The sequence below is a fragment of the Meiothermus sp. QL-1 genome (assembly GCF_003351145.1).
Classification (GTDB): Bacteria; Deinococcota; Deinococci; order Deinococcales; family Thermaceae; genus Meiothermus.
In genome coordinates this window covers 55,332-104,362 of record NZ_QQSV01000009.1, presented here as the reverse complement: position 1 = coordinate 104,362, position 49,031 = coordinate 55,332, and the positions used below count along the sequence as shown (strand labels likewise).

48 protein-coding genes and 1 riboswitch (1 of these 49 only partly in view) are annotated in these 49,031 nt (G+C 67.7%); of the genes, 33 read left to right on the top strand and 15 right to left on the bottom strand.

Annotated elements, in window-relative coordinates; translation table 11 throughout:
- Positions 1 to 223: 223 nt before the first annotated feature.
- The 7 genes from DV704_RS12185 to xerC all read left to right on the top strand — a co-directional run bounded on the left by DV704_RS12185 (position 224) and on the right by xerC (position 4,950).
- On the top strand, positions 224 to 553 hold the full coding sequence (locus DV704_RS12185; protein WP_158539623.1) for a hypothetical protein: 330 nt from the start codon (positions 224 to 226) through the stop codon (positions 551 to 553).
- A gap of 55 nt (positions 554 to 608) precedes the next feature.
- On the top strand, positions 609 to 1,652 hold the full coding sequence (locus DV704_RS09845) for a hypothetical protein (protein ID WP_114799407.1): 1,044 nt from the start codon (positions 609 to 611) through the stop codon (positions 1,650 to 1,652).
- 3 nt (positions 1,653 to 1,655) lie between these two features.
- Entirely contained in the window at positions 1,656 to 2,069 is a 414-nt protein-coding gene (locus DV704_RS09840; protein WP_114799406.1) for a hypothetical protein, read from the top strand.
- 139 nt (positions 2,070 to 2,208) lie between these two features.
- The gene (locus DV704_RS09835) at positions 2,209 to 2,634 is read left to right on the top strand and encodes a competence protein (RefSeq protein ID WP_114799405.1); all 426 of its coding nucleotides are present in this window, start codon (positions 2,209 to 2,211) and stop codon (positions 2,632 to 2,634) included.
- On the top strand, positions 2,631 to 3,527 hold the full coding sequence (locus DV704_RS09830; protein ID WP_114799404.1) for an exodeoxyribonuclease VII large subunit: 897 nt from the start codon (positions 2,631 to 2,633) through the stop codon (positions 3,525 to 3,527). The genes DV704_RS09835 and DV704_RS09830 overlap by 4 nt, the downstream gene beginning before the upstream one ends.
- On the top strand, positions 3,524 to 3,898 hold the full coding sequence (locus DV704_RS09825; RefSeq protein ID WP_158539622.1) for a hypothetical protein: 375 nt from the start codon (positions 3,524 to 3,526) through the stop codon (positions 3,896 to 3,898). The genes DV704_RS09830 and DV704_RS09825 overlap by 4 nt, the downstream gene beginning before the upstream one ends.
- Before the next feature lie 14 nt (positions 3,899 to 3,912).
- On the top strand, positions 3,913 to 4,950 hold the full coding sequence (gene xerC, locus DV704_RS09820; protein WP_114799402.1) for a tyrosine recombinase XerC: 1,038 nt from the start codon (positions 3,913 to 3,915) through the stop codon (positions 4,948 to 4,950).
- A gap of 81 nt (positions 4,951 to 5,031) precedes the next feature.
- Here the strand turns inward: xerC and DV704_RS09815 are convergent, their stop codons facing one another.
- Positions 5,032 to 6,621 carry an S-layer homology domain-containing protein gene (locus tag DV704_RS09815; RefSeq protein ID WP_114799401.1) on the bottom strand — a complete coding sequence of 530 codons (1,590 nt, stop codon included), beginning with the start codon at positions 6,619 to 6,621 and terminating at the stop codon, positions 5,032 to 5,034.
- A gap of 140 nt (positions 6,622 to 6,761) precedes the next feature.
- Between DV704_RS09815 and DV704_RS09810 the strand changes: the two genes are divergently transcribed.
- The gene (locus DV704_RS09810) at positions 6,762 to 8,873 is read left to right on the top strand and encodes a diguanylate cyclase (protein ID WP_114799400.1); all 2,112 of its coding nucleotides are present in this window, start codon (positions 6,762 to 6,764) and stop codon (positions 8,871 to 8,873) included.
- A gap of 2 nt (positions 8,874 to 8,875) precedes the next feature.
- On the opposite strand, the gene DV704_RS12495 is transcribed toward DV704_RS09810, so the two are convergent.
- Positions 8,876 to 9,112 carry an IclR family transcriptional regulator C-terminal domain-containing protein gene (locus DV704_RS12495; protein ID WP_114799399.1) on the bottom strand — a complete coding sequence of 79 codons (237 nt, stop codon included), beginning with the start codon at positions 9,110 to 9,112 and terminating at the stop codon, positions 8,876 to 8,878.
- A 34-nt stretch (positions 9,113 to 9,146) separates the two neighbouring features.
- Here DV704_RS12495 and DV704_RS09800 point away from each other — a divergent pair, with 34 nt between their 5' ends.
- The 8 genes from DV704_RS09800 (at position 9,147) to hisS (ending at position 13,578) form a co-directional block, all read left to right on the top strand.
- A complete protein-coding gene (locus tag DV704_RS09800; RefSeq protein ID WP_199489975.1) occupies positions 9,147 to 9,305 on the top strand; it encodes a hypothetical protein in 159 nt (52 codons plus the stop codon).
- Between the two features lie 121 nt (positions 9,306 to 9,426).
- A complete protein-coding gene (locus DV704_RS09795; RefSeq protein WP_114799398.1) occupies positions 9,427 to 9,663 on the top strand; it encodes a type II toxin-antitoxin system Phd/YefM family antitoxin in 237 nt (78 codons plus the stop codon).
- A gap of 21 nt (positions 9,664 to 9,684) precedes the next feature.
- A complete protein-coding gene (locus tag DV704_RS09790; protein ID WP_114799397.1) occupies positions 9,685 to 10,071 on the top strand; it encodes a type II toxin-antitoxin system VapC family toxin in 387 nt (128 codons plus the stop codon).
- A 198-nt stretch (positions 10,072 to 10,269) separates the two neighbouring features.
- Positions 10,270 to 10,728 (top strand): hypothetical protein, encoded by a 459-nt coding sequence (locus tag DV704_RS12210; protein ID WP_233498321.1) that lies wholly within the window; start codon positions 10,270 to 10,272, stop codon positions 10,726 to 10,728.
- Between the two features lie 9 nt (positions 10,729 to 10,737).
- Positions 10,738 to 11,421, top strand: coding sequence for a hypothetical protein (locus DV704_RS09780; RefSeq protein ID WP_114799396.1), 684 nt, complete (start codon positions 10,738 to 10,740; stop codon positions 11,419 to 11,421).
- A 49-nt stretch (positions 11,422 to 11,470) separates the two neighbouring features.
- A complete protein-coding gene (locus DV704_RS09775) occupies positions 11,471 to 12,097 on the top strand; it encodes a ParA family protein (RefSeq protein ID WP_305037673.1) in 627 nt (208 codons plus the stop codon).
- A complete protein-coding gene (locus tag DV704_RS12180) occupies positions 12,094 to 12,264 on the top strand; it encodes a hypothetical protein (protein ID WP_158539621.1) in 171 nt (56 codons plus the stop codon). The genes DV704_RS09775 and DV704_RS12180 overlap by 4 nt, the downstream gene beginning before the upstream one ends.
- Positions 12,265 to 12,300: 36 nt before the next feature.
- Positions 12,301 to 13,578, top strand: coding sequence for a histidine--tRNA ligase (hisS, locus tag DV704_RS09770; protein ID WP_114799394.1), 1,278 nt, complete (start codon positions 12,301 to 12,303; stop codon positions 13,576 to 13,578).
- Here the strand turns inward: hisS and ribH are convergent.
- From ribH to ribD, 3 genes are read right to left on the bottom strand one after another with little or no spacing between them, the layout of a single operon-like run.
- A complete protein-coding gene (gene ribH / locus DV704_RS09765; protein ID WP_114799393.1) occupies positions 13,575 to 14,042 on the bottom strand; it encodes a 6,7-dimethyl-8-ribityllumazine synthase in 468 nt (155 codons plus the stop codon). The genes hisS and ribH overlap by 4 nt on opposite strands.
- The gene (gene ribA / locus DV704_RS09760; protein ID WP_147279603.1) at positions 14,017 to 15,228 is read right to left on the bottom strand and encodes a GTP cyclohydrolase II; all 1,212 of its coding nucleotides are present in this window, start codon (positions 15,226 to 15,228) and stop codon (positions 14,017 to 14,019) included. Before ribA ends, ribH begins: the two co-directional genes overlap by 26 nt.
- The gene (ribD, locus tag DV704_RS09755; protein ID WP_233498320.1) at positions 15,222 to 16,349 is read right to left on the bottom strand and encodes a bifunctional diaminohydroxyphosphoribosylaminopyrimidine deaminase/5-amino-6-(5-phosphoribosylamino)uracil reductase RibD; all 1,128 of its coding nucleotides are present in this window, start codon (positions 16,347 to 16,349) and stop codon (positions 15,222 to 15,224) included. The genes ribA and ribD overlap by 7 nt, the downstream gene beginning before the upstream one ends.
- A gap of 70 nt (positions 16,350 to 16,419) precedes the next feature.
- Positions 16,420 to 16,558, bottom strand: a riboswitch (FMN riboswitch).
- A gap of 161 nt (positions 16,559 to 16,719) precedes the next feature.
- Between ribD and aspS the strand changes: the two genes are divergently transcribed.
- The 4 genes from aspS to DV704_RS09735 are packed head-to-tail and all read left to right on the top strand — an operon-like array spanning position 16,720 to position 21,025.
- The gene (aspS, locus tag DV704_RS09750) at positions 16,720 to 18,471 is read left to right on the top strand and encodes an aspartate--tRNA ligase (protein WP_114799391.1); all 1,752 of its coding nucleotides are present in this window, start codon (positions 16,720 to 16,722) and stop codon (positions 18,469 to 18,471) included.
- Entirely contained in the window at positions 18,464 to 19,366 is a 903-nt protein-coding gene (locus tag DV704_RS09745) for a PhzF family phenazine biosynthesis protein (RefSeq protein WP_114799390.1), read from the top strand. Before aspS ends, DV704_RS09745 begins: the two co-directional genes overlap by 8 nt.
- A 3-nt stretch (positions 19,367 to 19,369) precedes the next feature.
- Positions 19,370 to 20,176 (top strand): HAD family hydrolase, encoded by an 807-nt coding sequence (locus DV704_RS09740; protein WP_114799389.1) that lies wholly within the window; start codon positions 19,370 to 19,372, stop codon positions 20,174 to 20,176.
- Positions 20,177 to 20,218: 42 nt separating this feature from the next.
- On the top strand, positions 20,219 to 21,025 hold the full coding sequence (locus DV704_RS09735) for an HAD family hydrolase (RefSeq protein ID WP_114799388.1): 807 nt from the start codon (positions 20,219 to 20,221) through the stop codon (positions 21,023 to 21,025).
- Here DV704_RS09735 and DV704_RS09730 read toward each other — a convergent pair.
- The 3 genes from DV704_RS09730 to fsa form a co-directional block, all read right to left on the bottom strand.
- A complete protein-coding gene (locus tag DV704_RS09730; RefSeq protein WP_114799387.1) occupies positions 21,022 to 22,203 on the bottom strand; it encodes a peptidoglycan DD-metalloendopeptidase family protein in 1,182 nt (393 codons plus the stop codon). The two genes, DV704_RS09735 and DV704_RS09730, sit on opposite strands and share 4 nt — an antisense overlap.
- 92 nt (positions 22,204 to 22,295) lie before the next feature.
- Positions 22,296 to 23,573, bottom strand: coding sequence for a transcription termination factor Rho (rho, locus tag DV704_RS09725; protein WP_114799414.1), 1,278 nt, complete (start codon positions 23,571 to 23,573; stop codon positions 22,296 to 22,298).
- Positions 23,574 to 23,651: 78 nt separating this feature from the next.
- A complete protein-coding gene (gene fsa / locus DV704_RS09720; RefSeq protein ID WP_114799386.1) occupies positions 23,652 to 24,299 on the bottom strand; it encodes a fructose-6-phosphate aldolase in 648 nt (215 codons plus the stop codon).
- Positions 24,300 to 24,700: 401 nt separating this feature from the next.
- Here fsa and ileS point away from each other — a divergent pair, with 401 nt between their 5' ends.
- The 3 genes from ileS to DV704_RS09705 are packed head-to-tail and all read left to right on the top strand — an operon-like array spanning position 24,701 to position 29,242.
- Positions 24,701 to 27,973 (top strand): isoleucine--tRNA ligase, encoded by a 3,273-nt coding sequence (gene ileS, locus DV704_RS09715; RefSeq protein ID WP_114799385.1) that lies wholly within the window; start codon positions 24,701 to 24,703, stop codon positions 27,971 to 27,973.
- Between the two features lie 40 nt (positions 27,974 to 28,013).
- A complete protein-coding gene (locus DV704_RS09710) occupies positions 28,014 to 28,448 on the top strand; it encodes a SufE family protein (RefSeq protein ID WP_114799384.1) in 435 nt (144 codons plus the stop codon).
- Positions 28,445 to 29,242, top strand: coding sequence for an RNA methyltransferase (locus DV704_RS09705; protein ID WP_114799413.1), 798 nt, complete (start codon positions 28,445 to 28,447; stop codon positions 29,240 to 29,242). Before DV704_RS09710 ends, DV704_RS09705 begins: the two co-directional genes overlap by 4 nt.
- On the opposite strand, the gene DV704_RS09700 is transcribed toward DV704_RS09705, so the two are convergent.
- The 4 genes from DV704_RS09700 to DV704_RS09690 all read right to left on the bottom strand — a co-directional run bounded on the left by DV704_RS09700 (position 29,166) and on the right by DV704_RS09690 (position 35,036).
- Positions 29,166 to 30,164: a fibronectin type III domain-containing protein gene (locus DV704_RS09700; protein WP_158539620.1), complete on the bottom strand. Its 999-nt coding sequence runs from the start codon at positions 30,162 to 30,164 to the stop codon at positions 29,166 to 29,168. The genes DV704_RS09705 and DV704_RS09700 overlap by 77 nt on opposite strands.
- 7 nt (positions 30,165 to 30,171) lie before the next feature.
- A complete protein-coding gene (locus DV704_RS12175) occupies positions 30,172 to 30,834 on the bottom strand; it encodes a hypothetical protein (protein WP_158539619.1) in 663 nt (220 codons plus the stop codon).
- Positions 30,835 to 31,272: 438 nt separating this feature from the next.
- The gene (locus DV704_RS09695; RefSeq protein WP_114799382.1) at positions 31,273 to 34,419 is read right to left on the bottom strand and encodes a BTAD domain-containing putative transcriptional regulator; all 3,147 of its coding nucleotides are present in this window, start codon (positions 34,417 to 34,419) and stop codon (positions 31,273 to 31,275) included.
- Between the two features lie 251 nt (positions 34,420 to 34,670).
- Positions 34,671 to 35,036: a hypothetical protein gene (locus tag DV704_RS09690; RefSeq protein WP_114799381.1), complete on the bottom strand. Its 366-nt coding sequence runs from the start codon at positions 35,034 to 35,036 to the stop codon at positions 34,671 to 34,673.
- Positions 35,037 to 35,131: 95 nt separating this feature from the next.
- On the opposite strand from DV704_RS09690, the gene DV704_RS09685 reads away from it, so the two are divergent.
- Positions 35,132 to 35,368 (top strand): hypothetical protein, encoded by a 237-nt coding sequence (locus tag DV704_RS09685; RefSeq protein ID WP_114799380.1) that lies wholly within the window; start codon positions 35,132 to 35,134, stop codon positions 35,366 to 35,368.
- On the opposite strand, the gene DV704_RS09680 is transcribed toward DV704_RS09685, so the two are convergent.
- Both DV704_RS09680 and lon read right to left on the bottom strand, forming a co-directional pair.
- Positions 35,365 to 36,348, bottom strand: coding sequence for a ribose-phosphate pyrophosphokinase (locus tag DV704_RS09680; RefSeq protein WP_114799379.1), 984 nt, complete (start codon positions 36,346 to 36,348; stop codon positions 35,365 to 35,367). The two genes, DV704_RS09685 and DV704_RS09680, sit on opposite strands and share 4 nt — an antisense overlap.
- Before the next feature lie 87 nt (positions 36,349 to 36,435).
- Positions 36,436 to 38,877 (bottom strand): endopeptidase La, encoded by a 2,442-nt coding sequence (lon, locus tag DV704_RS09675; protein WP_114799378.1) that lies wholly within the window; start codon positions 38,875 to 38,877, stop codon positions 36,436 to 36,438.
- A gap of 151 nt (positions 38,878 to 39,028) precedes the next feature.
- Between lon and DV704_RS09670 the strand changes: the two genes are divergently transcribed.
- The gene (locus DV704_RS09670) at positions 39,029 to 39,907 is read left to right on the top strand and encodes a DUF1517 domain-containing protein (protein WP_369911157.1); all 879 of its coding nucleotides are present in this window, start codon (positions 39,029 to 39,031) and stop codon (positions 39,905 to 39,907) included.
- Here the strand turns inward: DV704_RS09670 and DV704_RS09665 are convergent.
- A complete protein-coding gene (locus tag DV704_RS09665; RefSeq protein WP_114799376.1) occupies positions 39,876 to 40,358 on the bottom strand; it encodes a redoxin domain-containing protein in 483 nt (160 codons plus the stop codon). The genes DV704_RS09670 and DV704_RS09665 overlap by 32 nt on opposite strands.
- 120 nt (positions 40,359 to 40,478) lie before the next feature.
- On the opposite strand from DV704_RS09665, the gene DV704_RS09660 reads away from it, so the two are divergent.
- The 8 genes in view from DV704_RS09660 to kynU are tightly spaced (at most 11 nt apart) and all read left to right on the top strand, a layout consistent with a single transcriptional unit that may run on beyond the window.
- Positions 40,479 to 42,803 carry a bifunctional salicylyl-CoA 5-hydroxylase/oxidoreductase gene (locus DV704_RS09660; RefSeq protein ID WP_114799375.1) on the top strand — a complete coding sequence of 775 codons (2,325 nt, stop codon included), beginning with the start codon at positions 40,479 to 40,481 and terminating at the stop codon, positions 42,801 to 42,803.
- Complete coding sequence (locus tag DV704_RS09655) at positions 42,800 to 43,564, top strand: SDR family NAD(P)-dependent oxidoreductase (protein WP_114799374.1); 765 nt, start codon at positions 42,800 to 42,802, stop codon at positions 43,562 to 43,564. Before DV704_RS09660 ends, DV704_RS09655 begins: the two co-directional genes overlap by 4 nt.
- Positions 43,561 to 44,046, top strand: coding sequence for a MarR family winged helix-turn-helix transcriptional regulator (locus DV704_RS09650; protein ID WP_114799373.1), 486 nt, complete (start codon positions 43,561 to 43,563; stop codon positions 44,044 to 44,046). Before DV704_RS09655 ends, DV704_RS09650 begins: the two co-directional genes overlap by 4 nt.
- A complete protein-coding gene (locus tag DV704_RS09645) occupies positions 44,043 to 44,873 on the top strand; it encodes an enoyl-CoA hydratase family protein (RefSeq protein WP_114799372.1) in 831 nt (276 codons plus the stop codon). Before DV704_RS09650 ends, DV704_RS09645 begins: the two co-directional genes overlap by 4 nt.
- A 6-nt stretch (positions 44,874 to 44,879) precedes the next feature.
- Complete coding sequence (locus tag DV704_RS09640; protein WP_114799371.1) at positions 44,880 to 46,058, top strand: acyl-CoA dehydrogenase family protein; 1,179 nt, start codon at positions 44,880 to 44,882, stop codon at positions 46,056 to 46,058.
- Between the two features lie 11 nt (positions 46,059 to 46,069).
- Positions 46,070 to 47,689, top strand: a complete 1,620-nt coding sequence (locus DV704_RS09635; RefSeq protein WP_114799370.1) for an AMP-binding protein — start codon at positions 46,070 to 46,072, stop codon at positions 47,687 to 47,689.
- Between the two features lie 2 nt (positions 47,690 to 47,691).
- Positions 47,692 to 48,102, top strand: a complete 411-nt coding sequence (locus DV704_RS09630) for a RidA family protein (RefSeq protein ID WP_114799369.1) — start codon at positions 47,692 to 47,694, stop codon at positions 48,100 to 48,102.
- A gap of 4 nt (positions 48,103 to 48,106) precedes the next feature.
- A protein-coding gene (kynU, locus tag DV704_RS09625) for a kynureninase (RefSeq protein WP_114799368.1) crosses the window boundary here: on the top strand, positions 48,107 to 49,031 show its 5' portion. 305 nt of this gene lie beyond the right edge of the window; the window shows 925 of its 1,230 coding nt (coding positions 1-925); its start codon is at positions 48,107 to 48,109; its stop codon lies beyond the right edge, outside the window.

The following is a 49,031-nucleotide window of genomic DNA, read 5'->3' as shown; positions in this document are numbered from 1 at the left end:
GGGACGTGGCTGCCGCAAAGGTTATTCTGGCGTTGGGCTTGGACGGAGCCCTCGGGGATGGACAGCGGGTAGCCGCTTCCGCGTGAACCGAGAAGCCCCGTTCTGAAGAACGGGGAGTCGTCACGACGCCAGCACCGGCACCCAGACCTTTACCTACAGCGACGGCAGCTCGCAGACCATCTACCCGGACGGCACCGTCACCTACCGGGATGAAAACGGCACGGTGGTGGTCACCCCCGACGGCACCATGTACGTCTACGACAACAACGGCAACCTGGTCGAGGTGGTCGGCGGCTCGGGCTCGGGCTCGGGTGGGTCCGACTCCGGCTCGGGCAGCTCCGATTGGGGCTCGGGCTCCGGGGGTGGCTCGGGCGGCTCCGACTGGGGCTCCGGGGGTTCGGACTGGGGCTCCGGAGGTTCGGACTGGGGCTCCGGGGGCTCTGACTGGGGCTCCGGGGGTGGTTCGGGCGGCTCGGACTCCGGCTCGGGTGGGTCCGGCTCTGGTTCGGGCGGGTCTGATAACCCCCCTCCGAGCTGGCCCTTCGAGCCCTAGCGCTTCTCATCCTGTCCGGTAGCGGGGTATGGGGTCGGCTAGAATGAGGACCGTGATGCGCTACCTCACCCTGCTTTTGCTGCTGGCCCCTTCCCTGCTGGGGTGCGACCAGCTACGCCGGGACGCCACCCCGCCTGCCGAGAGGCCGCCCGCGGACTTCGGCATCCTCATCCGGGACGAGAGCCCCCTGTTCGACCCTGCGCGGGACTGCCTGGCGAGCGGTAGAGCGATGGACTTCCTCCTGCACACCACCGGGCAGGAGCCGGGCTACTACGCCTGGTCGGTGGGGGAGATCGACGAGATGAAGAGCGACGTTTTGTTTCGGGGCTACAGCCACACCGGGGAGGGCTGGACGGGGGTGGGGTGCTCCTATTTGTGGCCCGGCGTCAACATCTACTTCTACTTCAAGCGCACCGCCGACCCGGCGGAGGACTGGTGGGTGGCGCGGCGCACCCTGCAGGCCACCTTCCGGCCGGACGGCGCCTACCGCGTGGCCTTCACCCCGGCCACCATCTACCGCGAGCCGGTGGGGAGGGTCTTCATGAGCAACCGGCTGGACCCGGATGGCCGGCCCAAACTGGACGCGGTACGCAGGGGCTACTTCGTCAATGTCCACGGCCCCTACTGCCTGCAGGCGGGGGCGCCCTGGTTCCTGGGCAGGCCGATGAACAGCCGGGAGCGCTCGGACAACTTCAGCACGCCCGCTCCCCCGGCCCCGCCGGCGGCCTACGTGGCGGTGGGGGCCAACGGCCTGGCCTGGATACGGGTGTTCGTGGACGGCCGCTTCCTCTTCGGCACCAACACCTCGCCCGACCTGACCTTTGCCCTCTCCCCCCGGGATGAGCCGTACAGGGTGGTCTTCCTCCAGACGGGCAATAATTTCCCCGAGACGGGCAGAAATTACCGCTGGTCCTACATCGTCTGGGGGCTGGTGGAGGTGCGGGAGGGGCCGGATGGACGGGCTGTCTGCGGCCAGACCGAGTGGAAGTGGGTGGAGATGCCCTACACCGAGCGGCTGCCCTACGACCTCCTGAGCCCGGAGAACCGCCGCTACGACCCCTTCTCCTGGGAGGGCGGGGTGCCTCCCTGGCAGCGGTAGCGCATGGTCTACCTGCTGTTGAGTTTGCTCAGCCTGGGCCTGCTGGCCCCGGCGGGCTTTGCCCTGGCCCGGGGGCGCTGGGAGGGGGGACGGGTGGGCCTGGCGGTGGCGCTTCAGCTGCTGCCGTGGGCCCTGGCTTTGTGGAAGCCCTCCGTCGCCACCGGCCTGCTGTGGCTGGCGGCGCTGGCGGTGGTGCAGGCCTGGCTGGGCCGCTTCTGGCCGGGGGTGTGGACGGCCAGCCTGACGCTGGTCTTCGGCCAGCTCGGGGCCTGGACGGGGCTGCTGCTGGGCTTTCTGCTCCTCACCCCGCTCAAGGACCCGCTGACCCCCTGGCTGGCGGGGGGGCTGCTGCTGACGTCCTTCCTGCTGGCCGAGGCCGCCACGGTCAGCCTGAGGAAGTACCGGGCCCTGGATTAAGGCCCGGCCCGGGCTTTCTTACACCCATGCCGGGCGTATGGGTGTAAGGCTACCCGCTCAGCCCATCCCACCAGGGTAGCGCCCCGCCGGGATTCTCATCTGGCCAGAGGAGAAGGCGCGGCTCGCCTACAATGCGGGTATGTACGTCTGGCGCTACCTCCTGCTGGGCTTTCCCTCGGGCTCGCTGCTGGCCCCGGTGGCGGTGATGTGGATGGTGGGGCGCTTCGAGTGGCGCCGGGCCCTCGCGGCCCTGGCTTTTTCCATCCCCTTCTGGCTGCCGGCCATCCTGTGGCAGGGCCTGCCCACCACCCTGCTGTGGCTGGCGGCGCTGCTGGCCCTCAACGCCTGGGCCGGGTCCGGCGCCCTCAGGGACCTCAGGGCCTGGGCCTTCTCGGGTGGAATCGTGCTGGGCCACCTGTTCGTTGCCGCCGGGCTGGTCATGGTGGCGGCCCGCCTGGAGGAGGTCACCACGAACTCGGTGGTGCTGCCGCTGGGGGTGGGGCTCGGCCTTCTCGGGCTTTTGTTGATAGAGCTGGCGGCGCACTTCTGGCGGAGAAAAAAATGAAGGAGCCTGTCTCCAACATCCCGGTCCTCTACCCGGGGGAGGTGCTGCGCACCCTGCGGGACGGCTTCAGCCGGAAGGTGCTGGTGGTCCGCGGCCGGCTGCGGCGCTCCAACCGGGCCTACCGAAACGGCTTCTACCACCGCCTGGTGGGGGAGGAGGGGGATGTGCTGACCCTGCTCGCCCCGCCGGCCCTGGACGGCCGGCTGCCCCAGGAGGACGGCTACGTGGTGGTGGTGCGCGGCTACCTGGACTACAGCCTGAAGGACTCTCGCATCGAACCCGTTCTGCAGCTCAGCGAGGTCCTCTCCAGCGAGGCCGCTTTGGCGGTCGACCCCCGGCAGCAGCTTCTGGAGCGGATTGCCCAAAAGGAGCGGCGGGACGTGCCCGCTCTGCTGCGGCGGGCTCTTTTGAGCGGGCGGAAGCCCCGGCTGCTCTTCGTCTATGCCCGCGAGGGCATCGTGGACCAGGACGTGGAGAAGGCCCTGGGGGGTTACCGGCGGGCCTTCGAGATAAGAGAGGAGCGGGTGAGCTTCACCCCCGAGGCCCTGGCCGGCTTCCTCGAGGCGGCCGATGGGCGGGGCTACGAGGCCATAGCCGTCGTTCGGGGCGGGGGGAGCGGCCTCGAGGTCCTCGACCACCCGCGGCTGGTGGAGGCCGCCCTCAAGCTCAAGACCCCCCTGATCGCCGCCCTGGGCCACGCAAAGGACCGCACCCTGCTGGCCGCTGCGGCCGACTGGCGGCTGGAGACCCCGAGCCTGCTCGGGGTGGCGCTGCGGGACCTGGTGGTGGAGACCACGGCAAGGGCCCGGCCGGCGGCGCTCCGGGAACTCTGGCTCTACCGGGCCCTTCTGCTGGCGGCGCTTCTCTGGCTGCTGTGGAGGTGGTTGGGTTGAGGAACGGAGGATACGCTCTGCTCATGGCTTTGGGCCTGGCGCTCACGGTGGGGCTGGCGGCGGCCCTGATGGCGGTGCGGATGGCCCAGGAGGCCGACCAGAGCCGGCTCGAAGCGGAGGCGGCTCTGGCCAGGGTCAACCTGGACGGGCAGCACAACGAGCTGTTGCTGCTCCTCAGCGGGGAGCTGCGGGAGGCCCTGCGCGGCCTCATAGCCGGGGGGAGCGGCCGCTTCGCTTTCGGCGACGGCGGCGGCGAGGCCCCGAGCCAGAGCAGCGTGGCGCGGGACATGGAGGGCCTGCGGCTGCAGATGCAGGCCGTGGCCGACGGCCTGCTGTGCAGCCGGGGGATGCGGCTTATGACTCAGGACTAGTATAATAGTCTTCAGTGAAGCTAGTCCTCAAAACCCACTGGCAGGAACCTACCCGCCGCCGTCTGGAGGCCATCCGAGCCCTGCAGGAGCGGAACGAGGCAGCGCTGCTTGGGCTGCTGGAGGCATACCTCATCAACTACAGCCGCAAGCAGGCCGCTTTGAGCCCCCGCACCCTGAAGAACTACCGCCTGGCCCTGCGGGACTTCCTGGCCTGGTGGTGGCCGCCCGAGTCCCCGGCCCCTCGTGAGCCCATTCAGAAATCCAGCCGCGACACCCTGGCCCGCTACGTGGCCAGCCTCCAGACCCAGGGCTCCCACCTCGAGCCCCACGAACCGCTCAGCCCGGGGAGCATCGCCCTGCGGCTGGTGGGCGTGCGGCAGTTCTACCGCGCATTGGAGTGGGCGGGCGTGCTGGTGGCGCCGAGCAGTCCCCCGGCCCCCCGCGACCCCACCCCGCCCGAGGAGAAGCGGCCCGCTCTACCGTTGCCCTGGTACAGAAGACTCCTGGGCTACCTCGAGCAGAAGGACGACCCGGCCAGTGTTCGCGACCGGCTGGCGGTGCGGCTGGCCGGGGAGTGCGGGCTGCGGGTGGCCGAGCTGGTGGGTTTGAGGGTGGAGGACGTGCTGCTGGAAGAGCGCCTGCTGGTGGTGCGGGGTAAGGGCGGCAAGCAGCGCAGCGTGCCCCTCCCCCGCTCCTTGCTGCCGGACCTCGAGGCCTGGCTGAGGCTGCGGCGGGCGCTGGCCCCGGCGGGCGAACCGCACCTGCTTTTGCGCAGCCTCAAAAACGGTCGGCTGGGCAAGCGCCTCTCCGCGAACGGCCTCTGGTGGCGAATCACCCAGCACTACCAGGCCATCGGCCTGCCCAGCCGCTACTCCGGTCTGCATATGCTCCGGCACACCGCGGGCACCAGGTTTTACCGGACCTCGAGGGACCTTCACGCGACCGCGCGCCTCCTGGGGCATGCCAGCCCGAGCACCTCGGCCATCTACGCCAAGATGGACCTGGAAGGGCTCTTCCGCGTAATGGACCGGCTGGATGAGGAAGGGGAATAGGCCTGCCGTTCGAACCGCCTGAGCCAGGCCTGAAGCCGCTCACCCCACCAGTTCATCGGGTCGGACCCGCACCGCGATTCCCTACCAAAGGGGGCTCTGCAGTCTCAGCCGCAGAAGCCCCCCCTGGGCCACCACCAGCTCGCCGGGGCCGAGCAGGGCTAGGCCGCTGGGCCGCTCCAGCTCTATTTCCAGCAGAAGCTTTTTGGGCAGCGGCCTGACCAGGGGTCTTTGCTCTAAGCCGGCTTCCGGACTGTCCCACTCGGTGAAGGCCAGGTCGTCGGCCTGGTTCAGGTCCACGCTGTAGATGCGGCTTCTTCTGCCATCGTGCTCGTGCACCATAAGAAAGCGGGGTTTGGGCCAGGCCAGCCCCACCACCCGGTTCTTGGGGTCATCCAGCAGGTAGGCGTACTCAGCGAAAAGGCCATCCGGGTTGAGACCCAAGAGCACCAGCCGCAGCACCCTCGAGCTCGAGGCCGCCTCGCAGTTCGGTAGACACAGGGGGCGTCCGTTGATGAGGGCCAGGTAGTTGCGGCTTTCGTCCAGGGCCACCCCGCCAAGAACCCCTTCCTGTACCCCTGCGGCGAACACCGGGGGTAGGGCTTCGCGGGCCCCGCTTTGCCCGATGGGACCGTATAGGCGTGTTCTCCCACTTCTTGCGTCCAGGAAAAGAAGCTGCCGGCCTCCCTCAACCCAGGCCCAGCCCTCGCTGGCCGCGGCCACAGCCTCGCCCAGGGGGTAAAAAGCCTCCAGGCCCGGGTTCTCGTCCAGCCTGAGCAGGGCTATGGCCCGCTGGTCGCCATGCTTGAGGGTAGCCCAGACCCGGCCGTGCCTTTGGGCCTGGCCCAGGTGCACCAGGCTTTGCTCGAGGGTGGCCTCGGCCCAGCCTTCCGGCAGGGGAACCGCGCTGATCTGGCCCAGGAGGGTTCTCTCGGATACGTTTTTGTTCTCCACGCTTGCAACCTGGAGGGTAGGGGTCTGGGGAGGAGGGGCAGGCTGGCTGGGCGGAGCCTGGAGAGGAAGGGCTCCTGAAGCTGCCGGCGGGGCTGGCTGGGGCTGGCTGGGCAAGGCAGTTCTAGCTGGGAAAAGCTGGCTTAGCCGCCAGAGGGCCCGGGCCATCTGGTAGCGGTTGACCGGTTCGTTGCCCCGGAAAAGGCCGTCCGAGCCCAAAGGCAGTATCTCTAGCGCAATTACCCGCAGCACCGCGGCCTCGGCCCAGTGCCCTGGGGGCAGGTCGTCCGGGCGCAGGGCGCGCGCCGGGGCGGCGAGCCCTAACCGGGCGCACAGTTTGTCCAGCACGGTCGCAAGCTGGTAGCGCGTGAGGGGGGTGCTGCCCCGGTAGGTCTGGTCGGGAAAGCCCTCGACCAGACCCTCCCCCACCATCCGCCGGATACCCGGCAGGGCCCAGTGGTTCGGCACCACATCTTTGAAACGGACCTCGGCCTCCCGCACCGGCAGGGGGCTGTCAGCCAGTACCCGGGCCAGAATGGTGGCCAACTGGTAGCGGTCGAGCGCCACTTCGCCGCGGAATCTGCCATCAGGGTACCCCTGCAGCCAGCCCCGCGCGGTTACTTCCTGCACGGCTTGGAACGCCCAGTGGTCCTTGGAAAGGTCGCTGGGAAGCGCCCAGGCAAAGAGCGTTGCGAGAAAAACAGCTTGGGCGAAAAGTCTCATGAGAGAATGCTAACGAAGGACAGGAAAAATCCGCCTGCAGCCGTCACCGCCCGCGTTACGTGTACTCGAGTTCATTTTTGACGTCTGGTTTGCTGGGCCCCATCAGCTTAATTTGCTAAAGTGGTGGCACAGCTGCCGCTATGACCCTACCCTATCCCCTCATCCTGGCGCTCTCCTTGGCCGCCACAGCGGCGGCCTATGCGCTTGGGTTGGCGGGAATTTATGCCCTGCCCTGGTTGATGATATTCACCGCCACGGTGGCCAGCCTGCGCGGAATGGGCGTGGGCCTGGCAGTGGCCCTTTTTTCGGTGGGGGTGATTTACATCTTTCAGGCCAGCTTGCAGGAGCACCTGGTCATGGGGGCGATACTTCTGCTCTCGGCCTACCTGGCCGACCAGGTGGGCGCCAGCCTCCGCCGGGCCCACCGCCGGGCCAAGCAGCTAGCCCAGGTACAGGACGTGTTTCTGCAGGGGATGGAGGTGGTGCCCCGCTTTTTCAACCGGCAGCAGCTTTTGCTCGAGCTGCCCCTAATGCTCTCCAATCTTTTGCAAAATACCCGCTCGCACGTCTGGGTACCTGCTGGAGACGGGCAGCTCAGACCGCTGGCTGAAGGGGCTGAGACCAGCCCGCTGGTGGGGCAGGCCGTGAGGGAACACAGGGTTGTCTGGACAACCCAGGCTCCTTCCCGGCATTGGGAACATTACGAAGTAGCGCTGCCCCTGCGTATGCGCGACGAGGTAGTGGCGGTTTTGCAGCTCGTGCGGGATACCCCCTGGCAGAAAGAGGAGCTCGAGCTCACCTCCCGCCTGGCCCGGGCCATCGGCTACCAGCTCGAGCACCTCTACAACCTCGAGCTGCGCCGACTTTTGCTCGCCGTGGCCGACGATTTAGCCAGCGCCGGCGACAAACGAGAGGTGGCCGAAAGGGTGCTCCGCCACCTGCTCCCCGCGCTGGGGATGGAGGCGGGTGCGGTCCTGCAGTACCGCCAGGGCTACCTCCAGGGCCTGGCCTGGCAGCTTCCCCTGGAGCTGAGGGCTGGCCTGGAGCCCCTGGCCCGTCAGCTCACCTATCGCCGGGGCCTGGCCTGGCAGGCCTACCACAGCGGCATGCCTCAATTCACCGAGCGCTACGACGAGCTGCCGGAGGCGATACCCGAGCTCACCAAGGCGGGTTTCAAGAGCCTGGCGGCCTACCCGGTGCACACCCGCGATGCCATGAAGGGCCGGGTGGTGCTGGTCCTGGGGAGCCGGACCCGGATGCCCTGGACGCGCAGCCGGAAGGAGATTCTTTTGGGCGTGGAGCGGCTTTTGAGCTCGGCGCTGGAGCGGGCTTTGCTGGAAGAAGTGCACCAGCGCATCAACCGGCTTCTCACCGAGGCCTGGACCTACCCCTCCGGGGAGGTCTACCAGCACATCCTCGAGGCCGCCATCGAGCTGGTGCCCGGCAGCGAGGCCGGCAGCCTCTGGGTACGGGAAAAGGGGGTGTACGTCTGCCGGGCGGTCCTTGGGCCAGTCTGGGACTGCACAAAGACGCAAAGCGAGGAGGAGATGCAGGCGTGGTACGGGCATGTCCAGAGCAGCCCGGACTCCCCCCGCATCCGGGTGGAGGGCTCCCGGGCCAACCTCTGCTTGCCGGTGAGCCACCAGGGCCGGGTGCTGGCCTACCTGAACCTGGACAGCCTGGAGGACCCTGAGGCCTTCGCCGAGGACTCTCTTGCCACCGCTCAGCTCTTCGCTACCCCCATCGCCTCCCTGGTGCACGAGCTGAAAAACCGGCAGGCCTTGGAGGAGGCCGCCCTTACCGACGAGCTCACCGGGCTTTACAACCGCCGAGCCTTTGAGCAGCGTCTGGTCGAGGAAGTCGAGCGGGCCCGCCGCTATTGCTATCCTCTTTCCTTGCTGGTGCTTGACCTGCGCAACTTCAAGCCCATCAATGACCGCCTCGGCCACGCCATGGGCGACAGGGCCCTGGTGGCGGTAGCACGGGCGCTGCGGCAAAGCCAGCGGGGTGCGGACCTGGTCTTCCGCTGGGGGGGGGACGAGTTCGTGGTGCTTCTGCCCCAGACCGATGCCGAGGGGGCCCAGGCAGCGGCCAGCCGCTTGAGCGAGGCGGTCTCGCGGGTCTGTTTGGAGGGGATTTGCCTTTTGGTCAACGTCGGGCGGGCTACCTTCCCCGCCGAGGCTGATAGCGCTGAGGCGCTTTTGGCCCTGGCCGATGCGCGGATGTACGAGGATAAAAAGAGGGTTAAGTAATCCTAGGGAGCCAGCATAGAGTAGATGACCGGGTTCCGACTTAGGGTTATGCGATGAGCTGCGGAGCGAAGCTCTGGAAGGCGCTTAGCTACAAGCCGTTCGAGCGTTGCCAGCCCGGTGTACCCCGAGGTATTGAGCGCCGCAATGGTGGTGCCATCGGGGGCCCGAATCGGAAATGCTAGGGCGGTCACACCATAATCGAGCTCGTCAACGGTGGTGGCGTAGCCCTGTCGACGTATCGGATCTCTACGCTAAATCTGTGGACTATTTTCTATGACCTCGGCGGCAAACGATGTTATTTCAAACGAGGGAGCCCAGCGGGCGCTCGCGCTGGCGCGCGAAGCAGCCGGTGGCAAGGACATCCGCATCTCCGGCGGCGGGAATGCGATCCAGCAGTATTTGAATCTTGGCGTCGTGAATGAACTCGAGTAGCGGTATTCGAGCCCCCCACTACACTTATCCAAACTATAGCCAACGGAGCTGGCCCGGAGCGCACCCTCCGATTTGAAAATCTAGTCTGTTTTTGCTAAGGTGGACTAGATTTGGAGGAAATGTGAAGGTCAACATCCACGAAGCCAAGACCCGGTTTTCCCAGTTGGTCGAAAAAGCCCTGCGGGGCGAGGAGGTGATTATCTCCAAGCACGGCAAACCCCTGCTCCGGCTGGTACCCATCGAGGGTCAGAAGGGTCAGCGCCCGGTGGAACTCCACCCCCACAAGCTGAGCGATGCCGAGATTGAAGAATCCTTGAAGCCCCTGGGCGAAGATGAGCTGGCAGAGTGGCTTCGCTAGCAAGGCCCACAAACAATCGCAATGCGATTCCTGCTCGATACGCATACCCTCCTGTGGTACGACACTGCCAAAGCCCTGCTTTCCGCGCGGGTACTGGCCCTTGTCAGAAACCGCAGCCATGAGGTTTATGTCAGCTCCATAACAGCCTGGGAGCTGGCCATCAAGTGGAAACTGGGCAGGCTGCCCTCGGCCAGGAATTTGCTGGAGGAATATCACAGCAGCTTACAAGTCTATGGCTTTTTGGAACTCCCTTTTTCGAGCGTCCATGCCCTGCAGGCAAGTCGCTATGACCAGGAGCACAAAGACCCTTTCGATAGGGCCCTAGCGGCGCAGGCCCAGGTCGAGCAACTTACCCTGTTGAGCAAGGATGAGGTTTTTGACCGGTTTGGGGTAAGCCGGCTCTGGTGAGAGCAAAGGCCCGCTAGAGCGGTTCCCACAAATAGTGCGGCGGTTTTTGCTGCACGACGCGTGTGCGTCGCATTGGTAGAAAACGCGATATAGTTGGTATGGCGTAGGTAAGGGAGAACCATTACGCGCAGATTCTGATTCATAGCTTTGTTACCTGGCTTTGCCCTGGCCCAGAAAGACCCCCACCCCTGCTACCTGATGGGCATTTTTAACGCCGACAACACCCCCAACGCCCTGGGCTCCTTGGGCTTTGTGATGAGCAAGGAAGGCCTTTTGCAGGATGGCAAGCCCCTGAGCGGCAGCGGCGGCCAGGCCGTGGCCCAGGCTATGGCGCAAGCCATCGGCTCGGTACAGCCCATGTCCTACTGCATTCAGAACCTGTCCTCCGGTGGGGTCACCCAGCTGCAGTACTTCCGCAGCAGCCCCCAGGGGGCCCAGCACTGGCTGGGGGAAATCCGCAAGGGAGCCCCCAGCTGGGTGGGTCTGAAGGTGGGGGACGAGGCCGGGCTCTCTCGCGGCGACCAGAGCCAGCCAGTCTTCAGCCTGGCCTTCCGCTACCGCGAGTATGCTTTCTTGCTCACCTCCAGCAGCATGGACCTCGAGGGCTACCGCAAGTGGGCCCTGGCCGTCATTGAGCGGGTACAGAAGTTCAAGTAGGAGGAAAACATGCATCGGCTTTGGAAAACAGTCCTGGTACTGGTGCTGGGCCTCCTGCTCTTGGCTCTGGCCCAGAGCGCCCAGCGGCTCATCCTGAACGGGCAGGTGGCCTCCACGCGGGTGATCGTGGTACAGGGCACCGCCTACGTGCCGGTGGCCGACGTGGCCAAGGCCCTGGGCCAGACGGTGGTCAAGGTGCAGGGCGGCTACGAGATACGCGCTGCGGGCGGGGCCAACCAGCTGACCGGGCAGTTCCAGGGCAAGGTGGGGGACCAGATCCTCACCGGGCTCTTCAGGGTGCAGGTGCAGAAGGTGGAGCGGATGCAGAGCTACACCACCCGCTTTGACAAGAACAGCCTGGCCATCCAGCCCCGCAACCCTGAGGAAGAACTGGTGGTGGTCACCGGGGTGCTCAAGAACGCCAAGCAGTCGGGCACGGTGGCCCCCCCGCTGAGCGTGAACAACCCCGGCAACACCGCCCTGGCCGGGGCCGATGGCCGCTCGTTTCCGCCCATCGCCTACGACAGCCCCGCCGGGACCAACACGGGTGGGGGCTTTACCCTCTTGCCGGGGGCGGCCCTGAACTTTGCGGTAGTGTTTTCTGTGCCCAAGGGCACCGAGGTCAAGGCCCTGGTGCTGCGGGTGGGGGAGTATGGCGATGCCGGCAGCAAGGACGTGCGGGTGAGTTTGTAGCCGACACCCTTCCCTCTGCAAGAGGTTGCCGCCCGGATGGGCGGCCGTGGTGAACGGTAAAGGTGGGGTGGGGAAGACCACCACTGCCATCAACCTCGCCGCCATCTTGGCGGAAGGGGCTCCCGTCCTCCTAGTAGACGCCGATCCCCAGGGCTCCGCCTCCTGGTGGGCGGGGCGGGGGGAGATGCCCTTTGACCTGGCCCAGGAAACGGACCCCGCCCTCCTCCTCCGCCTCAGGAAGGTAAAGGGCTACGAAGCCGTGGTGGTGGACACGCCCCCCGCCCTTCGCTCCGAGGCCCTGGAGGCGGTGCTCAAGGCCTCGGACTACGCTGTTCTGCCCACGCCTCCCGCCCCCTTGGACCTCGAGGCCCTGGTGGAGACGGTACGGCAGGCCGTCCGCCCTCTCAGGGTGGCCCACCGGGTCCTCCTAACCCGGGTGGATCCACGGAGCCTGGGAGAGGCCCTCGAGGCCCAGACCGCCCTCATGGAGGCCGGTGTCCCCGCCTTCCATGCTTTCGTGCGGGCCTACAAGGCCCACGAGCGGGCCGCCTTAGACGGAAAGCCCATCACCCGTTGGCGCGGCCCCAACGCCCGGGAGGCAGAGGCGGACTACCGCCGGGTGGCGGAGGAACTCCTCCGGGAACTGGAAAGAATCCCCGAAAGGAGGGAGGCGTGAAGCGCAAGCGCTTGGCGGAGCTGGTGAAGGAGGAAGCGCTACGGGAGGCCCCCGAAGGGACCCCCGCTCCTCAGGAGGAGGGGCCGGGAGAATCTCGCACGCCCCCTGAGCGTCCTCTCCCCCCCTATCTCACCTACGTGCGCAAGGAGAAAGATTTTTTTCGCTGAACCCGGCAAGCCCCCACGCCCGATAGAATAGGGCTCATGCTGCGCGCGGTTCCCGGAACCAACGATATCTTTGCCCGGGCCAGGGAGTTTCCTTTTCGTGAGCCGGTCTTCCGCTACATCGTGGAGACCGCCGAGGAGGTGCTGCGGGGGGCCGGGGCGGAGATGATTCACACCCCCATCTTCGAGTACCTCGAGGTCTTCGAGAAAGGGGTGGGGCCCAGCTCGGACATCGTGGTCAAGAAGGAGATGTACGTGCTGGAAGACCGCGGCGGCCGGACGCTGGCCCTGCGTCCCGAGCCCACCGCGGCCATCGTGCGGGCCTACAACCAGCACGGTATGAAGGTCTGGCCCCAGCCGGTGCGGCTTTTCACCTGGGGCCCTATCTTCCGCGGAGAGCGCCAGCAGAAGGGCCGCTACAAGCAGTTCCACCAGATCGACTACGAGGCCCTGGGGCTCTCCGACCCCCTGCTGGACGCGGAGGCCATCGCCCTGATGGTGCGCATCTACAAGACCCTGGGGCTGAAGCACCTCGAGGTGAAGCTGGGCTCGGTGGGCGACCCGGAGGACCGGAGCCGCTACAACCAGTACCTGCGGGAGCTCCTCCGGCCCCATGCCGAAAGGCTCTCGGAGGACTCGAGGGCGCGCCTGGAGGCCAACCCCATGCGCATTCTGGACTCCAAGGACGAGGGCGACCAGGCCGTTTTGGCCGAGCTCGAGGTGAGGCCCATGCTGGAGTTCCTGGGCCCGGAGGCCCGGGCCTTCCACCAGCAGGTCTGCCGTTACCTCGACCAGCTGGGAATAAGCTACAGCGTGGACCCCACCCTGGTGCGCGGTCTCGACTACTACGTGCGCACCGCCTGGGAGGTCCACCACGCCCGGATTGGGGCCAAGTCGGCGCTGGGCGGCGGGGGGCGCTACGATGGCCTTTCGGAGATGCTGGGGGGGCCCAGGGTGCCCGGGGTGGGCTTCGGTATCGGCATCGAGCGGGTGGCGATCGCCCTGGAGCAGGAGGGGGTGGCCATCCCCGCCGACCCCTCCCCCGCCCTATACCTGGCCCCTCTGGACGAGGCCGGCCGGATCGAGGCTTTGGTCCTGGCCGAACAGCTCAGGCCCAAGGTGCGGGTGGAGATCGGCTACAGCCCCAAAAGCCCCCGCAAGGCCCTGGAGGAGGCCCTCAGGAAGGGGGCCCGGTACGTGGGCTTCCTGGGCGAGGCCGAGCGCGCCAGGGGCGTGGTTACCCTGAAACACCTGGAAAGCGGGGAGCAAAAGGAGCTGGAACCCCTGCAGCTCCACAGCCTCTTCGAGGGGCCCTAGAGCCGCTTCAGGAGCTGGGCCATCTCCAAAGCTGCCAGGGCAGCCTCGGCCCCCTTGTTGCCGGCCTTGCTGCCCGCGCGCTCCAGGGCCTGCTCCAGGGTGTCGGTGGTCAGGACACCGAAGGCGATGGGCACGCCGGTCTCCAGCATGGCGTGCTGCAGGGCGCTGGTGACGCTGCCGGCGATGAAGTGGTAGTGGTCGGTGGCCCCGCGGATTAGGCAGCCCAGGGCGACCACAGCGTCGAACCGGGCGCTTTGGGCCATTCGGCGGGCTGCGAGGGGCAGCTCGAACGAGCCGGGTACCCAGGCGGCCTCGAGGTCGTCCTCGGCCACCCCGTGGGCTACTAGCGCTTCCACCGCCCCGTGGAGGAGTCTTTCCGTGACCAGGTGGTTCCAGCGCGAGACCACCAGGGCGAACCTGAGGCCCGTCCCGATCAGGTTAGCGCGGTGCGTTTTCAACGGCATGGAGTTCTCCTAGGAAGTGGCCCAGCTTGGCGCGCTTGGCCGTCAGGTAGGCCTGGTTGTGGGGGGTCTGCCCCACCTGGAGGGGCAGGCGCCTCACCTCGAGGCCTGCAGCCCGCAGGGCCTCAGCCTTGTGGGGGTTGTTGCTCAGCAGGCGGAGCCGGCCAATCCCCAGGTGGCGCAGGATCTGGACGGCCGCGTGGTACTCCCGGGCGTCGGCTGGAAAGCCCAGGCGCTCGTTGGCCTCCACCGTGTCGAGCCCCTGGTCCTGCAGGGCGTAGGCCCTGAGCTTGTTCAAAAGGCCAATCCCCCGCCCCTCCTGGCGCATATACAGGATGATGCCCTGCCCTTCCTGGGCGATGAGCCGCATGGCGGCCTCGAGCTGGGCCCGGCAGTCGCAGCGCAGGGAGTGCAGGGCATCGCCGGTCAGGCACTCGCTGTGCAGCCGCACCAGGGGGTCGGCCAGGTCCTCCCCCAGCACCAACGCCAGGTGCTCCCGGCCGCTCACCCGCTCGCGGAAGCCCAGAAGGCGGAAGGTGGCGTAGGGGGTGGGCAGACGGGTCTCGACCTCTAGGTCGACCAGGGGCTCGCTTTGCCAGCGGTAGGCGATCAGGTCGCGGATGGTGCCCAGCTTCAGGCCGAGCCGCCGGGCGAGCGCCTCGAGCTCGGGCCGGCGGGCCATGCGGCCGTCCTCGGCCACCACCTCGCAGATCACCCCCGCGGGCTCCAGGCCGGCCAGCCGGGCCAGGTCCACCGCCGCCTCGGTGTGGCCGGGGCGCTCCAGCACCCCCCCGGGCCGGGCCACCAGGGGGAAGATGTGGCCGGGCCGGCGCAGGTCGCTGGGGCGGGTGGCGGGGTCCAGGCAGGCCCGCACTGTCTTCGCCCGATCGTAGGCGCTGATGCCGGTGCCGCAGGAGACGTGGTCGACCGAGACGGTGAAGGCCGTGGCGTGGGGGTCGGTGTTCTGGGGTACCATGGGCTGGAGCTCCAGCGCCCGGGCCCGCTCGGCGGTGAGGGCCAGGCAGACCAGGCCCCGCCCCTCCCGGATCATCAGGTTGATGACCTCCGGGGTGGCGTGCTCGGCGGCCACCACCAAATCGCCCTCGTTCTCCCGCCGCTCGTCGTCCAGGAGGATGATTGGGCGTCCGGCCCTTAGCTCGGCCAGAAGCTCGGGGATGGGGCTCAGCACGCGCTCCTCCCTCCCGGCGCGCAGCCCGGCCAGTAGGCCTCCACCCGCAGGTTGGGGCCCACCGGCTCGAAGCGCACCGCCTCGAGCTCCACCGCCTGGTCCATCCGGGCCAGCCGCACCCCGGCCAGAGCTCCGGGGCCCTCGCCCACCAGCTTGGGGGCGAGGTAGGCCACCACTTTGTGGATCCGGCCTGCGGCGAAGAAGCTTCCCGCCAGCTCGCCTCCCCCCTCCAGCAAGAGGCCGATCAGGCCGCGTTCGGCCAGGTGCCCGAGTGCGGCCTCCAGGTCCACCCGTCCTTGCGGGTCGGCGGGGAGGACCTCGAGCTGGGCCCCCTGGCGGCGCACGGCCTCCATCCAGCTTTCGGGCGCCTGGGGGGTGGTCAGGATGAGAACCCGGGCCGGCTCCCCCCGCGGGCCGGGCTGGAAGAGGCGGGCTGCAGGCGGGGTGCGGCCCCGGCTGTCCAGGACCACCTTGACCGGGTCGCGGGGCGGCCGCCCCGGTACGGCGGGGGCCTCCAGACGGCAGGTGAGGGCGGGGTCGTCCCTGACGACGGTGCCCACCCCCACCACCACCGCATCCAGCTCATCGCGCAGCCGGTGTACCTCGGCCCGGGCCTCCTCCGCGCTGATCCAGCGGGCGTCCCCTCCGGCGGTGGCGGTCCGGCCGTCTAAGGTGAGGGCGTACTTGTAGACCACGAAGGGCTGCCTGCTGCGTATCCAGTGGCGGAAGACCTCCTGCTGCCGCTCCGCCTCCTCTTCCATCAGCCCCACCTCGACCTGTAGCCCGGCCTGGCGAAGGATTTGCACACCCCGCCCGTTCACCAAGGGGTTGGGGTCGAGGGCCGCCACCACCACCCGGCGCACCCCTGCCGCCACGAGCGCCGGGGCGCAGGGCGGCGTCCGGCCGTGGTGGGAGCAGGGCTCGAGGGTCACGTAGGCCGTGGCCCCCCGGGCCTCCGCACCCGCCTGGCGCAGCGCCACCACCTCGGCGTGGGGCCCACCAGCCTGGGCGTGAAAGCCCTCACCCACCACCCTTCCTTCCCGCACCAGCACACACCCCACCGGTGGGTTGGGCGAGGTGCGGCCCAGGCCCCGGGCGGCCAGCGCCAGGGCTTTCTGCATGTAGAGCCGGTCTAGTTGGGTTGGAGTATAGGACACTAAGGCGTCTCGAGCTCGGGCGACTCGAGCCATTTCCCTCCTTCTCCCATCCCGACTTTCACGGTCGGCCCCGGATTCTCACCGGGTCGGGCCCGCCCTTTGGGCGGGCTTCGCGGGCTGCCCCTGTGGGGTTCACCGCCGGTGGGGACTTGCACCCCGCCCCGAAGGAAGTTGAGCCCGGAGGCTCGTGAGACTTATAGCATGCCGTGTGAGGGGGGTTTGTATTCAGCTTCACAGCTTTTAGTGATTTTTTTCACAATAAAACTGGCTCGTGAAAAAATAACCTAAATAGCCTAACCTTGAGAACGCCCCACAAAAAGGTATGCTAGAGCCTATGCGCCGTACGCTTTACTGCGGGCAACTACGCGAACAACACGCAGGGCAACGGGTGGTGCTGGAGGGCTGGGTCAACCGCAGGCGCGATCTGGGCGGTCTTATCTTTATCGACCTGCGCGACCGGGAGGGCATCGTGCAAATCATCGTGCAGCCCGAGGCCCCCTGCTTCGCCGAGGCCGACCGCCTGCGCTCGGAGTGGGTGGTGAGGGTGGAGGGGGTGGTGCGGCGCCGGCCGGCCGAGCAGGTAAACCCCAGGATTGCCACCGGCCAGGTGGAGGTGGTGGCCGAGCGGCTCGAGGTGCTGGCCGAGGCCAGGACCCCCCCCTTCCCCATCGACGCCGCCTGGCGGGGGGAGGCGGACCCTGAGGTAAGCGAGGAGGTGCGGCTCAGGCACCGGGTGGTGGACCTGCGCCGCCGGCGGCTGCACCGGAACCTGCGCCTGCGCCACCAGGTGGTGGCGGCCATATACCGCTTTCTGGATGCAGAGGGCTTCATCAGCGTCGAGACCCCCTACCTGACCCGCTCCACCCCCGAGGGGGCGCGGGACTTCCTGGTGCCCTCGCGGCTTGCCCCCGGCCATTTCTACGCTCTGCCCCAGTCCCCCCAGCTTTTCAAGCAGATGCTGATGGTCTCGGGCTACGACCGCTACTTCCAGATTGCCCGCTGTTTTCGCGACGAAGACCTGCGCGCCGACCGCCAGCCCGACTTCACCCAGCTCGACCTGGAGATGTCCTTCGTGGAGCAGGAGGACATCCTCGAGCTCAACGAGCGGCTGGCCGCCTACATCCTGCGCGAGACCCTGGGGGTGGAGATCCCCCTCCCCTTCCCCCGCCTCTCCTACGCCGAGGCCATGAACCGCTACGGCTCAGATAAGCCCGACCTGCGCTTCGGCCTGGAGCTAAAGGATGTGACCGAGCTCTTCCGGGGGGGTGAGTTCCGGGCTTTTGCCGGCGCAGAGACGGTCAAGCTGCTGGTGGCCCCGGCCCTGCTCTCGCGCAAGGAGATTGAGGAGCTCGAGGCCCTGGCCAGGTCCAAAGGGGCCCCCGGCCTGGCCTGGGCGCGGGTCGAGAAGGGGGCGCTTACGGGCGGAATCGCCCGGTTCATACCGCAAGGCCTGCCGGAGCGGGTGGGCGCTGCTGAAGGCCAGACCCTGCTCTTTGTGGCCGGCCCCTGGCGCCGGGCGGCGGAGGGCCTGGGGGCGGTGCGGCTCGAGCTGGGGCGAAGGCTTGGCCTGGTCGAGCCCGGCTTCAAATTCCTATGGGTGGTGGACTTCCCTCTCCTGGAGTGGGACCAGGAGGCAGGCCGGTGGACCTACATGCACCACCCCTTCACCAGCCCCAACCTGGACGACCTGGCGCTGCTCGAGACGGACCCCGGGCGGGTGCGGGCCTATGCCTACGACCTGGTGCTCAACGGCAGCGAGATCGGCGGGGGTTCCATCCGCATCCACCGGCGCGAGCTGCAGGAGCGCATCTTCGCCCTGCTGGGGATTGGCCCCGAGGAGGCCCGGGAAAAGTTTGGTTTCCTGCTCGAGGCCCTGGCCTACGGAGCCCCACCGCACGGGGGCATCGCCTGGGGGCTGGACCGCTTCGTGGCCCACCTGGCAGGCGAGGAGTCCATCCGCGAGGTCATCGCCTTTCCCAAGAACAAGGAGGGCAAAGAACCCCTCACCGGCGCCCCAGCCCCGGTGGAGGAGGCCCAGCTGGAGGTCTTGGGGCTGGCGCTGCGGAGCGAGGTGCCTCGTGGCTAACCTGCGCGTCCCCTACCTGCTGGCCGATGCCTTCACCGAGGTGGTGGGCGGGGGCAACCGGGTGGCGCTGGTGCTCGACGCGCAGGGGCTATCCTCCGAGGAGATGCAGCGCCTGGCCCTGCGGCTCGGCCAGCCCCAGGTGGCCTTCGTAACCCACTGGGACAAAAACAGCTTCAGCGCCCGGTTTTTCGCTGGGGGCAGCGAGGTGGAGTTCAGCGGACACGCCGCTGTGGCCCTTGCCCACAGCCTGGCCCGGGAGGGCCGCTTCCCCAGGGAGGCCCGGAAAATCCACCTGCGCACCATCAGCGAGCTGCTGACGGTGGAGCTAAACCAGGGCCAGGTCTTCGTGCAAAGCCCCACCCCCCGTTTCCGCGACCCACCTCCCTGGCGGGTGCTGCAGGAGTTCATCGAGGCCCTGGGGGCCAACGAGCGCTACCTGCACCGGGGGCTGCCCTACGGCGTCGCCTCCACCGGGCTCTGGACCCTCTTCATGCCGGTGGTGGCCCCGGGGCTGGTGGACGCGCTGGAGCCCGAGATGGACCAGCTGGCCCGGCTCTCGCAGGCTCACCAGGTAAGCACGGTCCACGTCTTCGCCCCCATCGGCCCCCGCCGCTTCTACGCCCGCACCTTCGCCCCGGCCCTGGGCATCCCCGAAGACCCGGTCACCGGCTCGCCCAACGCGGGCCTGGGAGCCCTGCTGGCCCGGGCCGGGGTGGTGCCCCGCTGGGAGGGAGAGGTCAGGCTGAGCGTGCTGCAGGGGCACCGGGTGGGTGGCCCTGGCCAGGTAGAGGTGCGGGTGGTCTACGACCCCGCAGGGAACATCCTGGCGGTCTACATAGGGGGCTCTGCTGTGGTGGCCGAGGCCGGCCTTGTCGAGATGGGAGAACCCAACTGAAGTATGGGCGGTATCCGACTGGTCCTCATCGATATAGACGGCACCCTCCTCGGCCCCGCGGGCGTGCCGGCCTGCGCCTGGGAGGCCGCGGCGCGGGCCCGGGCGGCTGGGCTCCACCTCGGCATATGCACCGGCCGGCCCGGGCGGGGCTTCGCCCTGGAGTACGCCCGGCGGCTCGACCCGGAGGGGCTTCACATCTTCGAGTCGGGGGCGGTGGTGGTCTCGGGGGAGAAGATTGTCCAGAGCCGGGTCCTGCCCGAGGCCGCCTACCGGCGGCTTCACGAGCTGAGCCGCCTCCACGGGATTCCCTTCGAGGTCTACACCGCCCAGGGCGGCTTTTACCGCGAAACCGACCACCCCGACCTCCTGGCCCACGAGACCCTGCTGGGCTTCGAGGCCGGCGTAGAGGACCTGGCCCATCCCCCGGGCCCGGTGGTGCGGGTGCAGTACCTCTGGCGCGGTGCCGCCTGGCCGCCGGTGCGGCAGGCCATCCGGGCCATGCCCGGGGTGGAGCTGCACGAGTCCACCAGCCCGGGCATGCCGGGGGTGGGCTTCAGTTCGGTCACCGCTGCCGGGGTTTCCAAGCGCCAGGCAGCGGAGTGGGTGGCGGCCCAGATGGGGCTCGAGCTAAAGCAGGTGGCCATGGTGGGCGACGGGGAGAACGACCTCGAGCTCATCCAGGCAGCCGGGCTGGGCATCGCCATGGGCAACGCCCCCGCACGGGTCCGGGCAGCGGCCGACCGGGTGGTGGCCCCCGTTGAAGCCTGCGGCCTGGCTCAGGCGCTGGACCTAGCGGTGGAGTCTATGTGATAAGTTTCACGATTATGAGTGCTCGTGAATAAGTTACCTAAGATGATCCGCCTGATCGCCCTCGACCTGGATGGAACCTTCTACGCCGGCCGCAGCCTGGGGGTACCCCCCTCGGCCTGGGCTGCGGTAGACAAAGCCCGCAACCTGGGCCTCCGGTTTGCCGTCTGCACCGGGCGGCCCATCGGGGGGCACGGGCTGGCCTGGGCTCGGCGGCTGGAGCCCCACGGACCCCACATCTTCAACGATGGGGCCTCTATCTGCGACGCCCAGGGGCAAAGCCTTCACGCCCACCCTCTGCCCCGCCTAGCCGAGCTGGTGGGGCTGGCGCGGCGGTACGGCCTGCCCTTCGACCTGATGGGGGCCTGGGGCGGGCGCTACTACGAGGAGGGGCTGATGCCACCGGAGCTTTTGGCCCACGTAGAGATTACCGGCATAGAGGCCCGCTCCGCCCGGTTTGAGGAGATTACAGAACCGCTGGTCCGGCTGTGGTTCGTGGTGAGCGACCTAGGGCTTTGGAAAACGGTCAGGCCTGAACTCACTGCGCTTGAAGAGATAGACCTGGCCGAGTACGTAAGCCCCCGCGAGGTCATTGCCGGAGCTATCCAAAAAGGCGTCTCCAAAGCCACGGGCCTTCGCTGGCTGGCAAACTACTACGGGCTTGGCATGGACGAGATAGCCATGGTAGGCGACAGCCACAACGACCTGGAGGCCCTGCGGGTGGCCGGCCTGGCCATCGCCATGGGCAACGCAGCCGAGGAGGTGAAAGCGGTGGCCCACCACGTCACTGCCCACGTGCGGGAGGACGGCTTTGCCCAGGCCGTCGAGTACATCCTAGCGCAAAACGGCTAGGGCAAGAAGGCCAGCGGGTTGCGGGCCACCCCGTCCACCCGTACCTCGAAGTGCAGGTGGGGGCCGGTGCTCCAGCCGGTAGAGCCCACATAGCCGATTAGCTCGCCCCGCTCCACCCGCTGCCCAGGGCGAACCGCAATCCGGGACATGTGGCCGTACAGGGTCTCCTGACCCCCGCCATGGTCCAGCACCACGTGCAGGCCGTAGCCCGAGCGGCTCCAACCGGCCACCGTCACCACCCCAGCCCGGGCGGCGTAGATGGGGGTGCCCACCGGGGCAGCCAGGTCTATGCCGGTGTGGAAGCGCTGGAACACCCCCCGGCGGCCGAAGTAGGTGGTGATGGTGAAGTTGGTCATGGGCCAGCGGTAGCCCGCTGCAGCCACCACCGCGTTGGCCCGGCGGAGCTGGGGCTGGCTTTGGGCCCTGAGCTGGGCCTGCCGCTCGGCCAGCTGGCGCCGGCGGGCCTCCTCCTGCCGCCGGCGCTCCTCGGCCAGCCGGCGGCGTTCCTCCTCGCGGGCTTTGCGCTCAGCTTCCTGAATCCGAAGCAGGCGCTCGTAGGTGGTGCGGGCCTGGATGCCGGGCAAAAGCACCAGGTCGCCCGGACCGACCTCGGTGGGCGAGCTGAGCTGGTTGGCCCGGGCAATCGCGGTAATGGAGAGGCCATAGCGGCGGGATAGGTCCTGCACCGTCTCGCCGGGCCTGAGCCGCACGATAAGGCCTGGCTCGGCGGTGGGGATGTACAGGGTGGAGCCCACCTCGAGCCGGTCCAGGCTCTTTAGTTCCGGGTTGGCCGAGACCAGACCCAAAAGGGTCAGGTCAAAACGCCGGGCGATGGACTGGGCGGTATCGCCCGGCCGCACGGTGTAGGCCTGCACCCCTGGGGGCAGGCGGACCGAGCTGGAGGCCTGGTCCACCAGGGGGATGCGCAGCACCTGGCCCGGGCGCAGGCTGGGGCTCTCCAGGCCGCTGCTGTACATGATGGCCCGCGCATCCACCCGGTAGCGGTGGGCAATCTGGCTCAGGGTATCGCCAGGCTGAACGGTATAAAGCACCCAGCCCTTGCGGGCTGGGGCGTCCACGGTAATCTTGGTTCCAGGTAGGCCGGGCTGGAACAGGGCGCCGGGCAAGCCCAGAACACCCGTTGCCAGCACGCTACCCAAGAGCTCACCGATGACCAAAGCTAACCTCCCAGGCGGCAGGGGATGAAAACCCCCTCGGGAAGCTCAGGGCCTGACCCCAAGGTTCCCGGTGACTTCCGCAGGGAGTATACCTACTTCCCCCCCAAGGATGCAAGGAACTCCTTGTTGCTCCTGGTGCGGGAAAGCCGCGAAAGCAGCATCTCCATGGCCTCAGCAGGGTCCATATCGGCCAGCACCTTGCGCAGAAGCCACATCTTCTGCAACACCTCCTCCCCCAAAAGCAGCTCCTCGCGGCGGGTGCCGGACTTGAGGATGTCGATGGCCGGGAAGATGCGGCGCTCCTCCAGCCTGCGCGAAAGATGCAGCTCCATGTTCCCGGTACCCTTGAATTCCTCGAAGATCACGTCGTCCATGCGGCTTCCGGTCTCGACCAGGGCGGTGGCCAGGATGGTGAGGGAGCCCCCACCCCGGATGTTGCGGGCCGCGCCCAAAAAGCGCTTTGGGAAGTGCAGCGCCGCCGAGTCCAGGCCGCCCGAAAGGGTGCGGCCGGTGGGGGGCGTGACCAGGTTGTTGGCCCGGGCCAGGCGGGTGATGGAGTCGAGCAGAATCAGCACATGCCCACCCTCTTCGACGATGCGGCGGCTCCTTTCGTGCACGAACTCGGCCACCCGGATGTGGTTCTGCGGCGGCTCGTCAAAGGTTGAGGCGATCACCTCGGCCCCCTCCACCGACTCGCGGAAGTCGGTGACCTCTTCGGGGCGCTCGTCAATCAGGAGGACGATGACCTTGATATCGGGCTCGTTTCTGAGCACCGCCCGGGCAATCTTTTTGAGCAAGGTGGTCTTGCCGGCCTTGGGCGGGGCCACAATGAGGCCGCGCTGGCCGCGGCCGATGGGCGCTAGAAGGTCGATCACCCGGGTCGAGACCTCCTCCGGGGTGGTCTCCAGGATGATCTGCTTGTCGGGGAACTGGGGGATGAGGTCGTCGAACTTGGGGCGCTTGGAGGCAGCCTCAGGGTCGAGGTTGTTGACCGCCTCGACCTTCATCAAGGTGCCATAGCGCTCGTTTTCGCGGGCAGGGCGGGCCCTGCCCACAACGTAGTCCCCGGTGCGGAGCTGGTACTGCTTGATGAGGCCCGCCGAGACGATCACCGTGCGGGACTCGAGGTCGTAGAGGTTCTCCTGCAAAAACCCATAGCCGTCCGGGCTGATCTCCAGGTAACCCCTGGCCAGGCTCAGCCCCTCCTCGCTCGCTTCCCGCGACAGAAGGAGCATCACCAGCTCGTCCTTGGAGAGCTTCTTGTAGTTGGGGATGCCGGCCTCCGCGGCCAGGAGGTGCAGCTCGGGCAGGATGCGGTTGGAAAGCTCCTGATAGCTCAGGGGCACCTGGCTTTGGGCCTTGCGGCGGATCTTCTTGCCGGTACGGGTAACGCTAACCTGGGCCTCGGCGTTTACGTCGGTTGCGGTGCTCTTGGGCATTGGCGACTCCTAGTTGGCGCCGGCCCGGGCCCAGTCCTTGAGGAAGGCCTCGAGGCCGGCATCGGTCAAGGGGTGCTGGATAAGCTGGCGGAAGACCTTGGGGGGCATGGTGGCCATATGGGCCCCCAGCCGGGCCACCTCGGCCACGTGGCGGGGGTGACGGATGGAGGCAGCCAGGATGCGGGTGGAAAGCCCCTGCACCTGGTAAATCTCGGCAATCTCCCGGACGAGCTCCATCCCCTCCCAGGAGATATCGTCCAGGCGGCCTAAAAAGGGCGAGACGCACCAGGCCCCAGCCTTGGCGCAGAGCAGGGCCTGGTTGGCCGAGAAGACCAGGGTCATATTGACCCGGATGCCCTCCGAGGCAAGGGCTTTGCAGGCCTTGAGGCCCTCGACGGTGGTGGGCAGCTTGACCACCACGTGGGCGTCGATCGCCGCGAGCCGGCGCCCCTCAGCGATCATCTCGGGGGCATGGGTGGAGACCACCTCGGCGGAGACAGGGCCGCCCACAATTGCGCATATCTCTTTGATGGTAGGCTCCAGGGGACGGCCTGCCTTGGCGATTAGCGAGGGGTTGGTGGTCACCCCTGAAAGAACGCCCCAGGCGGCGATTTCCCGAATCTCGCTCACTTCTGCCGTATCCAGGTAGAGGTCCATACCTTGCCACTCCTTTGACCCACTTGTGTTTGGGCTTTCCAGCCGAGTATAGCGCTGGGCTTGGGTGAAAAACAAGTTGTTGACGCGGGGGCTAGCGGCTTGCTACCATGCAGGTTGCCGAACGCCGAATATAGCACGTTCGGTGGCTTCTGTAAAGGGCAGGGACGAGTAGGCTCCAACGCCCACACAGCGAGCCCGGGAGGGTGCGAGCCGGGCGGCAACGTTGGTGCTGAATATCCCCCTGCATAACCGGGAAGAAAGGGCAACCGAGTAGAACCCGGCGGGGGCGCCCGAGATAGCGCGAAAGAGGGCCCGGGAAAGCCCGGGAAGTGCGGTGGTACCGCGGGAATTCTCTCGTCCGCACCTGCTCAGCAGGGCGGTTTTTCGTTGAGGGAAGGCGTATGATCGAGGAGAAAAAGCTCTTTCAAGCCGTAGGCGAGCCCAACTTCCCCAAGCTCGAGGAAGAGGTTCTCCGCTTCTGGCAGGAAAACCAGATCTTCGCCAAGTCCGAGCAAAAACCAGCCCCCCGGGGCGAGTTCGTCTTCTACGAGGGCCCGCCCACGGCCAACGGTCAGCCGGCCATGCACCACGTGCTGGCCCGGGCCTTCAAGGACATCTTCCCCCGCTACAAGACCATGCGGGGCTACCACGTCACGCGCAAGGGAGGCTGGGACACCCATGGCCTGCCGGTGGAAATCGCGGTGGAGAAAAAGCTCGGGGTGCTGGGGCGCCGCTCCCTTACCCCGGAGCAAATCGCCGAGTTCAACCGGCAGTGCAAGGAGTGGGTCTTCGCCAACATCGAGGACTGGAACTACTTCACCCAGCGCATGGGGATGTGGCTCGACCTGGACAACGCCTACATCACCTACACCAACGAGTACATCGAGTCGGTGTGGAACCTTCTGAAGCGGATGTGGGACCGCGGCATGATCGTGCGGGACTACAAGGTGGTGCCGCTCTCCCCCCGCATCTCCACCACCCTCTCGCAGAACGAGATCGCCGACGGTTACCGGGAGGTGGACGACCCCAGCGTCTACGTGCGCTTCCCGCTAGACCCCCACAGCACCCCCCAGGCGGTGCGGGAAAAGCTATCTGCCCGGGGCCTGCCCCTGGAGGGCCTCGCCCTGCTGGTCTGGACCACCACCCCCTGGACCCTGCCCTCCAACACCATGGCCGCGGTGCACCCCGACCTGGACTACGTGGTGGTGCGCTCGCCCTCGGCGGGCCACCTGATTCTGGCCGCCGAGGCGGTGGAGCGGGTGGAGGCGCTGCATAAGGAAAAGCTGGAGGTGCTGGCCCACCTGAAGGGCAGGGAGATGGAGGGCTGGACCTATACCCCGCCCTTCCCCGAGGCCGCGCTCGAGCTGGGCGTCCTTCAGCGGCCAGGGGAAAGACGGCCGGATGGACGGCCGGTGATGCACTTCGTAGCCCTGGCCGATTTCGTAAGCACCCAGGACGGCTCTGGGGTGGTGCACCAGGCGCCGGTTTACGGGGCTGAGGACCTGGAGATTTCCCGCCGCTACGACACCCCCCTCCTCTTCGGCACCGACGAGTACGGCATCATGCAAGTCACCGCGGAGCGGGGCAAGTTCTTCAAGGACGCCGACAAAGGCCTCATCCGCGCCCTCAGGGAACGGGGGCTTCTGTACCACGCCGGCCAGATCCGCCACCGCTACCCCTTCCACGACCGCACCGGCGACCCCATCCTCTACTTCGCCAAGCCGAGCTGGTTCATCAAGACCTCCCTCTTCCGCCAGGAGCTTTACGAGAACAACGAGAAGATCAACTGGATTCCGCCCCACATCAAGCACGGGCGCTTCGGCAACTGGCTCAAGGAGAATGTGGACTGGGCCATCAGCCGCGAGCGCTACTGGGGCACCCCCCTACCCTTCTGGGCAGCAGAGGATGGCTCGGAGTACATCTGCGTGGGCAGCGTGCGCGAGCTCTCGGCCCTGGTGGGGCGCGACCTCTCCGGGCTCGACCTGCACCGCCCCTACGTGGACGAGATCACCTTCACCAAGAACGGCAAAACCTTCCGCCGGGTGCCGGAGGTGCTGGATGTGTGGTTCGACTCGGGGGCCATGCCCTACGCCCAGTGGCACCTGCTGCTCGACGAGCAGGGCCGGCCGCTGCCCGGCACCGAGGAGAACTTCGAGCGCTGGCGCCGCCACTTCCCCGCCGACTACATCTGCGAGGCCATCGACCAGACCCGGGGCTGGTTCTACTCCCTCCACGCCATCTCCACCCTGCTCTACGGCGAGCCCTGCTTCAAGAACGTGATCTGCTTGGGCCACCTGGTGGACGAGAAGGGCCACAAGATGTCCAAGAGCAAGGGCAACGTGGTGGAGCCCCTGCCCATGTTCGACAAGTACGGGGCCGACGCGGTGCGCTGGTACCTGTTTACCGCCTCGGAACCGGGCGAGCAGAAGCGCTTCTCCGAGCGGCTGGTGCAGGAGGCCCAGCGGGGCTTTTTGGGCACCCTTTGGAACGTGTACAGCTTCTTTGTGCTCTACGCCAACCTGGACAGGCCTGACCTGCGCAACCGCCCCCCGGTCGCGAACCGGCCCGAGATGGACCGCTGGCTTGTAGCGCGGCTGCAGCAGCTCATTCAAGAGGTTACGGAGAGGCTCGAGGCCTACGACGCGCGCGGGGCAGGCAAGGCCCTGGAGGCCTTTGTGGACGAACTGTCCAACTGGTACGTGCGGCGCAACCGGCGGCGCTTTTGGAAAAACGAGGACCCCGCCGACCAGGCCTCGGCCTACGCCACCCTTTACGAGGCCCTGGCGACGCTGGCTCAGCTCACGGCCCCCTTCACCCCCTTTGTGGCCGAGGCTTTGTGGCAGAACCTGGTGCGCTCGGTGGACCCCGATGCCCCCGAGTCGGTGCACCTCTCGGACTGGCCGGAGGCCGATGCGGCGCTGGTGGACGAGGCCCTCCTAACCCAGATGGGGGCGGTGCTCCGGGTGGTGGGGCTGGCCCGGAGCGCCCGGGCCACCAGCGGGGTCAAGACCCGTATGCCCCTGCCCAGGGTGCTGGTGACAGCCCCCAGCGAGGCCGAGCTGGCGGGGCTGCGCCACTTTGCCGGTGAGATTGGCGATGAGCTCAACGTCAAGCAGGTCGAGGTGCTGGCCCTGGGCGAGGAGCTTCTATCTTACCGGGTCTTGCCCAACCTGCCGGTGCTGGGGAAGAAGTACGGCAAGAAGGTGCCGGCCATCCGGGCCGCCCTGGCCGAGCTCGACAGCAGGATGGTGGCCAAAACCGTGAAGGCCGGACGAAGCCTGAGCCTCGAGCTGGGGGACGAGCGAATCGTGCTGGAGCCCTCAGAGGTCCTTCTGGAGGCGCTTTCTCCCGAGGGCTTCGCCGCCCAGGAGCAGGACGGGTACATGGCTGCCCTGGAGGTCAGGATCGACGAGGAGCTTTTGCTCGAGGGGCTGAGCCGTGACCTCATCCGGCTGGTGCAGCAGGCCCGCAAGGAGATGGGGCTCGCGGTCTCCGACCGCATCCACCTCCGCTATGAGGCCGAGGGCCGCTACGCCGAGGCGCTGAGGCGGCACGGGTGGCGGCTGCAGGAGGAGACCCTGGCCCTTTCGCTTCTGGAGGCTGAGCCCACCGGCTTCCTCACCGAGCTTAGCGACGAGGAAGGCCGGGTGCGCTTCGGGCTGCAGAAGGCCTAGGCCCCTTTACCCCTGGGCGGCCAGGGCGTACCCTGAACCCATGAGCGAGGAACGGCTGGCCCTCCTCCCCCCCCGGCTGAAGAGCGCGCTGCAGACCCTAGGAAGCGCGCCCAAGGCCTTGAAAATCGAGCTTTTGCTGGAGTTTGCCCGCAAGATGCCCCCTCTGCCCGAGGGCATGCAGGGCAGGCTGGAACAGGTCCACGAGTGCACCACCCCCTTCTTCGTCCACGCGGAGATAAAGGACCAGCGGGTGCACCTCTACTTCGATGCCCCCAAGGAGGCCCCCACCGTGCGGGCCTTCGCCGGCCTGCTGGCCGAAGGGCTGGAGGGCGAGAGCCCGGAGGCGGTGCTGGCGGTGCCGGAGGACTTCTACACCCTGGCCAGGCTCGAGGAGATCATCACCCCGCTGCGCCTGAGGGGGCTGCAGGCCGTGCTCACGCGCATCAAACGGCAGGTGCGGGAGGCGCAGAACTGAGGATCACCTCCCCCACCAATCCCCGCGTCAAGGCCCTGGCCCGGCTCAAAGAGCGGCGGGCCCGGGAGGAGAGCGGGCTCTTCCTGATCGAGGGGGCGCGGGAGCTGGGGCGGGCCCTGGCTGGGGGGGTGGAGGTGGTGGAGGCCTACTGCGGCAAGAGGCTAACCCCTGAGGAGAGCCGTCTGGCCCAGCGGCTTTTGTGCACCGAGGTTTCAGAGGCGGTGCTCAAAAAGCTGAGCAGCCGGGAAAACCCCGCGGGGCTTATCGCGGTGGCCCGCCGCCCCCAGCGCCTTCTGGAAGCCTTCACCCCGCCTCCGGCGGCCCTGGTGGTGGTGGCGGTGGGGCTGGAGAAGCCCGGCAACCTGGGGGCCCTGCTGCGCTCGGCCGACGCCGCCGGGGCCCACGCAGCGCTGGTGGTGGGCGGGGTGGACCCCTACAGCCCCCAGGTCATCCACAACTCCACCGGCGCGGTGTTCTCCCTGCCCACCTTCACAGCGGAGGAGACTGCCGTCTGGGCCTGGCTGGCGCAGCAGCGGATTCCCCTGGTGGCCACCTCCCCCCAGGCCGGAAAAACCTACTGGGAAGCGGACCTAAAAGGCCCGGTGGCCCTGGCCCTGGGCCCGGAGCACGAGGGGCTCGGCCCTGGCTGGCTGGAGCGGGCCGCGTTGTGCGTGCGGGTGCCCATGCGGGGCCAGGCCGACAGCCTCAACGTGGCGGTCACGGCAGCGCTGGTGCTCTACGAGGCCCTGCGCCAGCGGGAAGCCCTGGGGGCGCAGGAACGATATCGAAGATAACGCTGGTGCTGGCCGCCACCCCCATCGCCGAGGTGGGCAGCACCGGCCCGCTGAAGCTGGCCTTGCCGTCGTTGACGGCGTACAGGAACAAAGAGGCCCTGCCGCCAGCAGGAACTACCACCTGGTCGGCTGGGATGGTAAAGCTGCGCTCTGCACCGGAGATATTGGCGGCCACGTAGTTAAGCGGGCCGTCGCCCAGCAGGTGGAGGTAGAAGCGGTCGGGGTCGGGGCCGGTGTAATTCCAGGTGACGGTAAGGGGCCGGTTTTCCGTGATGCGCGCGTCGGCAGCGGGGGCGGTGAGGCTGGGGGCCTGGGGAATGGCCGCCGAGGCGGTGATGGTACCCTCCGGCACGGTGATGTTCAGGTTGAGCACGGTGCCCGCCGTGGCGCCGGGAAGGCTGGGCGCGTAGTAGGAACCGGGCGGGTTGCGGTAGGTGAGTGGGGTGCCGTTGACGGTGACGGTGGCCGAACTGAAGACCACACCTGTATCGGTGACGAGGTACAGGTTGGGGTCGCTGGCGCCCAGCCAGTAACCCGATACCCGGTACCTTGTGGAAGCCGCCGCGGGGGTTTCCACCTCGGCGGAGGTGCTCCATTCGCTCTGGAGGCCGGCGTTCACCGCCCGGATGCGGTAGGTGTAGCGGGTGCCGGGGGTGAGGCCGCTGTCGGTGTGGCTCTGTACCAGAGGGCCGCCCATCTCGTGGGGGATGCTTACGAGCGGGCTGAAGCTGCCGCTGCCCACCTTGCGTTCAAGCTGGTAAGCGGCAGCGCCCTCAACCTTCAGCCAGCGCAGGCCGATGGAGGTGCTCGAGCCCACCGTGGCGGTAAAATCGCCCGGTCTGCCCAGGGTGGGCGGGGGTGGGTTCTGCGGACAGGCGGTCAGGAAGGCCGCGACTGCCAGGTAGAGCCAGGGATACTTCATGGGTCTCCTATTTGCGGCAGTCGAGCCGCACCCGGAAGCTGGGGTCCGGTACCGTGTAGCGGATCTTGAGCGAGGTGAGCATCTTGTTGGCATCCAAAAGCAGCAATAGCTTGGTGGGGGTGCGCTCGGTTTCGTTGGAGTAGAAGAGGGCCTCCTGCACCATGCCGGTGCCCTGGGCAAAGGGTTTGTCGCGCATCTCGACATACCGCGACTCTATGGTGTTGCCGTTATCGAGCACCAGCTTGAGGCCCTGCCAACCGGTGCTTGCCAGGGCCGCGCCGTTGGCGGTGGTGCCGTTGCGCAGCTCGAGCATGGCCTTCCAGCCCCGACGGCCCTCCGCAGGCAGCGGCTCCAGGCTGAGCACCCGGAAGCGCCAGATGCCGTTGAAGAGCCACTCGTTCATACAGCCCTCCAGTGCGGCAATCTGGTTGGCCCCGCCCTGGGCCACCGGCGTGCTGGGTAGGGTTAGGCTCAGGGTGGCGCCGGAGAGGCTGACCCCCACCCCGGCGGCCCTCAGCGCATCCAGCGGCACGTAGGTCTTGCCGCCCACCACGATGGCCGGGGCGCCGGCGGCCTGGCCGTTGATGAGCAGGCGGTAGGTTTTCTGGGCGGCCTGGGCCAGGGCTAAAGCGAGCAGGGTTGCAACGGCCAGAAGCAGCATCTTTTTCATGGGGTCTCCTTTACTCGTCGAGCGCAGATAGCCACTTTTCATGGCTGGTAGCTCGAGTCCTGTTTGGCGGCCATTTCGGGTCGAAAGGCCGCTTCTAGGTGCCTATACAGTTCCTTGAGGCTGGCAAAGTAGTGCGGCGGGCTCTGGTCGGTGGACTGCAGCTCAATACGCAACTGCCCTTCCTCGTCCCGGGAAAGCCTAAGCAGGTAGGTTTGCCTAAGTGGGGACACCTTCTCACCTCCCTGGGGCAAGGATGCCGAAGGCGGTGTCGCAAGAGCGTCACAAGGTGGGACAGGGCTACAAGAGCAGCGGGGCCTCGGGCCAGCGGCCCTGCAAGGCTTCCCGGATGCCCCGGTTGTAGGCGAAGGCCTCCAGGTAGCGGGCCTGCTGGGCTTTAGGGAGCTGGGCCAGGGCCTCCAGGAGCAGCCTCCCGGCTTGTTACAGGGCTTCCTGGGCGGCCTCTGGTCGGCCCAGCCGGTGCAGAATTTGGGCCTGCACCCAGGCCACCTGCTGGATGGGCAGGTCGGCCTTGAGGCAGTGCAGGCGGGCATAGGCCGGGCTCGAGGCTTCCAGCGCTTCTTGAAGCCGGCCCTGCTGCAAGAGGTTGAAGGCCCGCAAACTCTGGCAAAGTTCCAGCAGGGTAGGCTCCGGGCTTTGCAGGGTTTCGCAGAGCCAGCGCTCGCTTTCGTGGGGTTGGTTGGCGCGGGTCTCCACCAAAGCCGCCACATACCGGGCCTCGCGGGCCTGCCAGGCATGGGCCCCCAGGCCGGGCAGGGCAAAGGCAATCTGCTCGCGGGCCTCCTCCAACCGGCCCAGGTGTACCAGCGCCAAGGCCCGCAGCATGGCCCGGTGGTGATGGGCGTAGGGGCTGGGGGCTTGTAGGCGCTCGAGCGCCGGCTCAAACGCGCCCAGGCCAATCTCGATCAGGGCCAGGTGGGTCTGGGCGCTTTGCCAGATGAACTCCATGCCCAGCTTACGGGCCAGGGCCTGGGTCTGCGCAAAACGCTCTAGGGCCTCCTGGGTGTGGCGGGCGGTGTGCAGGGCCACCGCCAGGTTGTGCAACAGGACCACCTCATCGCCCTGGAGGTGCAGCTCCCGCGCGAGGGCCAGCCCCTCCTGACCCAGGGCAATGCTCCCCTCCGCATGGCCGCTGTGGTAAAGAAAGCGGGCCTTGGAGCGCAGAAAGCGCACCCGGTGAACGGGCGCGCCCTGGGTGTAGGGCTCGGCCCGGTCGTACCAGTGCAAGGCCTGCTCGGGCTGGGCCTGCTCGAGGGCCAGCTCGGCCAGCAGCAAAGCGGCGCGGAAGGCGTTTTCCGGCGACTCGGGTTGCTGCAAGACCGCCAGGGCGGCCTCGCGGGCCCCCTCGACGATGCCCAGGTGCTCCAGGGCGTACACCAGCTCCAGCCGGGCGGCCTGGTTCTGGCTTTGGCGCAGCCAGTGGGCGGCCTGTTCAAAGTCGCCCAGCACCCGCGCCAGCCGCCCTTTGCGGTAGGCCAGTTCCGAGGCCAGCTCGGGCCGGGCCAGGGCCTCCAGGCGGGCCAGTTCGGCCTGTTGGGCCTGGGGGTCGGCCATTTGGTAGTAGATTTCCTCGAGCTCGAGGCGAAGCTGGGCCTCGAGGGCAGGGTCGTAGTGGAGCAGGCCCAAAGCCCGCTCGAGGTGGGCCAGGGCCTGGGGCCAGGCCGCCAGCTTGCGGGCCTCCTGGGCGGCCTGTTGGCTCAAACGCAACGTGGCCTGGGGTTCCCCGGCCCCAATGGCATGTTCCAGCAGGACGGCAGCGGGGACGGGCTCGTCCTGGGCGCTCAGGGCCCCGAGCAGCCGCCCATGCAGGTAACGCCGGGTGGCCGGGGGCATGAGCGCCTGGGTGGCTTCCAGCAGCAGGTCGTGGGCGAAGCGTCCACCCTTTAGGAGGCCGGCTTGCTCGAGCAAATCGCCATTCTCCGCAATGCTCAGGGGGCTTTTTTGCAATGCCTGAGCGGCCAGCCGGGGGGTATAGCGTTCGCCGGCCAGGGCGGCCAGCCGGAGCAGTTCCAGGGCGTCCGGCGCAAGCCGCCCCAGGCGTTGCTGGAGGATGGCCTGCACCCGCCCGGAGCGGGGCAGCCTGGGCCAGACCGCCTCAAAGTCGGTCTCGCTCAGCTCCAGCCGCCCCTGTTCCTCCAGGCTGCGCAGGGTTTCCAGCACGAAGAGCGGGTTGCCCCCGGTCAGCCGGTGCAGAGGCCGGGCCAGCCGACGGGTTGCGGGGGGCAGGGGCAGGGCCCCGAGCATCTCCTCCAGGCCTGCCATCCCGAGGGGCGCCAGCGCCAGCCCCAGCGCCTCCCCGGAGGCCCGCAGGTGCTGCACCAGGGCTTGCCCTCGGGCCGAGAGTTCGTCCGCCCGGTAGGCCAGCAGGAAGGGGGTGCCCGGAAGCTCGGCCAGTATGTAGTCCAAAAGCTCGAGGCTGGCCCCGTCCACGAACTGCACATCGTCGGCCCCCAGCGCGAGTCTGTGGGCCTGCTGCCACGCTTGGAGCAGGGTCAGAATGGCCTTGTATAAGCGCAGGCGGTCTTCCTCGCCCTGCAAGGGGGGCGGGCTTTCGTCCAGGTCGGGGAGCAAACGGGCCAGTTCCCGGCGCACCCAAGGGGGGAGCCCGCCGGGCGATACCTGGGCCAGGGCCCGCTCGAGCCACCGGGTCGCGCTGGCGTAGGGCACCCCGGCATCGCCGGGCCGCCCCTGCATCAGCCCAGAAGCGACCCCCTGCGCGGCGATGAACTCCTGCAACAGCCGGGTCTTGCCCACCCCCGGCTCGCCCTCCACCAGAATCCGCTTTCCTTCCCGCCAGGCCCGCTGAAGCCGTTCCCACTCGGGGCCACGGCCCACCAGGGGAGGGCGGCTGAGCCCGGAGGACGGGCGCGTGGTTCGACCTGTGCGCAGGCCCTCGGCCAGCAGCCGGGTCTCTCGGCTGGGGGCCAGGCCCAGCTCCCGCTCCAGAAAAGCCGCGTAGCGATGGTACTGTTCCAGCGCCCGGGCCGCCTGGCCCACCTCGGCTAAGAGCACCATGCACTCGCGCCAGACCTCCTCCTGCAAGGGGTCGCGGGCCAAAAGTTCCTGATAGCTCAGAAGGGCCTCGTTTGGCTGCCCTGCGGCCTTTTGTTGCCGGGCCAGGCCCAGCAAGGCGCCGTTGTAGCGTTCTTCCCAACGGGCCCGCGCCAGCCCCAGCCAGTCCTCGAAGGCCGGAGCCTCGGCGAGCTCGAGGCCCGAGAGCAAAGGCCCCCGGTACAGGCGCTTGGCCTCGGCGTACTGCCCGGCCTGCCGGAGCCGCTCAAACTGGGCGGCGTCGGTCTCGAGGTTATCCAGGCAGAGCACCCCCTGGTCTTCCCGCACCACCTCGGCCAGCGGGGTCTTCTTAAGGCGGTACAACTCGTTGCGCAGGTTGGCCCTGGCCCGCTCTTCCTCGGCCTCCCAGAACAAAGCGGCCAGGGTGCTGCGGGGGGTGGGGCCTTCCAGGGCCAGATAGGCCAAAAGCCCCAGCAGCTTGCGGGTGGGCAGGTGCAGCCGCTCACCCCCCAGCCAGAGCTCGGGGCTCCCCAACAGGAGCAGGCGAACCTTCATGGCCGTTGGAATTAGTGTACGCGCGGTGATGGCCAGCGCTCTTCATCAAGAACGAGGGCCCATAGAGGCCCTCGTTGACAAGAATTGGCGTATCTTTCGGGAAGTCTCAATTAGCACAGAACATTGACCCGAACTTGGCGGGTGCGGATGATGGTATTAACCCCATCGGAGACCCGCAGGGTGATGGTGCGATCGACCCTGTTGCAAACGGTATACAACCTCACCGTCACCGAGCTGCCGGTGCCCAGCAGCTAGTCGCCGCTGGCGGGGGGGCCGGGTTGCACGTCGCCGCGGTTGGTGAACCACTGCAGGGTCAGGGGGTTGCCGTCGGGGTCGGAGGCGCTGGCCTGCAGGGTGAGCTGGTAGTACCACCCGTTTTCATCGGTGCCGTTGAAGTCAACGTCCAGATCGCTGGGGGGGTTGGTGATGCTGGCCGTGGGGGGGTTGTTGGTGCAGTTCACCACGGTCAGGGTGCGGGTATCGGTGCCGGAGAGGGTGTGGGGGGCCGGGGCATCGTCGGTGGCCTGCACGCTGATGGTGTAGCTGCCCGGCGTGTTGAAGGTGCGGCTGGCAGTCAGGCCGGTGCCGAAGCCGGTGCTGCCCACGCGCCAGAGCACCCACGCAGATCATCCCCAGCACTCGCAGGGAACCCAGAGATCCTCATTCCCAGCAGATGACGAAGCAGTCCTGTTCATCCACGTTGCGTCCGCTGTTGCCTGCCGCGGCGAAGAAAATCGGGCGGAAGGGGCTGGCTTGGATAGCCAGCAGCGCCGCCCCCCTGGTGGCCGGCGCGGGGGCCATCGTGCAGCAGGCCAGCGTGTTCACCCCCCTCACCCCGGAGGCCCTCGAGCTTACCCTGCTGGCCAACCTCACCAACCCCGAAGGGCTGGCAGAGGCTCCTCTGGAGGCCCGTGGTCAGGGGATGCTGGATATGACTAGGGGCCCTTAAATCAGCACGCTCACCGACTGGTTGGTGTGCACCCGCTTTATGGCCTGGGCTAAAAGGGGCGCGGTGGGCAGGATGGTGTAGCCCAGCGCCGGGCTAAGCGCGATGGTATCGGTGAAGACCACCTCGCGGATGGCCGGGTGGGCCAGGTTCTCACGGGCGTTGCCCACCAGCACCGCGTGCGAGGCCATCACGATGACCTCCGGGATGGCCCCCGCGGCCACCAACGCCTCCACACCCCGCCTTATGGTGCCGCCGGTGGAGATGATGTCATCAATGATTAGGGGACGTTTGCCGGCCACGTCCCCAATCACATAGCTCACCTGGGTCTCGTGGGGGCCGGTGCGGCGCTTGGCCAGGATGGCCAGGGGCAGGTTCAGTCGCTCGGAAAGCCTCCGGGCCTGCTCGGCCCTTCCCGAGTCGGGCGAGACCACCACCGCGTTCTCGGTGAGGTTTTGCTTCTCCAGGTACTCGGCAAACAGGCGCACCGCCGAAAGCTCGTCCACCGGCTGATAAAAAAACCCCTGAATCTGGGGGGCGTGCAGGTCCACGGTGATCACCCGGTGGATGCCCACGTACTCCAGGAGCCCTGCCACCAGCCGGGCGGTTATGGGCTCGCGACCCTGGGTCTGCTTGTCCTGACGGGCGTAGCCAAAGTAGGGGATTACCGCGTTGATGCGCCCCGCGCTGCTGCGGCGCGCCGCGTCGGCCAGGACCAGCAGTTCCATCAGGTTGTCGTTGACCGGGGGGGCGGTGGGCTGGATTAGGTAGACATCATCGCCCCGGATGCTCTCCAAAAGGCGCACCCGTACCTCCCCATCGGGGAAGCGCTCCACCACCGCCTCCCCCAACCGCACGCCCAGCGCCCGGGCGATGGCCTCAGCCAAAGGACGGTTGGCGTTGCCGCTGAAAAGCTTGACCTGCCCCCCACCCGCGGAGACCAAGAAAGAGTTTGGCTGCTCATCCAGGGAAAACCGACCCATACCCCCCTCCTGCGTTACCCCAGTCGCCCCTCGATGCTCCCAGTATATTCGGGCCAGGCAGGCTCAAAAGCAAGGCGGGCGGCTCTTTTAGGCCCGGGCAGCGGGCTGTACCCTGGCCCGCCGTCCCTTGACCGAAGGCTTGGCCCTGGCGGTGAGGGCAGCCAATCCACCCAGCAGGGCCCAGTCCAGCACCTGGTCCAGGTGCTCGGCGAAGTGGAATTTCAGGTTCTGGCGTAAATAGGGGGGTATATCGGCCAGGTCGGGCTGGTTGCGCTGGGGCAGGATGACCTCGCGAATGCCTGCCCGCCGTGCCCCCAGCACCTTCTCCCGCACCCCCCCAATCGGCAGCACCCGACCGGTGAGGGTAATTTCCCCGGTCATGGCCACATCGTTGCGCACCGGCACCTCGGCCAGGGCCGAGACCAAAGCCGCGGTAATCGCCACCCCCGCCGAGGGACCCTCCTTCGGCACCGCTCCAGCGGGTACGTGGATGTGCATGTCCGATTTTTCGAACCGCTCCAGCGGGATACCAAACCGGCTGGCGTTCTTTTTGGCATAGGAGAGCGCGGCCCGGGCCGACTCCTTCATCACCTCGCCGAGCTGCCCGGTGAGGATCAGGTTGCCCTTGCCCGGCATCAGGGCCACCTCCACAAAGAGGATATCCCCCCCCACAGGGGTGTAGAACATCCCGGTCGCCACCCCCACCTGGGGCTCGCGGGCCTCGGACTCAGGCTGGTAGCGCGGCGGGCCCAGGTACTTCTCCAGATCCGCCTCGGTGATGCGCACCCGCTTCCGGCCCCCCTCCAGGATGCTGCGGGCCGACTTGCGCAAAAGGGCCCCGATCTCGCGCTCCAGGTTGCGCACCCCGGCCTCGCGGGTGTAGTGGGTGATGAGGCGCACAAGGGCGGCCTCGGTCAGGTGCACCTGGCTTTCCTTGAGGCCGTTTTCGTAAAGCTGGCGAGGCAGTAGGTAGCGCTTGGCAATCTCGAGCTTCTCCTGCTCGATGTAGCTGGTGAACTCAATGAGCTCCATGCGGTCGAGGAGGGGGGCTGGGATGTGCTCGGGGAAGTTGGCGGTGCAGATAAAGAGCACCTCGCTCATGTCGAAGGGCACCCCCAGGTAGTGGTCGGTGAACTCCTTGTTTTGCGCCGGGTCTAGAAGCTCGAGCAAGGCCGCGGCGGGGTCGCCCTGGTACGAGACCCCGAGCTTGTCCACCTCGTCCAGCAAAATGACCGGGTTCTTGCTGCCGGCCTGGCGCATGCCCTGGATGATGCGGCCCGGCATGGCCCCGATGTAGGTGCGCCGGTGGCCCCGGATGTCGGACTCGTCGCGGGCCCCGCCCAAAGAGATGCGGTGGTACTTGCGGCCCAGGCTCTTGGCGATGGACTTGGCAATCGAGGTCTTGCCCACCCCTGGCGGCCCCACGAAGAGCAGGATGGGCCCCTTGGCGGCCTCCTCTGGGGGTATCTCGCCTTTCCTTTGGCGCTCCTGCTTGAGTTTGCGCACCGCCAGGTACTCGAGCACCCGGTCCTTGACCTTCTCCAGGCCGTAGTGGTCCTCGTCCAGGATGCGCCGGGCCTCCTCCAGGTCGATGCGGTCCTCGGTGCGGGTGTTCCAGGGGAGGTTCACGATCCAGTCCAGGTAGGTGCGCACCACGCTGGCCTCGGCCGAGTCAGGGTGCATGCGGGCAAAGCGCGAGAGCTCCCGCTCCACCTCGCCCTGTACCGCCTCGGGCAGGTTCAGAGCCTCGATCTTCCTCCGGAATTCCTCGAGCTCGAGCTCCCCCTCTTCCCCATGCAGCTCGCGCTGGATGGCCTTCATCTGCTCGCGCAGGTAGAACTCGCGCTGGTTTTTGTCGATCTCCTCGCGCACCTGCTGCTGGATACGCCGCTGGGTCTCGATGAGATCGAGCTCGGCATCAATCAGGATGGCGACCCGTTTCAGGCGCTCGGTAACCGAGGGCTGGGCCAGGATTTGCTGCTTGTCCTCGAGCTTGAAGTCGAGGTGAAAGGCGATGTAGTCGGCGAGCTGGGCGGGGTCTTCCAGGTTCAGGATGGCCTGGGCCACCTCGGGCGTAAGGGGCTTGCCCTCGCGCAGGAGGTTCTCGAAGCGCTCCTTCACCTCGCGGTAGAGGGCCTTGAGCTCGGTTTCCTTGCCCACCACCTCGGCCAGGCGCTCCACCTGGGCCTCCAGGTAGCCCTCGGCCTGGCGGTATTGCAGAACCCGCACCCGGGCAAAGGCCTGCACCAGCATCTGCACCGAGCCATCCGGGTTCTTGCGCATGCGCAGGATGTTGCAGGCCGTGCCCACCTCGAAAAGGTCGGCAGGGCCGGGCTCTTCTACCTCCTTGTCCCGCTGGCTCACGATGAGGATGACCCGCTCGCCCACCAGGGCCGCCTCGATGGCCCGGATGGAGATCGGCCGCCCTGCGTCGATGGGCATGACCATGGTGGGGTAGAGCACCGAGCCGCGCACCGGGCAGACCGGAAGGGTGGAAGGGAGCGAAGAGCTGGTCGGTTTCTCGTTCATGCAGGCACCTCAGCCATCGGGAGAGAATACCACTTTAGGGCTTCTCACCCCCGCCTGCAAGGTACTGCCATGAGTATGGTTTTGTCAAGTTTAGTGATTGCATTTTTAGCAGAAATGGTGGAAGGGCGGCCCCGGCGGTATGCTGGGGGGGATGCGCCTGCTGGTAAGGGTCCTGCTTTCGCTTTTGCTGCTGGGAGGGGCGCTGGCCTGGGCCCAGCGAAGTGGAGGGGGCGTGGGGGGAAGGGGCGGCTTCTCCGCCCCCCGCTCGAGCCCCAGCATTCCTCGGGTCAACCCCTCCCCTGCCCCCTCCTTCCCCCTGCCCACCCCCAGCTACCCCGCACCGCGCCCCTCGGTCTACGTGGTCCCCGGCCCTGGAGGCAGCGCGGGCTTCGACCTGCTGGCGCTTTTGCTCATCGGAGGCATCGTGCTGGTGGGCTTCGCCATGGTGCGGGGGCTGAGGCAGGCTGGCAGCCTTCCTGAAGAGGCCACTGTGGGCAGGCTGCGCCTGGCCATGCTCCACAGCCCCAGGCTGCAAAGGAGCCTCCGCCGGTTGGCAGAAGGGGCCGACACCGAAAGCTCGCGCGGCCTGGCCGATCTGATCGACAATGCTGTTGTGCTGCTTCTGCGCGAGGCTGCGGGGTGGCGCTACGGCCAGTACGAGGTCTGGCGGGGGGGGCTCGAGCAGGCCGAGGGCCGCTTCGACGCCTGGATGAGCGAGACCCGGGGGGAGTTCGTGGAGACCTACCGACACTTCGAGGGCCGGGTGGAGCGCGAACCCGATTACGTCCCCCAGAGCGAACCGGGGGGGCGCTACCTGGTGGTAACCCTGATCCTGGCGGTCAGAGGAGCGCTGCCCCCCGTCGCTCTGCCGCTGCGCCGGGAAGGGGCCCGGGCCGCCCTGCTGGCCTTCGCCACCTCCAGCCCCACCACCCTTCTGGCTGCCTACGTGGCCTGGACGCCTGAGGCTGAGGGCGAGGCTTTGAGCGAGGAGGAGCTCCTTAGGGGCTGGCCCCAGCTTGAACTGCTCTGAGGGCCGAAAGGAGCTCCTCGTAAGGGGGCTCCTGGGCCGGCACCTCGGCCACCCAGGCCCAGGCCACCCGCCCTTCCGGGGTCACCACGTAGGCGGCCCGCTGGGCGAAGCCAGGCAGCCCCTTCAGGCTGATCTCCAGGCCAAAGGCCCGGGTGGCCTCGCGGTTGTAGTCCGAGAGGAGGGGGAAGGAAAGGCCCAGGGAGCGGGCGTAGGCGGCCAGGGTCCAGGGGGTGTCCACGCTTATGGCGTAGACCTGCGCCCCGAGCTGGTTGTAGGCCGCAAGCCCGTCGCGCACCGTGCAGAGCTCCTTCTCGCAAACCCGGGTGTGGGCCGCAGGAAAAAACAGAAGAACACCCGGCCTGCCTGCCAAGAGCTCCGGAAGCCGCTGGGGAAGAGCCTCCTGGGTGTAGACCGTGGCCTCGGGCAAAGGGTCACCTGGACGGATGCGCATGCGCCCAGTCTACCCCAGCCCATAGGCGGTGGCCGCGATTGTGATTCAAGGTCTGGTCAGAAATTTAAGACCTAAATATTTTAAAAGTAAGAGGCCACGTAGAAATGGCGAGGAGGTAGGGTGCGAATTGTCTGTATCGGCGGCGGACCAGCGGGGCTTTACTTTGCCCTTTTGATGAAGAAGCAAAACCCCGCCCACGAGATCACCGTCCTGGAACGCAACCGTCCGGACGATACCTTTGGCTGGGGGGTGGTCTTCTCGGAGCAAACCCTGGGCAACCTGGAGAAGGCCGACCCCCCCACCTACCAGGAGATCCGCCGGGCCTTCTACCACTGGGACGCCATTGAGGTGCACTTCAAGGGCCAGGTGATCCGCTCAGGGGGGCATGGCTTTGTAGGGATTGGACGCAAAAAGCTCCTCAACATCCTGCAAGACCGCTGCCTGGAGCTAGGGGTGAACCTGGTCTTCCAGACCGAGGTCACCGACGACGAGGCGGTGGCCCAGGCCTACCGGGCCGACCTGGTCATCGCCGCCGACGGCATTCACAGCCGCATCCGCAAAAAGTACGCGCAGAGCTACCAGCCCGACATCGAGGTGCGCAAGTGCCGCTTCGTCTGGCTCGGCACCCACCAGCGCTTCCCGGCCTTCACCTTTGCCTTCGAAAAGACCGAGTGGGGCTGGTTCCAGGCCCACGCCTACCAGTTCGACCCCGAGACCTCCACCTTCATCGTGGAGACCCCGGAGACGGTCTGGCTGAAAGCCGGGCTGGACCGGATGGGCCAGGAGGAGGGCATCGCTTTCTGCGAACGGGTCTTCGCCAGGTACCTGGGAGGGCACAGGCTGATCTCTAACGCCCGGCACCTGCGGGGCTCGGCCATCTGGATCAAATTCCCCCGGGTGGTCTGCCAGAACTGGGTGCACTGGGGCAGGGTGCCGGTGGTGCTCATGGGCGATGCCGCCCACAGCGCCCACTTCTCCGTGGGCAGCGGGACCAAGCTGGCCATGGAGGACGCCATCGAGCTGGCGCGCACCTTCGCCCGCCTCGGCGATACCCGAGCCCATCTGGAAGCGGTGCTGGAGGCCTACCAAAAAGCCCGGCAGGTGGAGGTGCTCAGGCTACAGAATGCTGCGCGCAACTCCACCGAGTGGTTCGAAAACGTGGAGCGCTACAGCCACTTTGAAGCCCCTCAGTTCGCCTACAGCCTGCTCACCCGCTCCCAGCGGGTCTCGCACGAGAACCTGAGGCTGCGGGACCGGAGGTACCTGGAAGGGTACGAGGCCTGGCTGGCCGAGCGGGCCGGCCTGCCCAGAAAGCCCATCCCGCCCATGTTCCTCCCCTTCCGGCTGCGGGGGCTGGAGCTCAAGAACCGGGTGGTGGTCTCGCCCATGGCCATGTACTCGGCCAGGGACGGGCTGGTGAACGACTTCCACCTGGTGCACCTGGGGGCCAGGGCCCTGGGAGGGGCCGCGCTTGTGTTCACCGAGATGACCGCCCCCTCGCCGGACGGGCGCATCACCCCTGGTTGCGCAGGGCTGTACAGCGAGGCCCACATGCTCGCGTATAAGCGCATCGTGGACTTCGTGCACCGGTACACCGACGCCAAAATCGGGCTCCAGCTCGGCCATGCCGGGCCCAAGGGCTCGACCCAGGTGGGCTGGGAGGCCCAGGACGAGCCCCTGCCGGAGGGCAACTGGCCCCTCCTCGCCCCCTCCCCCATCCCCTACGGCCCCCGCAACCAGGTGCCCCGGGCCATGACGCGGGAGGATATGGAGCGGGTCAAGGCCGAGTTCGTGCAGGCGGCGCTGTGGGGCATAGAGGCGGGCTTTGACTGGCTCGAGCTGCACTGCGCCCACGGATACCTGCTCTCGGCCTTCATCTGCCCTCTCACCAACCACCGCACCGATGAGTACGGGGGCTCGCTGGAGAACCGCTGCCGCTACCCCTTGGAGGTCTTCCGGGCCCTGCGCGCGGTCTGGCCCTCACACCTGCCCATGTCGGTGCGCATCTCGGCCCACGACTGGGCCCCCGGGGGCAACACCCCGGACGACGCGGTCGAGATTGCCCGGCTGTTCAAGGAGGCGGGTTGTGACCTGATCGACGTCTCCTCCGGCCAGACCACCCGCCAGGCCCGGCCCATCTACGGGCGGATGTACCAGACCCCCTTTGCCGACCGCATCCGCAACGAGGTGGGCATCGCCACGATGGCGGTGGGGGCCATCTACGAGGCCGACCATGTGAACTCAATCATTGCCGCCGGACGGGCCGACCTGTGCGCCATCGCCAGGCCCCACCTGGCCGACCCCCACTGGACGCTGAACCAGGCCGCCCGGCTCGGCTATAGCGAGGTCCCCTGGCCCAAGCCCTACCTGGCGGGCAAGGCCCAGCTCGAGCGCAACCTGGCCCGGGCAGCCCAAGGGGTTGAGGAGCTATTGCGAAGCGTATGAGACCCCTGGAAGGCCGCCACGCCCTGGTCACCGGCGCAAGCCGGGGCATTGGGGCGGCCATCGCGGCCCTGCTGGCCAAGGCAGGGGCCCGCCTCACCCTGCTCGGGCGCAACCGGGCCGCGCTCTCGGAGCAGGCCCAAAGACTTGGAGGAACCGTGCACCTAGAGGTCTGCGATGTGACCCGGCCCGAGGAGGTCCGGCGGGCCCTCGCGGGGGCCGAGGCCGCTTTGGGGCCGGTGCACATCCTGGTCAACAACGCCGGCCAGGCGCAGAGCCAGCCCTTTCTCAAAACCGAGCTGGAGCTGTGGCAGCGGATGCTCGAGGTGAACCTGACCGGGGCCTTCCTCTGCACCCAGGCCGCCCTGCCGGGGATGCTTTCGGCGGGGTGGGGGCGGATCGTGAACATCGCCAGCACCGCCGGGCTCAAGGGCTACCCCTATGTGGCCGCCTACTGCGCGGCCAAGCACGGCCTGGTGGGCCTGACCCGCGCCCTGGCGATAGAGCTGGCCCAGAAGAACATCACCGTGAATGCGGTCTGCCCCGGCTACACCGAGACCGCTTTGCTGGAGGAAAGCCTGGCCCGCATCGCCGAGAGAACCGGGCGGAGTGTGGCCGAGGCCCGGGGCACTTTAGCGCGGAGCAACCCCCAAAACCGCTTCGTGCGCCCGGAGGAGGTGGCCGAGGCGGTGCTCTGGCTCTGCCTGCCCGGCTCGGGGGCCGTGAGCGGCCAGGCCATTGCGGTGGCCGGAGGTGAGGTGTGAAAACCCTGGAAAAGGACCTCGAGACCCGCTTAGCCGAAGACCACCACCAGGCCATTAGGCTCTGGCTGCGGATGCTCACCTGCACCAACCTGATAACCGGGAAGATCCGCCGCCGCCTGCGCCAGGCCTTTCGCACCACCCTGCCCCGTTTCGACCTTCTGGCCCAGCTCGAGCGCCACCCCGAGGGGCTCCGGATGGGCGAGCTTTCCCGGCGGATGATGGTCACCACCGGCAACGTGACCGGCATCACCGACCAGCTCGAGGCCGAGGGTTTGGTGCGGCGGGAGGTGGACCCCAACGACCGGCGCTCCTACATCGTCAAGCTCACCCCAGAGGGGAGGCGGGCCTTTGGCGAGATGGCCCGGGTGCACGAGGGCTGGGTTATCGAGTTCTTCGAGGGCCTCTCCCCGGAGGAAAAGGAGACCCTGTACGCCCTCTTGGGCAAGCTCAAGCGACACCTCAACAGCAAGGAGGTCCAATGAAGCGGGTGGACGGCAGCGTAAGCCTGGCCGGTTACCCGGCCAAGCACTTCCTCTGGCGGGTGGAAGACCGGGTGGCCACCCTCACCCTATCCCGCCCTGAGCGGAAGAACCCCCTCACCTTCGAAACCTACGCCGAGCTGCGCGACCTTTTCCGCTCCCTCCCCTACGCTGCGGATGTGCGGGCCGTGGTGCTCACCGGGGCCCAGGGCAACTTCTCCTCGGGGGGCGATGTCTACGAGATCATCGGCCCCCTGACCGAGATGACGATGCCCGAGATTCTGGCCTTTACCCGCATGACCGGGGATGTGGTCCGGGCCATGCGGGCCTGCCCCCAGCCCATCGTGAGCGCGGTGGACGGGGTCTGTGCCGGGGCCGGGGCCATCCTGGCCATGGCCTCGGACCTCCGCTTCGGCACCGCCCGGAGCCGGACCGCCTTCCTCTTCAGCCGGGTGGGCCTGGCCGGCTGCGATATGGGGGCCTGCGCCATGCTGCCCCGGATTATAGGGCAGGGCCGGGCGGCCGAGCTCCTTTACACAGGCCGGGTGATGAGCGGCGAGGAGGGCCTGCGGTGGGGGTTCTTCAACCGGCTGTGCGAGCCCGAGCGGCTGCTGGAGGAGGCGCAGGCCTTTGCCCTCGAGCTGGCCCAGGGCCCCACCTTCGCCCACGCCATGACCAAGCGGATGCTCAACCAGGAGTGGAGCATGGGGCTGGACGAAGCGCTGGAGGCCGAGGCCCAGGCCCAGGCCCTGTGCATGGCCACCCAGGACTTTCGCCGGGCCTACGAGGCCTTTGTGGCCAAACAAAAGCCGGTGTTCGAGGGCAACTGAGGGGGTATGAGGCACGCGCATCTGGAATGGCCCTTTTTCGAGCCCCACCACCAGGAGCTGGCCCTGGCGGTGGAGGCCTGGGCCCGGCAGCACCTGAGGCACCTACCCGAGGCCAGCCTGGACGAGCAGTGCCGCTGGCTGGTGGGGGCGTTGGGCGAGGCGGGCTGGACCCGCTACGCGGTGGGGGGCCTCCAGTACGGCGGGGCCCACGAGCAAATCGATACCCGGGCCCTCTGCCTCATCCGCGAGACCCTGGCCTACCACCAGGGCCTGGCCGACTTCGCCTTCGCCCTGCAGGGCCTGGGCTCCGGGGCCATCAGCCTCTACGGCAGCGAGGCGCAGAAGGCCCGCTACCTGCCCCCGGTGGCGCGGGGGGAGTGGATCCCCGCCTTCGCCCTCTCCGAACCTGAGGCCGGCTCGGACGTGGGCGCCCTGACCACCGAGGCCCGCTGGGAGGACGGGTTTTACGTGCTGAACGGGCAGAAGACCTGGATCTCGAACGGGGGAATCGCCGACTTCTACGTGGTCTTCGCCCGACAGCCGGAGAGCACGGGCCCCAGGGGCATCTCGGCCTTCGTGGTGGAGGCCAAAACCCCGGGGCTGGAGGTGGTGGAGCGGCTCGAGGTCATCGCCCCCCACCCCCTGGCCACCCTGCGCTTCCGCGGGTGCAGAGTCCCCCAAAGCCAGCGCCTGGGCCAGGAGGGGGAGGGCTTCAAGATCGCCATGCAGACCCTGGACGTCTTCCGCACCTCGGTGGCCGCCGCAGCTTTGGGCTTCGCCAGGCGCGCGCTGGACGAGGCCCTACACCGCACCACCCAGCGCAGGCTTTTCGGCCAGCGCCTGGCCGACTTCCAGCTTACCCAGGCCACCCTGGCCGGGATGGCCACCCGGATCGACGCCGCCGCCCTCCTCACCTACCGCGCCGCCTGGCTGCGCGACCGAGGCCGGCGGGTTACCAGGGAAGCGGCCATGGCCAAACTGGCCGCCACCGAGGAGGCCCAGCGGGTGATCGACGCCGCGGTCCAGCTATGGGGCGGGCTTGGGGTGCGGCGGGGCCAGGTGGTGGAGGCCCTGTACCGCGAGATTCGCGCCTTGCGCATCTACGAAGGGGCCAGCGAGGTGCAGCAGCTCATCATCGCACGGGAGCTGCTCAAAGCCTACCAGGAGGAGGTCGGACACCGATAAAGGAGGGAATCATGGGACACACCGCCCATCTGGACACCTTTGTCCGCGAGCACCTGCCGCCCAAGTCGGAGTGGCCCGAGCTCATCTTCACCCTGCCAGAGCTGCAGTACCCCGAGCAGCTCAACTGCGCCACCGAGCTTCTGGACAGGATGGCCGAAAAGCACCCCGACCGGCCCTGCCTGCTGGCCCCGGGGGTTAGCTGGAGCTACGGCGAGCTTTTGGAAACGGCCAACCGCATCGCCTGGGTGCTGGTGGAGGAGATGGGCCTGGTCCCGGGCAACCGGGTGCTGCTGCGGGCCCCCAACCACCCCATGCTGGTGGCCGCCTGGTACGCGGTGATGAAGGCCGGGGGGGTTGCCGTGACCACCATGCCCCTCCTCAGGGCCAAGGAGCTGGGCGAGATCATCAACAAAGCCCGGGTCTCCCACGCCCTGTGCGACGCAAGGCTCCGGGAGGAGCTGGAAAACGCACTCCAGGGCTGCCCCAGCCTGAAGCAGGTGGTCTACTGGGGCGAAGGGGGCTGGCTGGAGGCCCTGATGGAGCGCAAGCCCGCCACCTTCCCCAACCTCAAAACCGCCAGCGATGACGCGGCCCTCATCGCCTTCACCTCCGGCACCACCGGCAAGCCCAAGGGCTGCGTGCACTTCCACCGCGATGTGCTGGCGGTCTGCGACACCTTCGGCAAGCACATCCTGCGGGCCGACCCGGAGGACGTCTTCATCGGCAGTCCCCCGCTGGCCTTCACCTACGGACTGGGTGGCCTGGTGCTCTTTCCCATGCGGATCGGGGCGCGAAGCGTGCTTTTGGAGCGGGGAAGCCCGGAGATGCTGCTCGAGGCCATCCCCAGCTTCAAGGCCAGCGTGGTCTTCACCTCCCCCACCGCCTACCGGCTCATGGCCGCCCAGGCCCAAGCCTCCGACCTCAGCTCCCTCAGGAAGTGCGTGTCCGCAGGCGAGCCCCTGCCCGCCGCCACCCGGCGGCTGTGGAAGGAGGTCAGCGGCATCGAGCTCATAGACGGCATTGGGGCCACCGAGATGCTCCACATCTTCATCTCCCACACTGAGGAGGAGGCCAAACCCGGGGCCACCGGCAGGCCGGTACCGGGGTACGTGGCCCGCGTGCTGGACGAAGAGGGCCGGCCCCTTCCACCCGGGCAGGTGGGGCGGCTTGCCGTCAAGGGCCCCACCGGCTGCCGCTACCTGGACGACGAGCGCCAGCGCAACTACGTACAAAACGGCTGGAACATCACCGGGGACGCCTACTTGATGGACGAGGGGGGCTACTTCGTCTACCAGGCCCGCACCGACGATATGATAATCTCGGCGGGCTATAACATCGCCGGGCCCGAGGTGGAGGAGGCCCTCCTGCTCCACCCTGCGGTGGCTGAGTGCGCGGTGGTGGGGGCCCCCGACCCCGAGCGGGGCCAGATCGTGAAGGCCTACGTGGTGCCGAGGCCTGGGGTGGTGCCCTCGAGCGAGCTGGTGCGGGAACTGCAGGAGTTCGTAAAACAGAGGCTGGCCCCCTACAAGTACCCGCGGGCCATCGAGTTCCGCGAGAGCCTGCCCCGCACCCACACCGGCAAGCTGCAGCGCTACATCCTGAGGCAGGAAGCCCAGGGGGTGAAAGGCTGAGTATGGAGCACGTCAAGCACCTGCAGGTCCTCCAACCCAAGGGCTGGCCCCAGCCCAAGGGGTACGCCCACGGCATCGCCGCCCGGGGGCGGCTGGTCTTCCTGGCCGGCATGGTGGGCTGGAACCGCGAGGGCCGCTTCGAAAGCCAGGATTTCGTGGCCCAGGCCCACCAGGCCCTGAAGAACATCCTGGAGACCCTGGCCGAGGCCGGGGGCCGGCCCGAGCACCTGGTGCGCCTCACCTGGTTCGTGACCAGCAAGGAGGAGTACCTGAATTCACTCCCGGCCCTGGGCGAGGCCTACCGCGCGCTGATGGGCCGGCACTACCCGGCCATGACCGTGGTGGAGGTAAGCGCCCTCGTGGAAGAAGAGGCCAAGGTGGAGATCGAGGCCACCGCCGTCATCCCAGAGTGAGGCCATGAGTCCAGAAGAGCTAAGGACCCTGGACCAGACCGACCCCCTGCGGCACAAGCGGGAGGAGTTTTTGCTGCCTGAAGGGGTGATCTACCTCGACGGCAACTCGCTCGGGGCCCTGCCCAAGGCGGTGGCGGCCCGCCTGGAGCGGACGATCAAAGAGGAGTGGGGCCGCGACCTCATCCAAAGCTGGAACCGGCACGGCTGGATTGACCTGCCCCAGCGGGTGGGGGCTCGCATCGCCCGGCTGGTGGGGGCCGGGGCGGACGAGGTGCTGGTGGCCGACTCCACCTCGGTCAACCTCTTCAAGCTGCTCCTGGCCGCCCTAAGGCTTAGGCCCGAGCGGCGGGTCATCCTCTCCGAGGTGGATAACTTCCCTACCGACCTCTACATCGCCGAGGGGGTGCGGGCGCTGCTCGGGCAATTCGAGCTGCGGCGGGTGGCCCGGGAGGAGCTGGAGGCTGCCCTGGACGAGGACACCGCAGTGCTCCTGCTCACCGAGGTGGACTACCGCACCGGCTACCGCCACGACATGGCCCACCTGACCCGCCTGGCCCACCAGAAAGGGGCCCTGGTGCTGTGGGACCTGGCCCACAGCACAGGAGCCTTCCCGGTGCACCTGGGGGCCTGCGGGGTGGACTTCGCGGTGGGCTGCGGCTACAAGTACCTAAACGGGGGGCCCGGGGCGCCGGCCTTTTTGTTCGTGGCCCGGCGGCACCAGGCGGCCCTGAAACCCTTTCTAACCGGCTGGATGGGCCACCAGGAACCCTTCGCCTTCAGCCCCCTCTACCTACCGGCAGAAGGGGTGCGGCGGATGCTGGTGGGCACCCCGCCCATTCTTTCCCTGAGCGCCCTGGAAGCGGCGCTTGGGGTCTTCGAAGGGGTGGACATGGAGCTGGTGCGGCAGAAGTCCCTCAGGCTCACCGAGC

Excerpts from the sequence above, each read along its gene's own strand:
- DV704_RS09845 (WP_114799407.1), top strand. The coding sequence starts at position 609 with ATGCGCTACCTCACCCTGCTTTTGCTGCTGGCCCCTTCCCTGCTGGGG.
- DV704_RS09840 (WP_114799406.1), top strand. The coding sequence starts at position 1,656 with ATGGTCTACCTGCTGTTGAGTTTGCTCAGCCTGGGCCTGCTGGCCCCG.
- DV704_RS09835 (WP_114799405.1), top strand. The coding sequence starts at position 2,209 with ATGTACGTCTGGCGCTACCTCCTGCTGGGCTTTCCCTCGGGCTCGCTG.
- DV704_RS09830 (WP_114799404.1), top strand. The coding sequence starts at position 2,631 with ATGAAGGAGCCTGTCTCCAACATCCCGGTCCTCTACCCGGGGGAGGTG.
- DV704_RS09815 (WP_114799401.1), bottom strand. The coding sequence starts at position 6,621 with ATGAGACTTTTCGCCCAAGCTGTTTTTCTCGCAACGCTCTTTGCCTGG.
- DV704_RS09810 (WP_114799400.1), top strand. The coding sequence starts at position 6,762 with ATGACCCTACCCTATCCCCTCATCCTGGCGCTCTCCTTGGCCGCCACA.
- DV704_RS09800 (WP_199489975.1), top strand. The coding sequence starts at position 9,147 with ATGACCTCGGCGGCAAACGATGTTATTTCAAACGAGGGAGCCCAGCGG.
- DV704_RS09790 (WP_114799397.1), top strand. The coding sequence starts at position 9,685 with ATGCGATTCCTGCTCGATACGCATACCCTCCTGTGGTACGACACTGCC.
- DV704_RS12210 (WP_233498321.1), top strand. The coding sequence starts at position 10,270 with ATGGGCATTTTTAACGCCGACAACACCCCCAACGCCCTGGGCTCCTTG.
- DV704_RS09780 (WP_114799396.1), top strand. The coding sequence starts at position 10,738 with ATGCATCGGCTTTGGAAAACAGTCCTGGTACTGGTGCTGGGCCTCCTG.
- hisS (WP_114799394.1), top strand. The coding sequence starts at position 12,301 with ATGCTGCGCGCGGTTCCCGGAACCAACGATATCTTTGCCCGGGCCAGG.
- ribH (WP_114799393.1), bottom strand. The coding sequence starts at position 14,042 with ATGCCGTTGAAAACGCACCGCGCTAACCTGATCGGGACGGGCCTCAGG.
- ribD (WP_233498320.1), bottom strand. The coding sequence starts at position 16,349 with ATGCAGAAAGCCCTGGCGCTGGCCGCCCGGGGCCTGGGCCGCACCTCG.
- aspS (WP_114799391.1), top strand. The coding sequence starts at position 16,720 with ATGCGCCGTACGCTTTACTGCGGGCAACTACGCGAACAACACGCAGGG.
- DV704_RS09740 (WP_114799389.1), top strand. The coding sequence starts at position 19,370 with ATGGGCGGTATCCGACTGGTCCTCATCGATATAGACGGCACCCTCCTC.
- DV704_RS09735 (WP_114799388.1), top strand. The coding sequence starts at position 20,219 with ATGATCCGCCTGATCGCCCTCGACCTGGATGGAACCTTCTACGCCGGC.
- fsa (WP_114799386.1), bottom strand. The coding sequence starts at position 24,299 with ATGGACCTCTACCTGGATACGGCAGAAGTGAGCGAGATTCGGGAAATC.
- ileS (WP_114799385.1), top strand. The coding sequence starts at position 24,701 with ATGATCGAGGAGAAAAAGCTCTTTCAAGCCGTAGGCGAGCCCAACTTC.
- DV704_RS09710 (WP_114799384.1), top strand. The coding sequence starts at position 28,014 with ATGAGCGAGGAACGGCTGGCCCTCCTCCCCCCCCGGCTGAAGAGCGCG.
- DV704_RS09700 (WP_158539620.1), bottom strand. The coding sequence starts at position 30,164 with ATGAAGTATCCCTGGCTCTACCTGGCAGTCGCGGCCTTCCTGACCGCC.
- DV704_RS12175 (WP_158539619.1), bottom strand. The coding sequence starts at position 30,834 with ATGAAAAAGATGCTGCTTCTGGCCGTTGCAACCCTGCTCGCTTTAGCC.
- DV704_RS09695 (WP_114799382.1), bottom strand. The coding sequence starts at position 34,419 with ATGAAGGTTCGCCTGCTCCTGTTGGGGAGCCCCGAGCTCTGGCTGGGG.
- DV704_RS09680 (WP_114799379.1), bottom strand. The coding sequence starts at position 36,348 with ATGGGTCGGTTTTCCCTGGATGAGCAGCCAAACTCTTTCTTGGTCTCC.
- lon (WP_114799378.1), bottom strand. The coding sequence starts at position 38,877 with ATGAACGAGAAACCGACCAGCTCTTCGCTCCCTTCCACCCTTCCGGTC.
- DV704_RS09670 (WP_369911157.1), top strand. The coding sequence starts at position 39,029 with ATGCGCCTGCTGGTAAGGGTCCTGCTTTCGCTTTTGCTGCTGGGAGGG.
- DV704_RS09665 (WP_114799376.1), bottom strand. The coding sequence starts at position 40,358 with ATGCGCATCCGTCCAGGTGACCCTTTGCCCGAGGCCACGGTCTACACC.
- DV704_RS09655 (WP_114799374.1), top strand. The coding sequence starts at position 42,800 with ATGAGACCCCTGGAAGGCCGCCACGCCCTGGTCACCGGCGCAAGCCGG.
- DV704_RS09645 (WP_114799372.1), top strand. The coding sequence starts at position 44,043 with ATGAAGCGGGTGGACGGCAGCGTAAGCCTGGCCGGTTACCCGGCCAAG.
- DV704_RS09640 (WP_114799371.1), top strand. The coding sequence starts at position 44,880 with ATGAGGCACGCGCATCTGGAATGGCCCTTTTTCGAGCCCCACCACCAG.
- DV704_RS09635 (WP_114799370.1), top strand. The coding sequence starts at position 46,070 with ATGGGACACACCGCCCATCTGGACACCTTTGTCCGCGAGCACCTGCCG.
- DV704_RS09630 (WP_114799369.1), top strand. The coding sequence starts at position 47,692 with ATGGAGCACGTCAAGCACCTGCAGGTCCTCCAACCCAAGGGCTGGCCC.